The following is a 57671-nucleotide window of genomic DNA, read 5'->3' as shown; positions in this document are numbered from 1 at the left end:
TGTCGCAGTGGTGGCAGCGCAGCTGGCGCTGATTCTGGTGGAAGGTGTAGTAATGGTCGCAGCGCTGGCATTCGGCGATCCAGCCGCACTCGTGGCACAGCAGCGCCGGGGCGTAACCGCGGCGGTTGAGGAACAGCATCACCTGATTGCCGGCCTTCAGATGGTGCTGCATGCTTTTCAGCAGCGGCTGCGACAGGCCGACCTTCAGCGGCAGGCCTTTCAGATCGATCAGGTGCTGCGCCGCCGGCTTGGCGTTGCCGGCGCGCTGGGTGAGTTTCAGCTGGCGGTATTTGCCCAACTGCACGTTGTGCAGCGTTTCCAGCGCCGGGGTGGCGGACCCCATCACCATCGGGATGTTTTCTTCCCGGGCGCGGAACACCGCCAGATCGCGGGCGTGATAGCGCCAGCCTTCCTGCTGTTTATAAGAGCTGTCGTGTTCTTCGTCGATGATGATCACGCCCAGCCGCTGGAACGGGGTGAACAGCGCCGAGCGGGTGCCGATAACGATGGCGGCCTCGCCGCTGCGCGCGCGCAGCCATACCGCCAGCCGTTCGCTGTCGTTCAGCCCGGAGTGCAGCACGTCCACCGGCGCGTTAAAGCGTTCGCGGAAACGGGCGATGGTCTGCGGCGTCAGGCCGATTTCCGGCACCAGCACCAGCGCCTGCCGCCCCTTGGCCAGGATGTTCTCCAGCACGCTGAGGTAGACCTCGGTCTTGCCGGAGCCGGTCACCCCGGCCAGCAGCCAGGCGGCGAACTGCTCGTCCTCGCTTCTGATCGCCCCCACCGCGGTGGCCTGCTCGGTGTTCAGCCGCAGCCGTTCCCCCAGCACGGCGAAATGGGGGCGCCAGTCCTGGGTGGCGGCGACCTGCGAGCGCAGGTCGATCAACCCTTTGGTGCGCAGCGCCTGCAGGGCGCTCTCGGTCAGCTCGAGCTGGCTGACCTGATGACGATAGACCGGGCGCTGCAGCAACGCCGCCAGCGCCTGCTGCTGCTTGGGCGCGCGCTTCAGGCTTTCCGGCGGCGTGGCGCGGCCCTGTTCGGTGGCGAACCACTGCCACAGCGGCGCGGCTTCGGCCGGTTTGCCCTGCCGCAGCAGGATCGGCAGCGCGTGAAACAGCACTTCGCCGATCGGGTAATGGTAGTAATCGCTGGCCCAGCGCAGGATTCGCCACAGGCTGGGAGAGAACAGCGAGGCGTGGTCGAGAACGCTGTCGATGGGTTTCAGCTTCTCCAGCGGCAGCTCGCTGGTTTCGCTGCAGCCGGTGACGATGCCGATCGCCCGCTGCTTGCCCCAGGGCACGCAAACGCGCGCGCCGGCCACCGGCTGCGGGCCAGGCGGCAGCAGATAGTCGAAGGTGCGGGCGAGGGGTACCGGCAAAGCAACGTGAACAACGGGCATGGGGTCATCCAGAGTGAAAAAAAGAGGCCATCAGTTTACACGGCGCGCCGGCAAATGTACGGTTCCGATTGCGCGGCACTTTTAATTCTGTATAATTTGCCGCCTTTGGTATAATTCGATACCAAATTCTATTATCAACCACGTGTGGTGTCTGGCGAAACAGGGCTGGATAGCGACACGGCCTTAACTGAGGTTTCCCATGAAACAAGGTATCCACCCAAAATACGACGAAGTTACTGCTAACTGCTCTTGCGGTAACGTGATCAAAATCCGCTCTACCGTGGGTCACGATCTGAACCTGGACGTTTGTGGCGCATGCCACCCGTTCTACACCGGCAAGCAGCGTGACGTTGCTACCGGTGGCCGCGTTGACCGCTTCAACAAGCGCTTCAGCGTACCAGGCGCTAAGAAATAAGATTTCTTATCGTCAGATGAAAAAGGCGCCTTCGGCGCCTTTTTTCGTTTCTGCCGCCTGCGTTCGCAGGCCGGCGCTTAATATTCCCAGGTATCGGGATCGACACCCAGTTCGCGCATCAGCAGCTTTGCGGCTTCCGGGATCTCGTCGCTGCGTTCTTTGCGCAGGTCTTCATCGTTCGGCAGCGGCTGGCCGGTAAAGGCATGCAGGAACGCTTCGCACAGCAATTCGCTGTTGGTGGCGTGGCGCAGGTTGTTCACCTGGCGACGGGTCCGTTCGTCGGTGAGGATTTTCAGGACCTTCAGCGGAATGGATACCGTGATTTTTTTTACTTGCTCGCTTTTTTTACCGTGTTCAGCGTAAGGGCTGACATACTCGCCGTTCCACTCAGCCATGGGACACCTTAAATTTGTCAGAAAAATTACAAAATTCTAAAAACCGGCCAATTATGCCCGATCTTCACTGTTCTCACTAAATAAATGTCAATTTTACGCGACCAGGGTCACTGAATGCCGAGGTTCGATAGGCTCCGCCTATGCATTTTCGGTTAACATCTTATCGTCATGTCAAACTGGCATAATTTTAGCGGGTATTGCGGCTTTGCTCAATCTATACGCAAAGAAGTTTAGATGTCCAGATGTATTGACGTCTATACTCGATGCGATTAATCTTTAGGCCTCATTCACCGACATCCCGAGAGCCGAGCGACCCTATGACGCGTAAACCAGCCACGATTGCCGTACGCAGCGGCCTGAACGACGACGAACAGTACGGCTGCGTTGTCCCGCCGATCCATCTGTCCAGCACCTATAATTTTACCGACTTCAACCAACCCCGAGCCCATGACTATTCGCGCCGCGGCAACCCGACGCGCGACGTGGTGCAACGCGCCTTGGCGGAGCTGGAAGGCGGTGCCGGCGCGGTGATGACCGGCAGCGGGATGTCGGCTATCCACCTGGTGACCACCGTCTTTCTGCAGCCCGGCGATCTGCTGGTGGCGCCGCACGACTGCTACGGCGGCAGCTACCGTTTATTCGACAGCCTGAGCAAGCGCGGCGCCTACCGGGTGCTGTTCGTCGATCAGGGGAATGAAGAAGCGCTGCGGCAGGCATTGGCGCAAAAACCCAAGCTGGTGCTGATCGAAAGCCCCAGCAACCCGCTGCTGAGGGTGGTGGACATTGCCGCCATCTGTCGCGCCGCGCACGCCGCCGGTGCGCTGACGGTGGTGGACAACACCTTCCTCAGCCCGGCGCTGCAGCAGCCGATCGAACTGGGTGCCGATCTGGTGGTCCATTCCTGTACCAAATACCTTAACGGCCACTCGGACGTGGTGGCCGGCGCGGTGATTGCCAAAGATCCGGCGCTGGCGGTCGAGCTGGCCTGGTGGGCTAACAATATTGGCGTGACCGGCGGCGCGTTCGACAGCTATCTGCTGCTGCGCGGCATGCGCACCCTGTCGCCGCGCATCAAGGCGGCGCAACAAAACGCCGAGGCGATTGTCAGTTATTTACAGCAGCAACCGCTGGTGAAAAAGCTGTATCATCCTTCTCTGCCGGAAAACCCGGGGCATGAGATTGCCCGTCGGCAGCAGCGTGGCTTCGGCGCGATGCTGAGCTTTGAACTGGACGGCGATGAAGCGGTACTGCGCCGTTTTCTCTCTGCCCTTGAGCTGTTTACTCTGGCAGAATCGTTGGGCGGCGTAGAAAGCCTGATCTCGCATGCGGCGACCATGACCCACGCCGGTATGGCGGCGGAAGCGCGGGCGGCGGCCGGCATCTCCGAGAGCCTGCTGCGCATTTCCGTGGGTATTGAAGACAGTGAAGATTTGATTGCCGATCTGGAACGCGCTTTCCAGGCGGCGGCAACGAGGTAAGCATGAATGCAATTGCGGTAGCAGGGCCGGTGAGCGGGCGTCAACTGCACAAGTTTGGCGGCAGCAGCCTGGCGGACGCGAAGTGTTATCTGCGCGTGGCCGGGATCATGGCCGAATATAGCCAGCCGGGCGACATGATGGTGGTGTCGGCCGCCGGCAGCACCACCAACCAATTGATCAGCTGGCTGAAGCTCAGTCAGAGCGATCGCCTCTCTGCGCATCAGGTGCAGCAAGCGCTGCGCCGTTATCACAGCGAATTGATCGGCGGCCTGCTGCCGCCGGAGAGCGCGGAGCCGCTGATCGCCCGGTTCATTCAGGATCTGGAGCGCCTGGCGGTATTGCTGGACGACAAGGTCGACGACGTTTGCTACGCCGAAGTGGTGGGGCACGGCGAGATTTGGTCGGCGCGGCTGATGGCGGCGGTGCTCAATCAGCTGGATATGCAGGCGGCCTGGCTTGATGCGCGTGACTTCCTGCGTGCGGAGCGCGCCGCGCAGCCGCAGGTGGACGAAGGCCGTTCTTACCCGCTGTTGCAACAGCTGCTGGCTCAGCACCCGGGCAAGCGCCTGGTGGTGACCGGCTTTATTTCACGCAACGACGCCGGAGAAACCGTGCTGTTGGGGCGTAACGGCAGCGACTATTCCGCGACCCAGATCGGCGCCTTGGCCGGCGCTGAGCGCGTAACCATCTGGAGCGACGTGGCCGGGGTATACAGCGCCGACCCGCGCAAGGTGAAGGACGCCTGCCTGCTGCCGCTGCTGCGGCTGGACGAGGCCAGCGAACTGGCGCGCCTGGCGGCGCCGGTGTTGCACACCCGCACCCTGCAGCCGGTTTCCGGCAGCGATATCGATCTTCAGCTGCGCTGCAGCTATCAGCCGGAACAGGGTTCGACGCGCATCGAGCGCGTGCTGGCTTCCGGCACCGGCGCCAAGATTGTCACCAGTCATGACGACGTTTGCCTGATCGAACTGCGCGTGGCCGGCCAGCATGATTTCAAGCTGGCGCAAAAAGAGTTGGATCTGGTGCTGAAACGCGCGCAGATCAAACCGTTGGCGGTGGGCGTTCACCCCGATCGCAGCCTGGTGCAGCTGTGCTACACCTCCGAAGTGGCCAACAGCGCGCTGCGCATCCTGCAGGGCGCGGCGTTGCCGGGCGAGCTGCAGCTGCGTGAAGGCCTGGCGCTGGTGGCGCTGGTGGGAGCGGGGGTGTGCAAGAATCCGTTGCACAGTCACCGTTTCTATCAGCAGCTGAAAGATCAGCCGGTAGAGTTTATCTGGCAGGCGGAAGACGGCATCAGCCTGGTGGCGGTGCTGCGTCAGGGCCCGACCGCGCTGTTGATCCAGGGGCTGCACCAGAGCCTATTCCGCGCGGAAAAACGCATCGGCCTGGTGCTGTTCGGCAAGGGCAACATCGGCTCGCGCTGGCTGGAGCTGTTCGCCCGCGAGCAAAAAAACATTTCCGCCCGCAGCGGCTTCGAGTTCAGCCTGGCGGGGGTGGTGGACAGCCGCCGCAGCCTGCTGGACTACGACGGGCTGGACGCCAGCCGCGCGCTGGCGTTCTTTGAGGAAGAGGCGCAGGAGCTGGACGAAGAGTCGCTGTTCCTGTGGATGCGCGCGCACCCGTTTGACGATCTGGTGGTGCTCGACGTTACCGCCAGCGAAAACCTGGCCGAGCAGTATCTGGATTTCGCCAGCTACGGTTTCCACGTTATCAGCGCCAACAAATTGGCCGGGGCATCGTGCGGCGACACCTATCGCCAAATCCGCGACGCCTTCGCCAAAACCGGCCGCCACTGGCTGTATAACGCCACCGTCGGCGCCGGCCTGCCGGTCAACCACACGGTGCGCGATCTGCGCGACAGCGGCGACAGCATTCTGGCGATCAGCGGCATTTTCTCCGGCACGCTGTCCTGGCTGTTCCTGCAGTACGACGGCACGGTGCCGTTCACCGAGCTGGTGGATCAGGCCTGGCAGCAGGGGTTGACCGAACCGGATCCGCGGGTCGATCTGTCCGGCCAGGACGTGATGCGCAAGCTGGTGATCCTGGCGCGCGAAGCGGGCTATGACATCGAACCGAATCAGGTGCGGGTCGAGTCGCTGGTGCCGGCGGGCTGTGAGCAGGGCTCCGTCGATCAGTTCTTCGAGAACGGCGATGCGCTGAACCAGCAGATGCAGCAACGCTTTGAGGCCGCCAGTGAAATGGGGTTGGTGCTGCGCCACGTGGCGCGCTTCGACGCCAACGGCAAGGCGCGGGTCGGCGTGGAGGCGGTGCGTCCCGAGCATCCGCTGGCTTCGCTGCTGCCGTGCGACAACGTGTTCGCCATCGACAGCCGCTGGTATCGCGACAACCCGCTGGTGATCCGTGGGCCGGGCGCCGGCCGCGACGTGACCGCCGGCGCGATCCAGTCGGATCTTAACCGTTTGGCGCAGCTGCTTTAATTCTCTCTGGGGCGCGCCTCGCCGCGCCCCTTCGTTTTTCCTGCCATAATTACCTGCGCCGACATCATGAAATTCTTTCTCTTAACGGGTGAGGATTAATCATCTTATTACCCTCACTTTCCTGTTGACTCTTTAGCCAACATACGGCATTTTCTATCTAGACGTCTAAACGTATAGACGCTTATTAAAATGAAATAAAACAGTGATCGACAAGAGGCGGGCAGGGTATGAGTTTTTTCCACGCAAACCAGCGGGAAGCGCTGAATCAGAGTCTGGCGGAGTTAAACGGCCAGATTAACGTATCATTCGAGTTCTTTCCGCCGCGCACCAGCGAGATGGAAGATACCTTGTGGCAGTCGATCGATCGTCTGAGCAGCCTCAAACCCAAATTCGTTTCCGTGACCTACGGCGCCAATTCCGGCGAGCGCGACCGCACCCACAGCATCATCAAGGGGATCAAGGATCGTACCGGCCTTGAGGCGGCGCCGCACCTGACCTGCATCGACGCCAGCCCGGCGCAGCTGCGCGATATCGCCACCGATTACTGGAACAGCGGCATCCGCCATATCGTGGCGCTGCGCGGCGATTTGCCGCCGGGCGGCGGCAAGCCCGAAATGTACGCCACCGATCTGGTGACGTTGCTGAAAGACGTGGGTGATTTCGATATCTCGGTTGCCGCTTATCCGGAAGTGCATCCGGAGGCAAAAAGCGCCCAGGCCGACCTGATCAACCTGAAGCGTAAAATCGACGCCGGCGCCAATCGCGCCATCACCCAGTTCTTTTTCGACGTGGAGAGCTACCTGCGCTTCCGTGACCGCTGCGTGGCCGCCGGCATCGACGTGGAAATCGTACCGGGCATTCTGCCGGTGTCTAACTTCAAGCAGCTGCAGCGCTTCGCCACCATGACCAACGTGCGGGTGCCGAGCTGGATGACCAGCATGTTTGCAGGGCTGGACGACGATGCGGAAACCCGCAAGATGGTCGGCGCCAATATCGCCATGGACATGGTGAAGATCCTCAGCCGCGAAGGGGTGAAGGATTTCCACTTCTACACGCTGAACCGCGCCGAGATGAGCTATGCGATCTGCCACACCCTGGGCGTGCGGCCGGTGGCGGCCGCCTGATTATATTGACGGATCGTGAAAAGGGCGCTGTGTAACCACAGCGCCCTTTTTGTTTGATAAGAAACGGCCCCTCGGTGAGCAGGCGCCGTATCGCGCGGCCTAGCCGGTGTTGCGCATCCCGGCGGCGACGCCGGCGATGGTGACCATCAATGCCTGCTCAACGCGGGCGTCCGGATGTGCCTGCTGGCGCGAGCGGTGCAGCAGCTCGGCCTGCAGCACGTTCAGCGGATCGGTGTAGACGTTGCGCAGCGCGATGGATTCGGCGATCCACGGCAGGTCTTCCATCAGGTGCGCGTCGTTGGCGATGGTCAGCACCACCTTGATGTCGCTTTCCAGCTGATCGCGCAGCTGCTGGCCCAGCGGCCACAGCGATTTGTCCACCAGGCGCTGATCGTAGTATTCCGCCAGCCACAGGTCGGCCTTGGCGAACACCATTTCCAGCATGGCGATGCGGGTGGAGAAGAACGGCCAGTCGCGGCACATGGTTTCCAGCTGGTGCTGCTTGCCGGCTTTCACCGCTTCCTGCAGGCCAGCGCCGGCGCCCAGCCAGGCCGGCAACATCAGGCGGTTCTGCGTCCAGGCGAAGATCCACGGGATGGCGCGCAGGCTTTCTACGCCGCCGTTCGGCTTGCGCTTGGCCGGGCGCGAACCCAGCGGCAGTTTGCCCAGCTCCAGCTCCGGCGTGGCGGCGCGGAAGTAGGGCACGAAGTCCGGGTTCTCGCGCACGTAGCCGCGGTACATCCGGCACGAGGTGTCAGACAGTTCGTCCATCAGCGTGCGCCACTCTTTCTTCGGCTCCGGCGGCGGCAGCAGGTTGGCCTCCAGGATGGCGCCGGCATACAGCGCCAGGCTGCTGATGGTGACCTCCGGCAGGCCGAACTTGAAGCGGATCATCTCGCCCTGTTCGGTGACGCGCAGGCCGCCTTTCAGGCTGCCCGGCGGCTGCGACAGCAGCGCCGCATGCGCCGGCGCGCCGCCGCGGCCGATGGAGCCGCCACGGCCATGGAACAGCGTCAGCGCCACCCCGGCCTTTTCGCAGGTTTTGATCAGCGCGTCCTGCGCGCGGTACTGCGCCCAGGAGGCCGCCATCACGCCGGCGTCTTTCGCCGAGTCGGAATAGCCGATCATCACCATCTGCTTGCCCTGAATGAAGCCGCGGTACCAGTCGATGTTCAGCAACTGGGTCATCACGTCGTCGGCGTTGTTCAGGTCGTCGAGGGTTTCGAACAGCGGGGCGACCGGCAGCGCGAACGGGCAGCCGGCCTCTTTCAGCAGCAGATGCACCGCCAGCACGTCGGAAGGGGTGCGCGCCATCGAAATCACGTAGGCGGCGATCGAACCCTGCGGCGCTTCGGCGATCACCCGGCAGGTTTCCAGCACTTCCTGCGTATCGGCGCTCGGTTCCCATTTCAGCGGCACCAGCGGGCGTTTGGAGTTCAGTTCGCGGATCAGGAACGCCTGTTTGTCGGCTTCCGACCAGCTTTCATAGTCGCCCAACCCCAGATAGCGGGTCAGTTCGGCGATGGCTTCGGTATGGCGAGTGCTTTCCTGACGCACGTCGATGCGCACCAGCGGCACGCCGAAGCAGCGCACGCGGCGCAGGGTATCCAGCAACTGACCGTTGGCGATGATGCTCATGCCGCAGGCCTGCAGCGACTGATAGCAGGCGTACAGCGGTTCCCACAGTTGTTCGTTGCTCACCAGCAGGTCGTGCGGCTTCAGGACGCGTTCGCCCTTCAGGCGGCCTTCCAGGTAGGCCTGGGTGCTGGTCAGCTGGCTGCGCAGCTGCTTCATGATCTCGCGATAGGGTTCCTGCACCTCATCGCCGCCGGCGAGTGCGCGCAGTTCCGGGGTGCATTCGGTCATCGACAGTTCAGACACCAGCACCTGAATATCGCGGGTGAACAGATCGCAGGCCTTCCAGCGGCTGAGCAGCAGCACGTGGCGGGTGATTTCGGCGGTCACGTTCGGGTTGCCGTCGCGATCGCCGCCCATCCACGAGGTGAAGCGCACCGGCACCGCTTCTACCGGCAGGCTGTAGTCGATGGAGTTTTCCAGCTGTTCGTTGAACTCGCGCAGAAAGGCCGGCACGCCCTCCCACAGGCTGTTTTCCACCACCGCAAAGCCCCATTTGGCTTCGTCAATCGGTGAAGGGCGGTACTTGCGGATCTCGTCGGTGTGCCAGGATTGCGCCACCAACTGGCGCAGACGGCGCATGATCTTGTTGCGCTCGTAGTCGGCCAGGTCGTTGTGGTCGAGCTGGCTGAGGCAGGTATTGACCTCCACCAGCTTGTGGATCAGGGTGCGGCGGGTGATTTCCGTTGGGTGCGCGGTCAACACCAGCTCGATGGAAAGCTGGGACACGGCGTTTTGCAGCTCTTTGGTGCTGAGCTTCTTGTCTTTCAGCCGGGTAAACAGCTGCGCCAGCGCTTCCGGGTTGCTGGCGGCTTCGCCATTGGGGGAAATGCTGTGGTATTGCTCGGCCACGTTGGTCAGATTAAGGAACTGACTGAACGCGCGCGCCACCGGCAACAGCTCGTCGTTGGACAGGTTTTGCAGCGTGGAGAGCAGCTCCTGGCGGTGCGCTTCGTTGCCGGCGCGTGAAGATTTGGAAAGCTTACGGATAGTTTCAACGCGATCGAGAATATGCTCGCCCAGCGCTTCTTTGATGGTATCGCCGAGCAATTTGCCGAGCATACTGACATTACTTCGCATTGCCGAATATTGTTCGTTCATATAACCCCTGACCCAATTCTGTATGATTTTTATCTTGTAAGTAAATTTCACGCGTCAGGCGCGGACCGCCTGTTTCATCGCACCACTTTCCTGTCCAATCGTCAATTGACACTATTTTTAGCAAAAAAACATCAAAATCGGCGCATTTTCTGAAATTTAATTACGGAGCGCCGGTTATCAGTCTGGCTTATTTCAGCCTGTTTATACTTATTTTGAGGTAGGGGAATGATAAGGCATTCCCCTGCTTATTGTCAGGTTTAGCGCCGGCAAAAATGATCGACCAGCTGCCCCAACAGTTTGCGCGTCGGCTCGATAAACGCGGTATCAATATATTCATCCGGCTGATGCGCCTGATCGATGGAACCGGGGCCCAGCACCAGCGTCGGGCACACCTGTTGAACGAACGGCGCTTCGGTGCAGTAGTTGACCACCTGGGTGCGGGTGCCCAGCAGTTCCTCAATCACCGCCACCATGCGGTGGTCGGTCGGGCATTCATAGCCCGGCACCGAGGCGTGCAGCTCTTCGATGGTCAAACGGCCCGGCCAACGCTGGCTTACCGGCTCCAGCGCCTGGTGCATCAGCTCGTTGATGTTGTCGAGCGTCATGCCGGGCAGAGGGCGGATATCCAGATGCAGTTCGCAGCAGGCGCAGATGCGGTTGGCCGCGTCGCCGCCGCTGATATGGCCGAAGTTCATGGTCGGGTAAGGCACGGCGAACGCCGGGTTGTTGTAGCGTTCCTGCAGCGTTTTGCGCAGCTCGATCAGTTGGCCGATGGACTCGTGCATCAGATCGATGGCGTTGACGCCGCGCGCCGGATCGCTGGAGTGGCCGGATTGGCCGACGATGCGAATGGCGTTGGCGATATGGCCCTTGTGCGCGCGCACCGGCTGCAGTGAGGTCGGCTCGCCGATGATGGCGAAGTCGGGACGAATGGCGGTGGAGGCGGCGAAATAACGTGCGCCGGCCATCGTCGTTTCTTCATCTGCGGTGGCCAGAATGTACAGCGGCTTGGTCAGCTTGCCGGCGTCGATGTCGCGCACCGCGTCGAGAATAAAGGCGAAGAAGCCTTTCATGTCGGCGGTACCCAGGCCGTACAGCTTGTTGTCGTGTTCGGTCAGGGTAAAGGGATCGCGCGTCCAGCGGCCTTCGTCATAGGGCACGGTATCGGTATGGCCCGCCAGCAGCAGGCCGCCGCTGCCTTCGCCAATGCTGGCCAGCAGGTTGAACTTGTTGCGGGTATCCGGCACCGGCTGTACGTCGACGCGGAAACCCAAATCGGCAAACCATTCGGCCAGCAAGTTGATTAATGCTTCATTACTCTGATCGAGGGCGCCGTCGGTGGCGCTGATCGACGGAGTGGCGATCAACGCCCGGTACAGCTCAATAAATGGAGGTAATTTCATCTTCACTGTTGACAGCCTTTGGTTAGGGTAGTATCAATATTCATGCATTTATTTTGAATAAAAATACAATAAGCTGGAGCGTAAGGGAACCCGATACCCGGATGTTTATAAAAACATCAACGCTCGACCTCGTGGGTGGACGGCGCAACAACGCTGGCGAGCCCTGTTACCTGAGTCGAATACGACCACACGTCAGTCAAGAAGGTGAACGGCCACATGTTGAATACGCTGATTGTTGGTGCCAGCGGTTACGCCGGAGCGGAGCTCACGGCCTACCTTAATCGCCACCCACACATGAACATAACCGCTTTAGCGGTTTCAGCGCAAAGTGCAGATGCAGGAAAATTGCTTTCCGATCTGCATCCCCAGTTGAAAGGCATCGTCGATCTGCCGCTGCGGCCGCTGGTGGACGTTGCCGAAGCGGCCAAGGGCATCGACGTGGTGTTCCTCGCCACCGCCCATGAAGTCAGCCACGATATCGCGCCGGCCTTTCTGGCGGCGGGCTGCGTGGTGTTTGATCTCTCCGGCGCCTTCCGCGTGCGGGACGCCGCTTTCTACAGCCAATACTACGGTTTCGAACACCAGCACGACGATCTGCTGGAGCAGGCGGTGTACGGCCTGGCCGAATGGCAGAGCGAGCGGATCAAACGGGCGCAGCTGATCGCCGTGCCGGGCTGCTACCCGACGGCGGCGCAGCTGGCGCTGAAGCCGCTGATTGAAAAGCAGCTGCTGAATCCCGATCAGTGGCCGGTGATCAACGCCACCAGCGGCGTCAGCGGCGCCGGGCGCAAGGCCAGCGTCACCACCAGCTTCTGCGAAGTGAGCCTGCAGCCGTACGGTATTTTCAACCACCGCCACCACCCGGAAATCGTGGCGCATCTGGGCGTGCCGGTCATCTTTACGCCACATTTGGGTAACTTCCCGCGTGGTATTCTCGAAACCATCACCTGCCGTCTGAAAGCCGGCGTGACCGCGCAGGAGGTGGCCGCCGCCTATCATGCCGCCTATGACGACAAACCGCTGGTGCGGCTGTACGACCAGGGCGTGCCGGCGCTGAAAGCGGTGGTGGGTTCGCCGTTCTGCGACATCGGTTTTGCGGTACAGGGCGAGCACCTGATCGCCGTAGCGGCGGAAGACAATCTGCTGAAAGGCGCAGCCGCTCAGGCGGTGCAATGCCTGAATATTCGTTTCGGTTTCCCTGAAACCCAGTCACTTCTTTAAACCAGCGTGAGTAAACAGCGATGAACCCGTTAATTATCAAGTTAGGTGGCGTGTTATTAGACAGTGAAGAAGCGCTGGAGCGTCTGTTTACCGCGCTGGACAGCTATCGCCAGCAGCAGCAGCGCCCGCTGATTATCGTGCACGGCGGCGGCTGCGTAGTGGATGAGCTGATGAAACAGCTGTCCCTGCCGGTGGTGAAGAAGAACGGCCTGCGGGTGACCCCGGCCGATCAGATCGACATCATTACCGGCGCGCTGGCCGGCACCGCCAACAAAACGCTGCTGGCGTGGGCCATCAAGCACCAGATTAACGCGGTCGGCCTGAGCCTGGCGGACGGCGGCAGCGTGTCCGTAACGCAACTCGACCCGGCGTTGGGCCACGTAGGCCACGCGCAGCCGGGTTCGCCGGCGCTGGTCAATACCCTGCTGGGCGCCGGCTATTTGCCGGTGATCAGCTCCATCGGCATCACCGCCGACGGGCAGCTCATGAATGTGAACGCCGATCAGGCGGCGACGGCGCTGGCCGCTACCCTGGGTGCGGATTTGATCCTGCTGTCGGATGTCAGCGGCATCCTTGACGGCAAAGGGCAGCGCATCGCGGAAATGACGGCGCAAAAAGCGGAACAACTGATTGCCCAGGGCATCATCACCGATGGTATGGTGGTGAAGGTGAATGCGGCGCTTGATGCCGCCCGCACCCTCGGCCGCCCGGTGGATATCGCCAGCTGGCGCCATGCCGATCAGCTTCCCGCTCTGTTTAACGGCGTGTCGATTGGCACCCGGATCCTCGCTTAAATATAGAATTAAAAAGGAATAGACCATGCAAAACCAAGGCATCAAAAAAATCGTTCTGGCGTACTCCGGCGGCCTGGATACCTCGGCCATCATTCCATGGCTGAAAGAGAACTACGGCGGCTGCGAAGTGGTGGCGTTCGTGGCGGACATCGGCCAGGAGCGCAGCGATCTGGAAGGCGTGGAGCAAAAAGCCCTGCAGTCCGGTGCCTCTGAGTGTCACGTGGTGGATCTGCGTGAAGAATTTATCCGCGATTACGTGTATCCGGTGCTGCAAACCGGCGCACTGTACGAAGGCAGCTACCTGCTGGGCACCTCGATGGCGCGTCCCATCATCGCCAAGGCGCAGGTTGAGCTGGCGCTGAAGGTCGGCGCGGACGCGCTGTGCCACGGCGCAACCGGTAAAGGCAACGACCAGGTGCGTTTCGAAACCACCTACACCGCATTGGCGCCGCAGCTGAAAGTGGTGGCGCCTTGGCGTGAGTGGAACCTGCGTTCCCGCGAGGCGCTGCTGGATTACCTGAAAGAGCGCAACATTCCGACCACCGCGTCGCTGGAAAAAATCTACAGCCGCGACGAGAACGCCTGGCACATTTCTACCGAAGGCGGCGTGCTGGAAAGCCCGTGGAACGCACCGAACAAAGATTGCTGGGTCTGGACCGTCGATCCGCAGGAGGCGCCGGATCAGCCGGAGCAGGTGACCATCACCGTGGAAAAAGGCCGCGTGGTGGCGGTGAACGGCGAGTCGCTGTCGCCTTACAAATGCCTGGAAACCCTGAACGTGCTGGGCGCCAAACACGGCGTGGGCCGTATCGATATCGTGGAAAACCGCCTGGTGGGCATCAAGTCCCGCGGCTGCTACGAAACCCCGGGCGGCACCATCATGGTGGCGGCGCTGCGCGGCGTTGAGCAGCTGGTGCTGGACCGCGACAGCTTCAAATGGCGCGAACAGCTGGGCCTGGAAATGTCTTATGTGGTGTACGACGGCCGCTGGTTCGCGCCGCTGCGTCGTTCCCTGCAGGCTTCCGCCGAGGCGTTGGCCGAAGAGGTGAACGGCGAAGTGGTGCTGCAGCTGTACAAGGGCCAGGTAACGGCGATCCAGAAAAAATCCGCCAATAGCCTGTACTCCGAAGAGTTCGCCACCTTCGGCGAAGACGAGGTTTACGATCACAGCCACGCGGGCGGCTTTATCCGTCTGTTCTCGCTGTCTTCACGCATCCGCGCGTTGAACGAGAAAAAGAACAAGTAATCTTCTTTGGCGTGGCTGGTGAAGGGCGCAGCATGCTGCGCCCTTATTTGCATAATGTAGGAGTAAAAGTATGGCACTTTGGGGCGGACGCTTCACACAGGCGGCAGATCAGCGGTTCAAACAGCTCAATGATTCGCTGCGTTTCGATTATCGCCTGGCGGAACAGGACATCGTGGGCTCGGTGGCCTGGTCAAAGGCGCTGGTGACCGTCAACGTATTGACGGAAGAGGAACAGCAGCGGCTTGAGCAGGCGCTGGGCGTGCTGCTGGAAGAAGTGCAGGCCGATCCCTTGGCGATCGTCAGCAGCGACGCGGAAGATATCCACAGCTGGGTGGAACAGAAGCTGATCGACAAGGTCGGCGACCTGGGCAAAAAACTGCATACCGGCCGCAGCCGTAACGACCAGGTGGCGACCGACCTGAAGCTGTGGTGCAAACTGCAGGTCAGTGAACTGCATCAGGCCATCGTGCAGCTGCAGCAGGCGCTGGTGGAAACCGCCGAAGCCAATCAGGACGCGGTGATGCCGGGTTACACTCACCTGCAGCGCGCGCAGCCGGTGACCTTCGCTCACTGGTGCCTGGCGTATGTGGAAATGCTGGCCCGTGACGAAAGCCGCCTGCAGGATACCCTGAAACGTCTGGACGTCAGCCCGCTGGGCAGCGGCGCGCTGGCCGGCACCGCTTATCTTATCGATCGCGATCAGCTGGCCGGTTGGCTGGGCTTCGCCTCTGCGACCCGCAACAGTCTGGACAGCGTTTCCGACCGCGACCACGTGCTGGAGCTGCTGTCTAACGCCGCCATCAGCATGGTGCACCTGTCGCGCTTTGCCGAAGACCTGATCTTCTTCAACAGCGGCGAAGCGGCCTTTGTCGAGCTTTCCGACCGCGTGACCTCCGGCTCTTCGCTGATGCCGCAGAAAAAAAACCCGGACGCGCTGGAACTGGTCCGCGGCAAGTGCGGCCGTGTGCAGGGTGCGCTGACCGGCATGATGATGACGTTGAAAGGCCTGCCGCTGGCGTACAACAAAGATATGCAGGAAGACAAGGAAGGGCTGTTCGACGCGCTCGACACCTGGATGGACTGTCTGCAGATGGCGGCGCTGGTGCTGGACGGCATTCAGGTGAAACGTCCGCGCTGTAAAGAAGCGGCGGAGCAGGGCTACGCCAACTCCACCGAGCTGGCGGACTACCTGGTCGCCAAGGGCGTGCCGTTCCGTGAGGCGCACCATATCGTCGGCGAGGCGGTGGTGGAAGCCATTCGCCAGGGCAAGGCGCTGGAAGCGTTGCCGCTGGCCGATTTGCAGAAGTTCAGCGCGGTGATTGGCGACGACGTCTACCCGATTTTGGCGCTGCAGTCCTGTCTGGACAAGCGTGCGGCCAAGGGCGGCGTTGCTCCGCAGCAGGTCGCCGCGGCGATCGCCGAAGCGAAGCAGCGTTTGGCTTGAGTTGAGCTAATCGAGGGCAAGGGCGCAGTTCACTCCGTGAACTGCGCCCTTGGTTTTTTAGCCGATTACTCGCCCGGGCAGCGCTGGCAGCGTTCCGCCTCGGCCTCGCCGAGCCTGAGCTTGGCCTGCAGATCGCGCAACGCGGTGCGCAGCCCTTCTTCGATGACCGGATGATAGAACGGCATGTCCAGCATCTGATTGACGGTCATCTGCTGCTGATGCGCCCAGGCCAGCAGGTGGGCGATGTGCTCGACCTCCGGCCCCATCATCTCGGCGCCGAGGAAGCGGCCGGTGCCCTGTTCGCCGTAAACGTGCAGAATGCCCTTGTTGCGCAGCATCACCCGTGAACGGCCCTGATTTTCAAACGAGACCTCGCCGACGTCGAAGCAGCCGCAGGCGCTGAATTTTTCGCTCAGCTCGCGGAAGGTGGAGCCGACCATGGCGATTTGCGGATCGGAGAACACCACCGAAATGGCGCTGCGCCGCAGGCCCGGGTTGATTTCCGGGAAGCTGCCGGCGTTGGCGCCGGCGATGCGCGCCTGATCGCTGGCTTCATGCAGCAGCGGCAGTTGGTTGCTGGCGTCGCCGGCGATGAAAATGTGCGGCACGCTGGTTTGCATCGTCAGGCGATCGGCCAGCGGCACGCCTTTGGCGTCGAGCTGCAGGCGGGTGTTGTCGAGATCCAGGCGATCGACGTTGGGCCGGCGCCCGGTCGCCGCCAGCACGTAATCCACCATGATGTCCTGCGGCTGGCCCTGTTTATCCCGATAGCGGATAAACACCTGGTCGCCTTCGCGCTGCATCATCTCCACCTTAACGTCGGCGTCGAGGTAAAATTCTTCGCCCAGCGTTTTGGCGGCATAGTGGCGCACCGCGCTGTCGGTCAATGGGCCGACCGCGCCGCCGACGCCAAACACTTTGGTGTCCACGCCGAGGCGGTGCAACGCCTGGCCCAGTTCCAGACCGATCACGCCGGGGCCAAACACCGCGACGGACTGCGGCAAATCGTCCCAGTCGAAAACGTCGTCGTTGACGATCAGGCGGTCGCCCAGATCGTTCCAGGCCGCCGGCCAGCTCGGGCGAGAGCCGCTGGCGATTACGATGCGCTGGGCCACGATGCGCGTGTGTTCGTCCACCTGCAGGGTGTTGTCGTCGATAAAACGGGCGTAGCCCCGGATCTTGTCGCCGGCGGGGATCTCATCCACCCCTTCCAGCACGAAGCCGACAAATCGGTCGCGTTCGCGTTTGACGCGGCTCATCACCTCGCGGCCGTCGATGCGCGTCTTGCCGGTGGGGTGCACGCCAAAACCCGGCGCGCGTTCGATTTGATGCACCGCCTCGGCGGCGGCAATCAGCAGTTTGGACGGCATGCAGCCAACGCGCGCACAGGTGGTGCCGTAAGGCCCGCCTTCGATCATCACCACGCTGGGGGTAGAAAGCTTGGCCGCGCGATAGGCGCCGAGCCCGGCGGTGCCGCCGCCGATAACCGCGACGTCGACGTTCAACTGTTTCATATCCGCTCCTGAAAGGTAAAAAAAGGGCGGGCCGGAGCCCGCCAAAGTTCACGTTGGCTTAGTTATTACTTGTTAATCAGGCTGACAGGAACGTTTCCAGGTCATCGCTGCCGCCGATGTGCCGGCCGCCGATGAATACCTGCGGTACGGTGGCGCGGCCGCTGACGGCGCGCAGGCTGACGGTGGTGGCGTCTTTGCCCAGCACGATTTCTTCGTACTGAATGCCGCGCTCTTGCAGCATTTGTTTGGCCTTGGCGCAGAACGGGCAGCCCGGTTTGGTGAACAGGGAAACCGATTCCTGCACTTTGAATTCCGGCGCCAGGTATTTCAGCATGGTGTCGGCGTCGGACACTTCAAACGGATCGCCCGGTTGGTTCGGCTCGACGAACATTTTTTCCACTACGCCGTTGCGCACCAGCATTGAATAGCGCCATGAGCGCGGGCCAAAGCCCAGATCCGCTTTTTCGACCAGCATGTTCATGCCTTTGGTGAACTCGCCGTTGCCGTCCGGCACGAAGGTGATGTTTTCCGCGTGCTGATCGGCTTTCCAGGCGTTCATCACGAAGGTGTCGTTCACCGAGACGCACAGGATGCCGTCGACGCCGTGCTGTTTGAAGACGCTGGACAGCTCGTTGTAGCGCGGCAGGTGGCTGGAAGAGCAGGTCGGCGTGAACGCGCCCGGCAGCGAGAATACGATGACGGTTTTGTCTTTGAACAGGTCATCAGTGGTTACATCAATCCATTGGTCGCCCTGACGGGTATGGAAAGTAACCTGCGGGACTTTCTTGCCTTCTTGACTGGTAAACATTGATTAACCCCTTAATTAGGAAAAATAATTTTTAGCTTTTAGCGTTGTGCCGCTTCGTTGGGACACATTATTGATGCTGGGGCTTGATAGATCTAATCGCTCATTGCTATCTTATCTATCGCCATGAGCTATCATGGTTTGGAGGGAAACAATGAATATTCGTGATTTAGAGTACCTGGTCGCCTTGGCCGAGCACCGGCACTTCCGCCGCGCCGCCGATTCATGCCATGTCAGCCAACCCACGCTCAGCGGGCAGATCCGTAAACTGGAAGATGAACTGGGCGTGATGCTGCTCGAGCGCACCAGCCGCAAGGTGCTGTTCACGCAGGCGGGGCTGCTGCTGGTGGAGCAGGCGCGTACCGTGCTGCGCGAAGTCAAAGTCCTGAAGGAAATGGCCAGCCAGCAGGGCGAGGCGATGTCCGGGCCGCTGCATATCGGCCTGATCCCGACCGTGGGGCCCTACCTGCTGCCGCAGATCATCCCGACGCTGCACAAAACCTTTCCCAAGCTGGAAATGTACCTGCACGAAGCGCAGACCCATCAGCTGCTGGCGCAGCTCGACAGCGGCAAGCTGGACTGCGCCATTCTGGCGCTGGTGAAGGAAACCGAGGCGTTTATCGAAGTGCCGCTGTTTGACGAACCGATGAAGCTGGCGGTGTATTCCGATCACCCGTGGGCGCAGCGCGAACGCGTGGCGATGCCGGATTTGGCGGGCGAGAAGCTGCTGATGCTGGAAGACGGCCACTGCCTGCGCGATCAGGCGATGGGCTTTTGCTTCCAGGCCGGTGCGGACGAGGATACCCACTTCCGCGCCACCAGTCTGGAAACGCTGCGCAATATGGTCGCGGCCGGCAGCGGCATTACCCTGCTGCCAACGCTTGCGGTGCCGCCGCAGCGGGAGCGCGACGGCGTTTGCTACCTGGACTGCTACAAGCCGGAACCGAAGCGCACCATTGCATTGGTGTACCGCCCCGGCTCCCCATTGCGCAGCCGCTATGAGCAATTGGCCGAGGCGATCCGCGAGCACATGCAGAACCACATCGGCGGCGCGTTAAAACAGGCGGTTTAAGCCGTTCAACGCCGCCACCCGGTAGGCTTCGGCCATGGTCGGATAGTTGAAGGTGGTATTAACGAAATACTCGATAGTATTGCCTTCGCCCTTCTGTTCCATGATCGCCTGGCCGATGTGGATGATCTCCGCCGCACGCTCGCCGAAGCAGTGGATCCCGAGGATCTGCAGGGTGTCGCGATGGAACAGGATCTTCAGGCTGCCGACGTTCATCCCGGCGATCTGCGCGCGCGCCAGGTGCTTGAACTGGGCGCGGCCCACTTCGTAGGGCACCTTCATCGCCGTCAGTTCCTGTTCGGTTTTGCCGACGGAGCTGATTTCCGGAATGGTGTAGATGCCGGTCGGGATGTCTTCGATCAGGTGGCCGCTGGCTTCGCCGGAGGCGATGGCCTGCGCGGCGATTCGGCCCTGATCGTAGGCGGCCGACGCCAGGCTTGGGTAGCCGATCACATCGCCTACCGCATAAATGTGCGACAGTGCGGTCTGGTACATGCTGTTCACTTTCAGCAGGCCGCGGCTGTCAGACTCCAGGCCGACGTTTTCCAGCCCCAGCGAGTCGGTGTTGCCGGTACGGCCGTTGGCGTACAGCAGGCAGTCCGCCTTCACCTTCTTGCCTGATTTCAGGTGCACAATCACGCCGTCTTCGGTACCTTCGATCTTCTCGAACTCTTCGTTATGGCGGATCACCACGCCGTTATTCCAGAAGTGATACGACAGCGAATCCGACATTTCCTGATCGAGGAACGCCAGCAGGCGATCGCGGGTGTTGATCAGATCCACCTTGACGTTGAGGCCGCGGAAAATCGACGCGTATTCGCAGCCGATCACCCCGGCGCCATAAATGATCACGTGGCGCGGTTCGTGGTTCAGCTCGAGGATAGAGTCGCTGTTGTAAATGCGCGGGTGATTGAAGTCGACGCTGGCCGGCAGGTAAGGGCGCGAACCGCAGGCGATCACGATATGGTCGGCGCGGATGGTGTCCTGGGTGCCGTCCATATAGCTGACGCTGACGGTGTTGGCGTCGATAAAGCGCGCATCGCCGGCGAACAGTTTGCACTGGTTGCGCTCGTAGAATCCCTGGCGCATGCGGGTTTGCTGGTTAATGACGTTATCGGCGTGGCGTAAAATGTCAGGGAAAGTCGCGCTGAGCGTGCGAGAGTTGTTATAAAGCGGGTTCTGGTTGAATTCGATAATGCGGCTGACGGCGTGACGGAGGGCTTTGGATGGGATGGTGCCCCAATGGGTGCATCCGCCGCCGACGTTGTTGTACCGTTCGATAACGGCCACGCGGGCGCCCTGTTTCACCAGCCCCATAGCGGCACCTTCACCACCAGGGCCCGAGCCAATTACTATGGCATCAAATTGATAGTGCTGTTGCATGTAGGAGAGACCTGTTTTTATACAAGATTACAACGGTATCTTAACATCATAGCGCTGTGTGCCCAATCACCATTAGGCTTTTTGAGCCAAAGCACAATTGGTTCAGGCCGGAACTGTGATTGCGCGCGTTAGTATAAATGCTGTTGCAATAAAATTTGCTATATTGCCGGCTCAAGGGCGTTAGACTGATTGAATGGAACTTATCTGGATATGCATATGGGCGTCAGAGCACAACAAAAAGAACGGACGCGTCGTTCCCTGATCGAGGCCGCGTTCAGCCAGCTTAGCGCCGAGCGCAGCTTTGCCAGCCTGAGCCTGCGGGAGGTCTCGCGCGAGGCGGGGATCGCGCCCACCTCGTTCTATCGCCACTTCCGCGACGTGGACGAACTCGGGCTGACCATGGTCGACGAAAGCGGCCTGATGCTGCGCCAGCTGATGCGGCAGGCGCGTCAGCGCATCGCCAAGGGCGGCAGCGTGATCCGCACGTCGGTCTCCACCTTTATGGAGTTTATCGGCAACAACCCCAATGCATTTCGCCTGCTGCTGCGTGAGCGTTCCGGCACCTCGGCCGCGTTTCGCGCGGCGGTAGCGCGTGAGATCCAACACTTTATCGCCGAACTGGCGGATTACCTCGAGCTGGAAAATCATATGCCGCGCAGCTTTACCGAAGCGCAGGCGGAGGCCATGGTGACCATCGTGTTCAGCGCCGGCGCGGAAGCGCTGGATATTGACCCCGAACAGCGGCGCCAGCTGGAAGAACGCTTGGTGCTGCAGCTGCGGATGATTTCCAAGGGGGCGTATTACTGGTATCGCCGCGAGCAAGAAAAAGCTTCTGTATCCCACGTATAAAAAAGGTAGAGAGTGATGGAAAAACCAGGTCGTGAGAATGGCACCTTACTGCTGGCGTTGATTGCCGGCCTTTCAATCAACGGCTCGTTCGCTGCGTTGTTCAGCTCGGTGGTGCCGTTTTCAGTCTTCCCGATAATCGCGCTGGTGCTGGCGGTGTATTGTCTGCATCAACGTTACCTGAATCGCGCCATGCCGGAAGGCATGCCGAAGCTGGCCGCCGCCTGTTTCCTGCTGGGGCTGCTGCTGTACAGCGCCATCGTGCGCGCCGAATACCCGCAGATCGGCTCCAACTTCCTGCCGTCGATCATCTGTGTCGCGCTGGTGTTCTGGATAGGCTTCAAGCTGAAGGCGCGCAAGGCGCTGGATGAAAATACCCAAGAATAAAAAGCCGGGGCGCCATAGCGGCGCCCCGATGATATCAGCGGCGTTTTTCCAGCAGCACGCCGCATTCCATATGGTGGGTGTAGGGGAACTGGTCGAACAGCGCCAGGCGGCTCACCCGATGCGTTTCCTGCAACGTTGCCAGGTTGGCGCACAGCGTGTCCGGATTGCATGAGATATACAGAATGCGCGGATAGGCCTGCACCATCTTCACCGTTTCGTCATCCAGACCGCTGCGCGGCGGATCGACGAAAATGGTCTCGCAGTTGTAGCCGCTCAGATCGATGCCCTTCAGCCGGTTAAACTCGCGCACCCCGTTCATCGCTTGGGTAAAGTCTTCCGCCGCCATGCGGATGATCTGCACGTTGTCGATGTGGTTGGCGGCGATATTGTATTGCGCCGCCGCGACGGACGGTTTGGCTATCTCGGTGGCCAGCACGCGCTCAAAGTTGCGCGCCAGCGCCAGCGAAAAGTTGCCGTTGCCGCAGTACAGTTCCAGCAAATCGCCTGTTGACCCGGCGGTGACTTCCAGCGCCCACTCCAGCATCTGCACGTTCATCGCCGCGTTCGGCTGGGTGAAGCTGTTCTCCACCTGGCGGTAAATCATGTCGCGACCGGCGACCGGCAGCACTTCGTCCACGTGATCCTTGTCCAGCATGATTTTCATCTTCGCGGCGCGGCCAATCAACTGCAGATCGAAGCCCTGGGCGCGCAGGCTGTCGCGCAGCTGCGTAGCGCGTTGCTGCCAGGCGTCGTCCAGCTTGCGGTGGTACAGCAGCGAAGCGATGATTTTGCCGCTTTGCGTCGACAGATAATCGATCTGGAACAGCTTGTGGCGCAGCGTCGGGTCTGGCTTGATGGCGGCAATCAGCGCGCTCATCAGGCGGTTGATCAGTTCGCTGGCGGCCGGGAATTGATCGACGCGGATGCGCTGCTTGGTCTGCTGGTCGAACATGATGTGGTACATCTCGTCTTCATCATGCCAGATGCGGAATTCTGCGCGCATGCGGTAGTGGCTCACTGGCGAGCGGAACACTTCCGGCTCGGGCGCCGCGAACGGTGACATCAACGTCTTCAGGCGGGCGGTTTTCTCCGCCAGCTGGTCATCGTAACGTTCAATAGGCAAATTCTCGGGCGTCATGTGTTTCATCTCGTCAGGCTAATTTGATCAGCGGGGATTGTAGGGAATCAGCCCGTGAAGTCCAGTTTTGTCGCGTTTATTATTTGTAACATTAGTGGAAGTCTAGACATCCATTTACATTGATCGTAGCATTGCCGTCCGGCCTCAAGCAGCGAGTGAAAAGGGAATCCGGTGTGAATCCGGAGCTGACGCGCAGCGGTAAGGGGAAGTCACGGCGATAGCGTGTTAACGCAGACACTGTCCACTGCAGGATGGGAAGTCATCGCCCGGTGTCGGTTGCGGCAAGCAGCCTGCAAATCCCAAGCCCGAAGACCTGCCGGTGTTACGTCGCAATGTGCGTGGCCGTCGCGAACCACCGGCCATGATCCTGCGGCATCCGCCAATTAAGTTTGGATGCTTTTTCATGACAATTACAAAAAATACGCTGCTGATGGTGGTTTCCTCCGTCACGGCTTTTTCTGGATGGGCGCAAGACAACACCACAGCCAATAACGGCGATAACCTGATGGTTACCGCCAACCGTTTCCCGCAGCCGGTCTCTTCCGTGCTGGCACCCACCTCTATCGTGACCCGTAATGACATCGACCGCTGGCAGGCCAAGAGCCTGACCGACGTGATGCGCCGCTTGCCGGGCGTGGATATTGGCCAGAACGGCGGAATGGGGCAAAAAAGCTCGCTGTTCATTCGCGGCACCAACTCCAGCCACGTGCTGGTGCTGGTCGACGGCATCCGTCTTAACCAGGCCGGCGTCAGCGGCTCTTCTGACCTCAGCCAGATCCCGATCTCGCTGGTGCAGAAAATCGAATATATCCGCGGTCCGCGTTCGGCGGTGTACGGCTCAGACGCCATCGGCGGCGTGGTCAACATTATCACCACCCGCGAAAAGAACGGCACTACGCTCTCCGCCGGCCTCGGCTCGCATGGCTACCAGGCCTACGATGCCTCGACTCAGCAACGGCTGGGCGACAGCACGGTGGCGACTGTTGCGGGCAACTATACCTATACCAAAGGGTATGACGTGGTGGCGGAAGGCAACACCAGCATTCCACAGCCCGATCGCGATGGCTTTATGAGCAAGTCGCTGTACGGCGCCGTGCAGCACCAGTTTAACGAGCAAATCAGCGGCTTTTTCCGCGGCTATGGCTATGATAACCGCACCGGCTACGACGGTTTTTATGCTTACGACAACAACTTCAATGTCACCGGTTTGCCTGACACCCGTAAGCTGTATAGCCAAACCTGGGACACCGGGCTGCGCTATCAGGAAGGGATTTATGCCACGCAGTTAGTGGGCAGCTACAGCCACAGCAAAGATTACAACTATGATCCGCGTAAGGGGCAGTACGCCGTTTCCTCCAGCCTGGACGATTCCGAACAATACAACCTGCAGTGGGGCAATACCTTCAAAGTTGCACAAGGTACGGTGAGTGCCGGCGCCGACTGGCAGGATCAACAAATCAAGCCAGGCACTGCGTCTGTCAGCAGCGAGAAGAGCCAACGCAACACCGGCATCTATTTGACCGGCCAGCAGTTGGTTGGGCCGGTTACTCTCGAAGCCGCGGCGCGCGGCGACGACAACTCGGAATTTGGCTGGCACGGCACCTGGCAAACCAGTGCGGCCTGGGAATTCGTTGAAGGGTATCGTTTCATCGCTTCCTATGGCACCGCATTTAAAGCGCCAAACATGAACCAGCTGTTCAGTACCACTTACGGCAACGATAACTTGAAGCCGGAAGAGAGCAAACAGTGGGAAGGCGGTTTTGAAGGGTTGACCGGGCCAGTGGCCTGGCGCGTGTCCGGCTACCGGAATGACATCGATAACCTGATTGACAGCGATCCTGTGACTTACCGTTATTACAACATCGGTAAAGCGACCATTAAAGGCGTAGAAGCCACCGCTTCGTTTGAAACCGGTCCGTTGACGCATCAGATCAGCTATGACTATGTCGACCCACGTAATGCCAAGACCCACGAAGTCTTGCTGCGTCGCGCCAAACAGCAGGTGAAGTACGAGCTGGACTGGCAGGTTTATGACTTTGACTGGGCGGTCACCTATCAATACCTCGGCGAGCGCTATGACAAGGACTACGGCGTGTATCCAAGCCCGACCGTCAAACTCGGCGGCGTGAGCCTGTGGGATCTCGCAGTTTCGTATCCGGTCACATCTCATCTGACAGTTCGTGGTAGAATTGCCAACCTGTTTGATAAAGATTATGAGACGGCCTATGGCTACGCTACTCCAGGAAGAGAATATTACATTACTGGAAGCTATACCTTCTAACAGCCCCGCGACGCCCCGCCCGACGGTGCTGGTATTTGACTCCGGCGTTGGCGGGCTATCGGTGTATCAAGAGGTTCGGCAACTGCTGCCGGACCTCCACTATATATATGCCTTCGACAACGTGGCGTTCCCCTACGGCGAGAAATCCGAAGAGTTTATCGTTGAACGCGTGTTGGAAATTGTCGGCGCGGTGCAGCAACGCCACCCGCTGGCGATCGTGGTCATCGCCTGCAACACCGCCAGCACCGTTTCCCTGCCCGCATTGCGCGAACGCTTCAGTTTCCCGGTAGTGGGCGTGGTGCCCGCCATCAAACCGGCGGCTCGCCTTACCGCCAACGGCATCGTCGGCCTGTTGGCTACCCGCGGCACCGTTCAGCGCACCTACACTCATGAACTGATCGCCCGTTTCGCGACCGACTGTAAAATCGAGCTGTTGGGTTCTTCCGAACTGGTGGAGCTGGCGGAAGCCAAGCTGCACGGCGAAGCTGTTCCTCTGCCGACCCTGAAGAAAATCCTGCAGCCGTGGCTGAGCATGCGCGAGCCGCCGGACACCGTGGTGCTGGGTTGTACCCATTTCCCTTTATTGGCGGCAGAGTTAATGCAGGTGCTGCCTGAAGGCACCCGGCTGGTGGATTCCGGCGCCGCTATTGCCCGCCGCACCGCCTGGCTTATCTCAACGCAGGAAAACCTGGTGTCGACGCAGGAAGATCATCTGGCGTACTGCATGGCGTTAAATGAAGATACCGACGCTTTATTGCCCGTTTTACAAGGCTACGGCTTCAAAACGTTGAAAAAACTGCCGCTTTAACGGGGTTTTGGTTAAACATTCAACGGTCGGAAAAAATATTGAAAATAGGGGTTGCGGCGTTCTGAGAACTCCCTATAATGCGCCTCCACTGACCGGGAACAACGACTCCTCTAACGAGAACCAGTCGCCCAGCCAGGAAGAAGCAAGCCGGTGAAAACGCCGTTTCTTAATAAGAAAAAAGCTTGACTCTTCAGCGGGAAAGCGTAATATGCACCTCCCGCGTTACCGAGAGTTATCTCTCAGTAACCAACGCTCTTTAACAATTTATCAGACAATCTGTGTGGGCACTCCACAAGACGATATCCAGCATCTTCGGATGCGAAAAAATATCAAGTCTTGAAGAGTGACTAGCTTGTAAAAAAGCAATTTTTGAAGCAGTAACCTTTGAGCATCGCTTCACGAGTTGAAGCAAATCAAGCTTTTAATTGAAGAGTTTGATCATGGCTCAGATTGAACGCTGGCGGCAGGCCTAACACATGCAAGTCGAGCGGTAGCACAAGAGAGCTTGCTCTCTGGGTGACGAGCGGCGGACGGGTGAGTAATGTCTGGGAAACTGCCTGATGGAGGGGGATAACTACTGGAAACGGTAGCTAATACCGCATAACGTCTACGGACCAAAGTGGGGGACCTTCGGGCCTCACGCCATCAGATGTGCCCAGATGGGATTAGCTAGTAGGTGGGGTAATGGCTCACCTAGGCGACGATCCCTAGCTGGTCTGAGAGGATGACCAGCCACACTGGAACTGAGACACGGTCCAGACTCCTACGGGAGGCAGCAGTGGGGAATATTGCACAATGGGCGCAAGCCTGATGCAGCCATGCCGCGTGTGTGAAGAAGGCCTTCGGGTTGTAAAGCACTTTCAGCGAGGAGGAAGGGCAATGTCTTAATACGGCATCGCATTGACGTTACTCGCAGAAGAAGCACCGGCTAACTCCGTGCCAGCAGCCGCGGTAATACGGAGGGTGCAAGCGTTAATCGGAATTACTGGGCGTAAAGCGCACGCAGGCGGTTTGTTAAGTCAGATGTGAAATCCCCGCGCTTAACGTGGGAACTGCATTTGAAACTGGCAAGCTAGAGTCTCGTAGAGGGGGGTAGAATTCCAGGTGTAGCGGTGAAATGCGTAGAGATCTGGAGGAATACCGGTGGCGAAGGCGGCCCCCTGGACGAAGACTGACGCTCAGGTGCGAAAGCGTGGGGAGCAAACAGGATTAGATACCCTGGTAGTCCACGCTGTAAACGATGTCGATTTGGAGGTTGTGCCCTTGAGGCGTGGCTTCCGGAGCTAACGCGTTAAATCGACCGCCTGGGGAGTACGGCCGCAAGGTTAAAACTCAAATGAATTGACGGGGGCCCGCACAAGCGGTGGAGCATGTGGTTTAATTCGATGCAACGCGAAGAACCTTACCTACTCTTGACATCCAGAGAACTTAGCAGAGATGCTTTGGTGCCTTCGGGAACTCTGAGACAGGTGCTGCATGGCTGTCGTCAGCTCGTGTTGTGAAATGTTGGGTTAAGTCCCGCAACGAGCGCAACCCTTATCCTTTGTTGCCAGCGATTCGGTCGGGAACTCAAAGGAGACTGCCGGTGATAAACCGGAGGAAGGTGGGGATGACGTCAAGTCATCATGGCCCTTACGAGTAGGGCTACACACGTGCTACAATGGCGTATACAAAGAGAAGCGAACTCGCGAGAGCAAGCGGACCTCATAAAGTACGTCGTAGTCCGGATTGGAGTCTGCAACTCGACTCCATGAAGTCGGAATCGCTAGTAATCGTAGATCAGAATGCTACGGTGAATACGTTCCCGGGCCTTGTACACACCGCCCGTCACACCATGGGAGTGGGTTGCAAAAGAAGTAGGTAGCTTAACCTTCGGGAGGGCGCTTACCACTTTGTGATTCATGACTGGGGTGAAGTCGTAACAAGGTAACCGTAGGGGAACCTGCGGTTGGATCACCTCCTTACCTAATGATATCGATTCGCGTGAAGTGCTCACACAGATTGTCTGATAGAAAGTAACGAGCAGAAATACCTTTATAGGCTTGTAGCTCAGGTGGTTAGAGCGCACCCCTGATAAGGGTGAGGTCGGTGGTTCAAGTCCACTCAGGCCTACCACTTCTTCCCTATGCTGCGTTATGCGCGGTCGTTTACCCAGGTAAACTTCCCTCCGCATGCCTTGCCTAAGAAAGAAGTTGTATATCAAAGGTACTGCACGTGACTGTATGGGGCTATAGCTCAGCTGGGAGAGCGCCTGCCTTGCACGCAGGAGGTCAGCGGTTCGATCCCGCTTAGCTCCACCATATAGTCCGGTATTTCAATACTTCAGAGTATATTGGCGACAGTATGCTGCGAAGTATTTTGCTCTTTAACAATCTGGAACAAGCTGAAAATTGAAACATGACGGCTGAAACTTGTCCCTCCGTAGAAATATTGGGATGAGGAGTAACCTGTCATAGAGTCTCTCAAATGTTTGCAATGCGAAGTGTCGATTATTCATAAAAGACACCTTCGGGTTGTGAGGTTAAGTGACTAAGCGTACACGGTGGATGCCTAGGCAGTCAGAGGCGATGAAGGGCGTGCTAATCTGCGAAAAGCGTCGGTAAGGTGATATGAACCGTTATAACCGGCGATACCCGAATGGGGAAACCCAGTGCAATTCGTTGCACTATCGTTAAGTGAATACATAGCTTAACGAGGCGAACCGGGGGAACTGAAACATCTAAGTACCCCGAGGAAAAGAAATCAACCGAGATTCCCCCAGTAGCGGCGAGCGAACGGGGAGCAGCCCAGAACCTGAATCAGTTCTTGTGTTAGTGGAAGCGTCTGGAAAGTCGCGCAGTAAAGGGTGATAGCCCCGTACACTAAAATGCATTAACTGTGAGTTCGATGAGTAGGGCGGGACACGTGACATCCTGTCTGAATATGGGGGGACCATCCTCCAAGGCTAAATACTCCTGACTGACCGATAGTGAACCAGTACCGTGAGGGAAAGGCGAAAAGAACCCCGGCGAGGGGAGTGAAATAGAACCTGAAACCGTGTACGTACAAGCAGTGGGAGCACCTTCGTGGTGTGACTGCGTACCTTTTGTATAATGGGTCAGCGACTTATATTTTGTAGCAAGGTTAACCGTATAGGGGAGCCGTAGGGAAACCGAGTCTTAACTGGGCGAATAGTTGCAAGGTATAGACCCGAAACCCGGTGATCTAGCCATGGGCAGGTTGAAGGTTGGGTAACACTAACTGGAGGACCGAACCGACTAATGTTGAAAAATTAGCGGATGACTTGTGGCTGGGGGTGAAAGGCCAATCAAACCGGGAGATAGCTGGTTCTCCCCGAAAGCTATTTAGGTAGCGCCTCGTGAACTCATCTTCGGGGGTAGAGCACTGTTTCGGCTAGGGGGCCATCCCGGCTTACCAAACCGATGCAAACTCCGAATACCGAAGAATGTTATCACGGGAGACACACGGCGGGTGCTAACGTCCGTCGTGAAGAGGGAAACAACCCAGACCGCCAGCTAAGGTCCCAAAGTCATGGTTAAGTGGGAAACGATGTGGGAAGGCATAGACAGCCAGGATGTTGGCTTAGAAGCAGCCATCATTTAAAGAAAGCGTAATAGCTCACTGGTCGAGTCGGCCTGCGCGGAAGATGTAACGGGGCTAAACCATGCACCGAAGCTGCGGCAGCGACGCTTAGGCGTTGTTGGGTAGGGGAGCGTTCTGTAAGCCGTTGAAGGTGGCCTGTGAGGGTTGCTGGAGGTATCAGAAGTGCGAATGCTGACATAAGTAACGATAAAGCGGGTGAAAAGCCCGCTCGCCGGAAGACCAAGGGTTCCTGTCCAACGTTAATCGGGGCAGGGTGAGTCGACCCCTAAGGCGAGGCTGAAAAGCGTAGTCGATGGGAAACAGGTTAATATTCCTGTACTCGGTGTTGCTGCGAAGGGGGGACGGAGAAGGCTAGGCTAGCCGGGCGACGGTTGTCCCGGTTTAAGCGTGTAGGGGGGTGTTCCTGGTAAATCCGGAACGCTGTCAACCCTGAGGCGTGATGACGATGCACTACGGTGCAGAAGTAGTTGATGCCAAGCTTCCAGGAAAAGCCTCTAAGCATCAGGTAACACAGAATCGTACCCCAAACCGACACAGGTGGTCAGGTAGAGAATACCAAGGCGCTTGAGAGAACTCGGGTGAAGGAACTAGGCAAAATGGTGCCGTAACTTCGGGAGAAGGCACGCTGGCGCGTAGGTGAAGTCCCTTGCGGATGGAGCTGAAGCCAGTCGCAGATACCAGCTGGCTGCAACTGTTTAATAAAAACACAGCACTGTGCAAACACGAAAGTGGACGTATACGGTGTGACGCCTGCCCGGTGCTGGAAGGTTAATTGATGGGGTCAGCCGCAAGGCGAAGCTCTTGATCGAAGCCCCAGTAAACGGCGGCCGTAACTATAACGGTCCTAAGGTAGCGAAATTCCTTGTCGGGTAAGTTCCGACCTGCACGAATGGCGTAATGATGGCCAGGCTGTCTCCACCCGAGACTCAGTGAAATTGAACTCGCTGTGAAGATGCAGTGTACCCGCGGCAAGACGGAAAGACCCCGTGAACCTTTACTATAGCTTGACACTGAACATTGAGCCTTGATGTGTAGGATAGGTGGGAGGCTTTGAAGCGTGGACGCCAGTCTGCGTGGAGCCAACCTTGAAATACCACCCTTTAATGTTTGATGTTCTAACTCGGCCCCATAATCTGGGGTGAGGACAGTGTCTGGTGGGTAGTTTGACTGGGGCGGTCTCCTCCCAAAGAGTAACGGAGGAGCACGAAGGTTAGCTAATCACGGTCGGACATCGTGAGGTTAGTGCAAAGGCATAAGCTAGCTTGACTGCGAGAGTGACGGCTCGAGCAGGTACGAAAGTAGGTCTTAGTGATCCGGTGGTTCTGAATGGAAGGGCCATCGCTCAACGGATAAAAGGTACTCCGGGGATAACAGGCTGATACCGCCCAAGAGTTCATATCGACGGCGGTGTTTGGCACCTCGATGTCGGCTCATCACATCCTGGGGCTGAAGTAGGTCCCAAGGGTATGGCTGTTCGCCATTTAAAGTGGTACGCGAGCTGGGTTTAGAACGTCGTGAGACAGTTCGGTCCCTATCTGCCGTGGGCGTTGGAAGATTGAGAGGGGTTGCTCCTAGTACGAGAGGACCGGAGTGAACGCACCACTGGTGTTCGGGTTGTCATGCCAATGGCACTGCCCGGTAGCTAAGTGCGGAAAAGATAAGCGCTGAAAGCATCTAAGCGCGAAACTTGCCTCGAGATGAGTCTTCCCTGGGCCTTTAAGGCCCCTGAAGGAACGTTTAAGACTAAGACGTTGATAGGCTGGGTGTGTAAGTGCAGCGATGCATTGAGCTAACCAGTACTAATGATCCGTGAGGCTTAACCTTACAACACCGAAGGTGTTTTTAGAGAGACGAATAATTTTCAGCGAAGTTCTTAGATTGGTTCTGGTGGTTACGCGAGTAACGGCCAAGAATGAAACAGAATTTGCCTGGCGGCAATAGCGCGGTGGTCCCACCTGACCCCATGCCGAACTCAGAAGTGAAACGCCGTAGCGCCGATGGTAGTGTGGGGTCTCCCCATGCGAGAGTAGGACACTGCCAGGCATCAAATAAACGTTATCAGCCTGACACCTGGTAATGAGCGAAATCGCCGAGGCGGTTTTGCCGGCATCGAAAGGTGCGACGTAAAAGAATCGGTGGAGCGGTAGTTCAGTTGGTTAGAATACCTGCCTGTCACGCAGGGGGTCGCGGGTTCGAGCCCCGTCCGTTCCGCCACTTATTTAAATTATGCCTGCTTATCTTAGCAGGCATAATGTTAAGCGAGATTTAGGGGCGTAGCTCAGTTGGTAGAGCACCGGTCTCCAAAACCGGGTGTCGCGAGTTCGAGTCTCTCCGCCCCTGCCATATTAGAAACCCTTCGCGAAAGCGAAGGGTTTTTTTTTGCGTCTCATTCCTCGCCCTTTTCCGCTATTCCCCTGATAGATTGTCTGAAATTCCTGCAAAGCCGTTTTCGATTTAGACATTTTTAGCTGAATCCATGTACAAAATGGTTGTTATCCTGCGATGTGATGCCGCGCATTATTCCCGCCCATTTTTCAACTACACCTAATAAGCGACCGTCCCTTTTGGACCCGCTTCATCAGAAAAATAAACAGATCACACCACAACAGCTAACCCTGCAGGGCGAGGAAAACACCATGATCAAACGTTTGCTGTTAGCAGCCGCCGTCGCTGGCGCATTTATCAATACGGCTCAGGCCGCACCGCTGATCGTCGGCTTCTCTCAGATTGGCTCAGAGTCGGGCTGGCGCTCGGCGGAAACCAAAGTGTCCAAACAGGAGGCCGAAAAGCGCGGAATTACGCTGAAAATTGCCGACGCTCAGCAGAAACAGGAAAATCAGATCAAAGCGGTAAGGTCATTTATCGCCCAAGGGGTGGACGCTATTTTCATCGCCCCGGTCGTCGCAACCGGTTGGACGCCGGTGCTGCAGGAAGCCAAAGAGGCAAAAATTCCGGTGTTCCTGCTGGACCGCATGATCGAAGTGAACGACCCCTCGTTGTATACCGCCGCAGTGGCCTCCGACAGCGTCCATGAGGGTAAGGTGGCGGGGGAATGGCTGGTGAAGGAGGTGGCCGGCAAGCCGTGTAACGTGGTGGAACTGCAGGGCACGGTTGGCGCCAGCGTTGCGATTAACCGCAAGAAAGGTTTCTCCGACGGCATCGCTTCCGCCGCCAACGTCAAGATTATCCGCTCGCAGTCCGGTGATTTTACCCGCAGCAAGGGCAAAGAGGTGATGGAGAGCTTCATCAAGGCCGAGCAAAACGGCAAGAACATTTGCGCCGTCTATGCGCATAACGACGATATGGCGATCGGCGCCATTCAGGCGATTAAGGAAGCGGGGCTAAAACCCGGTTCCCAAATAAAAATCGTCTCTATCGACGGCGTGCCCGATATCTTCAAGGCGATGATCAACGGCGAAGCCAACGCTACGGTCGAGCTGACGCCGAACATGGCGGGCCCGGCGTTTGATGCGCTGTTGGCGATGAAAAAAGAGGGGACATCGCCGCCGAAGTTCATTCAGACCGAGTCGAAACTGCTGCAGCCGGATACCGCCAAGCAGGAGTTCGAACTGAAGAAAAGCATGGGTTATTGATCCACTCACCGGCGGGGCAGCAAGATGGTTGCATCTCAGACTCACCTACTGGCGATTAACGGATTATCCGTCGAATTCCCCGGTGTCAAAGCGCTGGATCAGGTCGATTTCACGCTGCAGAGCGGGGAAGTGGTGGCGCTGTTGGGGGAAAACGGCGCGGGGAAATCCACGCTGATCAAAGCGCTGACCGGCGTTTACTCGCGGTCCGCCGGCGAGATCCTGCTGGAGGGGCGCGCTATCGCACCGCAGAGTACGGCACAGGCGCAGGCGTTAGGCATAGGGACGGTTTACCAGGAGGTGAACCTGCTGGCGAATATTTCGGTCGCCGCCAACCTGTTCATCGGCCGCGAGCCGACCCGCTTTGGGCTGGTCGATCAGCGCACCATGCTGCGCCGCGCCAGTGAGCTGTTGCAAGGCTATGGCCTGCAGCTGGATGTCAGCCAGCCGTTGGGCAATTACTCGATCGCCATTCAGCAAATCGTGGCTATCGCCCGGGCGGTGGATCTGTCCGCCAGGGTGCTGATCCTGGACGAACCCACCGCCAGCCTGGATGCCAAAGAGGTCGGCATGCTGCTGGATATTCTCCGTCAGCTGCGATCTCAAGGGCTGGGCATGATCTTTGTGACTCACTTTCTCGATCAGGTTTATCGCATCAGCGATCGCATCACCGTGCTGCGCAACGGCAAGCTGGTCGGCACGCGTGCGGCTGCCGAGCTGCCGCGGCTGGAGCTGGTGCAGATGATGCTGGGGCACGCGTTCGATGAATCCTTGCTCAAGCGCGGTGAGCGCCGGGCGTCAACGGCGGCGCCGCTGGTTGAATTCAACGGCTATGGCCGTCGCGGTACGGTAGAACCCTTCGAGTTGGCGGTCAGGCCGGGCGAGATTGTTGGCCTGGCGGGTCTGTTGGGGTCGGGGCGTACCGAAACGGCCCAACTGATATTTGGCGTCAGGGCCCGGGATAGCGGCGAGGCGAAAGTGGCCGGCAAGGCGGTGAATATCCGTACGCCGCGTAAAGCGGCCAGCCTGGGTTTCGGCTATTGCCCGGAGGACCGTAAAACCGACGGCATCATTGGGGCGGCGACGGTGCGGGAAAATATTATTCTGGCGCTGCAGGCCCAGCGCGGCTGGCTGCGGCCGCTGCCGCTGCGGGAGCAAACGCGCATCGCCGACGATTTCATCCGGCTGTTGGGCATCCGTACGCCGGGGGCGGAGCAGCAGATCCAATATCTTTCCGGCGGCAATCAACAGAAGGTGCTGCTGTCCCGCTGGCTGGCGACCAAACCGCGTTTTCTGATCCTCGACGAGCCGACGCGCGGCATTGACGTCGGCGCGCACGCGGAGATTATCCGGTTGGTCGAGAAACTGTGTGAAGAAGGGCTGGCGCTGCTGGTGATCTCTTCCGAGCTGGAGGAGCTGGCAGGCTATGCCGATCGCATTGTGGTGCTGCGCGACAGACGACATGTGGCGCAGTTGGAACATGACGCCATCACGGTGCCGGCGATTATGCAGGCTATTGCCGTGCAACAGGGGGCAGGATGAACCTCAGGAGCTCCTCCATGACCGGTGAACCGCGCAAAATCAGGTGGGCATTTCCCGCCGGGGCGACGCAGCTGGGGGCGTTGGCGGCAATTTTGCTGATCGACAGCCTGGTGGCGCCAAATTTTTTCTCTGTGCATATTCAGGACGGAAGGCTGTTCGGCAGCCTGATCGATATCCTCAACCGCGGCGCCCCGGTGGCGCTGCTGGCGCTGGGCATGACGTTGGTGATCGCGACCGGCGGCATCGATCTTTCGGTGGGCGCGGTGATGGCGATAGCCGGCGCCACGGCGGCGATGCTGACCAGCGCCGGTTATCCGCTGGCCTATGTGCTGGCTGCGGCGTTGGCCGCCGGGGCGCTGTGCGGCTTGTGGAACGGTTTTCTGGTGGCGGTGCTGCAGATACAGCCGATCGTCGCCACCCTGATGCTGATGGTCGCCGGCCGCGGCGTTGCGCAGCTGATCACCGAAGGGCAGATAGTGACCTTCGAGCGGGAAGGCTTGGCGCAGCTGGGCAGCGGCGCATTAATGTATCTGCCGGTACCGGCGATCGTCGCCGCGCTGTCGCTGTTGCTGCTCTGGCTGTTGACGCGCAAGACCGCTCTGGGGCTGTTTATCGAAGCGGTGGGCATCAACCTGCGTTCCGCCCGCAATGCGGGAGTGAGTACTCGCTGGGTGGTGATGTCGGTGTACGTGATCTGCGGCCTGTGCGCCGCGGTGGCCGGGATTATCGTGACGGCGGACATCCGCGGGGCGGACGCCAACAATGCCGGCCTGTGGCTGGAACTGGACGCCATCCTGGCGGTGGTGATTGGCGGCGGTTCGCTGCTGGGCGGCCGGTTTAACCTGCTGCTGTCGGTGGTGGGGGCGCTGATTATTCAGGGGATGAACACCGGCATCCTGCTGTCCGGCTATCGTCCCGAATTCAATTTGGTGCTGAAAGCGGTGGTGGTGTTGGCGGTGCTGATGGTGCAATCGCCGAGCGTATCGCTGCGCCGGCTGCTGCGGAGACGCAAATCATGATCAAACGTAATCTGCCGCTGTTGATCACCCTGGCGGTATTTTTGCTGGGCTACGCGTTTTGCCTTGCTCAGTTCCCCGCCTTCGCCTCCACGCGGGTATGGTGTGATTTGCTGACCGATAATGCGTTTCTCGGCATTGTGGCGGTGGGGATGACTTTTGTGATCCTGTCCGGCGGCATCGATTTGTCGGTCGGTTCGGTGATCGCCTTCACCGGCGTGTTGCTGGCCAAACTGATCGGCAGTTACGGCATGGCACCGGGCTATGCGTTCATCATCGCGCTGCTGATGGGAGCATCATTCGGTGCGCTGATGGGCTGGATCATCGACGTGCTGAAGCTGCCGGCGTTCATCATCACGCTGGCCGGCATGTTCTTCGTGCGGGGTATGAGTTTTATCGTTTCCGAGGAGTCGATTCCCATCGATCACCCGCTGTACGCCAGCCTGGCCAACTACGCCTGGAAACTGCCGGGCGGCGGACGCTTCACGCTGCTGGCGTTGGTGATGTTGACGGTGGTGGCGGCTGGCATCCTGTTGGCGCACCGCACCCGCTTTGGCCACAACGTCTACGCCATTGGCGGCAACCGGGTGTCGGCGGCGCTGATGGGCGTGCCGGTACAACGCACCACCGTATTGATTTACATGTTATCCAGTACGCTGGCGGCGCTGTCCGGCATTGTTTTCTCGCTGTATACGTCGGCGGGCTATGCGCTGGCGGCCAGCGGCGTAGAGTTGGACGCCATCGCCGCGGTGGTGATTGGCGGCACTCTGTTGACCGGCGGCGTCGGCACCGTGCTGGGCACGCTGTTCGGCGTGCTGATCCAGGGCCTGATCCAGAGCTACATCACCTTCGACGGCACCCTCAGCTCCTGGTGGACCAAAATCGTCATCGGCATCCTGCTGTTCTGTTTTATCGGCCTTCAGAAGGCGATGAGCGCATTTTGGCTGAACAGGCGAGCCAAACCCCGCCATCCGCGTCTGAAGCCGTTATAGCGCTTCAGGCTGCGGTATTTAAAGGTATTTTCAGCAATTGCCGGATCAACGGCTGCTGATCGCTGTTCTGCAGCCAGACCGCATACAGCGGGCGCACGATCGGCGGCGTCTCGGTGGCGGCGATCAGCAGCGGGTAGTCTTTTTCCCACTGGCTGGGCAGAAAGGCGCAGCCGCCGGTGGTTTCCAGCAGCTGACGGGTCAGGTGCGCCGAGGTGGTGGTGAGCACCGGCACGCTGTCGCCTTCCAGCATGCGGCTCTCCTGTTGGTGAAAATCGGCGCCCCATTCCAGCTTGATGTACGGCATCGGCGCCTGCTTGTCGCGGCGGCGGGATGAAAACAGACGCAGCGAGAAATTGCCCAACAGCTGGCTGGCCAGCTCGTCCATCTTTGGCGGCTCGGTGGTGATGAGCAAATCGAGCTGCCTTTCGTGCAGCTGCTTTACCAAAGAGTGCCTTAGCGCCACCCGCGCCTCCAGCTGCAGCGCCTCGCGCTGCTGATAGAGCGATTGCAGCCAGGGGGTCAGATAGGCTTCCCACAGCGAGGCGGTGGCGCCGATAGAGAGCTCGGTGTGCTGCAGCGATCGCACCACCTCTTTTTTCGCCAGCTGCCAGGTGTTCATCAGGCTCTCGGCATAGGGCAGAAGCCGCTCTCCGGCCGGCGTCAGGCGGATATTGTTGCGGTGGCGGGTGAATAAATTTGCGCCCAGCTGGTTTTCCAACTGACGGATGCGGAAACTGACCGCGGACTGCGTTAAGTACAAGGATTCTGCGGCTCGGCCAAAGTGACGCGTTCTACTGACCTCCAAAAAGGTTTTCAGTAATTCGGTATCCACACCCATCTCCAAAAAATTTTGTCGTTAAGATTTAAATGTTTTGTTTTACACAATGTCAAGCCTATCTAATACTCCGCGCCATAAACAGCACGGCCATGAGAGAATTAGGAGCGTGTCAGATGGCGGATAGCTTCACCACGACCAATCGTTTTTTTGATAACAAACACTATCCTCGCGGGTTCTCCCGTCACGGCGATTTCACCATTAAAGAAGCGCAATTGCTAGAGCGCTTCGGGTACGCGTTCAACGAGCTGGACGCGGGCAAACGCCAGCCGGTCACTGAAGAAGAACAGCTGTTCGTCGCAGTGTGCCACGGCGAGCGCGAGCCGGTTACCGAGCAGGAAAAAGTATGGGCCAAATATCTGGCGCGCACACGCCGTCCGAAAAAATTCCATACCCTGTCCGGCGGCAAGCCGCAGGCTGATGCGGTGGAAGATTACACCGACAGCGACGACTGATGAGAATGGGGCCTGCGGGCCCCATTTTTATTCCAGGCTGCGATGCAGCTGCAGCAACAGACGGTCCATACCCCGGTACCCCAGCGCTTCGCTCAAGTGGCGCTTATCGATATCCCGATCTCCGTTCAAATCCGCCAGCGTGCGCGCCACCTTTAGGATCCGTTGCCAGGCGCGCACCGACAGGCCCAGCGCGTGCAGGGTCGCTTCCAAAAACTCGGCGTCCGCCGCCCGCAGTGCGCAGTCTCGCTCCACTTCCTGGTTGCTCAGCAGCGCATTGATTTTCCCGGCGCGGCTAAGCTGCCTGTCGCGCGCCCGCTGCACCCGAGCGCGCACCTGAACGCTATTTTCCCCACCGGCGCAGCGTTTGCTGAGTAGGCCAGGCGGCAAGAGCGGCACGTCGATCGACAGGTCGAAACGGTCGATAAAGGGGCCGGAAAGGCGGCCCAGATAGCGCAATACCTGCTGGGGGGAGGCGCGGTTATGCACGCCCTGATAGTGCCCGGTCGGGCTGGGGTTCATCGCCGCAATCAGCTGGACCCGGGCCGGAAAACAGACCTTGGCGTTGGCGCGGGATATCACGATCTCGCCGGATTCCAGCGGTTCGCGCAGCGCATCCAGCACCCTGCGTTCGAATTCGGGCAGTTCATCCAGAAACAGCACGCCATTGTGCGCCATGGATATCTCTCCCGGCTGCGGCAGCGAACCGCCGCCGACCAGCGCCGCCATCGAGGCGCTGTGGTGCGGCGCGCGAAACGGCCGTTGGCGCCAGGGCAAGGGTTCGGCGTCATGGCGCAGCAGGCTGGCCACCGCCACGCTCTCCAGCGCCTCCCGCTCGGTCAACGGCGGCAGCAAACCGGTCAGGCGGCTGGCCAGCATGGTCTTGCCGGTGCCCGGCGGGCCGATCAGCAGCAGGTTGTGTCCGCCCGCGGCGGCGATCTCCAGCGCCCGCTTGGCCTGCTGCTGGCCGATGATATCCTGCAGGTCAGCCGTCGGCCGCGCCGCATCGGCGGCCGGCGGGGCGCAGGCCGCCGGCAATTCCCCTCGTCCGAGCAGAAAGGCGCAGACTTCGAGCAGATGCTGCGCCACCCGGGTTTCACCCTGGGCGATCAGGCCGACCTCGTGACCGTTGTCCGCCGACAGGATCAGTTTGCGCCCGGCGGCGGCGGCCGCTAAAGCCGCCGGGATGGCACCCCTGACCGCCCGCAGCGCGCCGGACAGCGCCAGCTCGCCGAGGAATTCATAACGCGTCAGCGACTCGACCGGCAGCTGTTCGGACGCGGCGAGGATCGCCAACGCAATCGGCAGATCGTAACGGCCACCTTCTTTGGGCAGGTCGGCCGGCGCCAGGTTAACGGTGATGCGCCGCGCCGGGAAGGTGAAGCCGTTGTTGATCAACGCGCTGCGCACCCTGTCGCGCGCCTCTTTTACCGTGGTTTCCGGCAGGCCGACCAGCGTTAAACCGGGCAGCCCGTTGCTGATATGCACTTCCACCGTAACCGAGGGGGCCTGCACGCCGATCGTGGCCCGGGTATAGATAACCGCCAGTGACATGTTGCTCTCCTTGCTGAGGGCGACATGATGCGGGATAGGTGGGCGCAGGGCCTGCCAGGGTTGCGCGGTATGCGCGGGGCAAAGCAAATAAAATATTGTTATTCATGAAGATAAATTTTTTCTGCGGACGATTTCACAATCGGTGGCAATACCCACTAACAATTCCGCGATGGCTGCAACACATTAGCAGGCTAACCAAGTTGCCACCGCAGGGGGAACGGGTGTATTTAACAAATGGTTAAAATAAAAATCACTTCGTTAACAAACCCCGACCGCCGCCGCATTCCGCCCGGCAGCCGCTAAACCTCCTGACTACGTACTCCAGGGTAGGGATAACACTATGTTTGGTTGGACCTCGCTGCAACGCAATGCGGCAATCGCCAGCTTTTCAAGCTGGACGCTCGACGCTTTTGACTTTTTCGTGCTGGTGTTTCTGCTCAGCGATATCGCCCAATCCTTTCACGTCGGCATGGAGCAGGTCACGCTGGCGATCCTGCTGACGCTGGCGGTGCGGCCGATAGGCGCGCTGATCTTTGGCCGCGCGGCCGAGAAATACGGGCGTAAGCCGGTTCTGATGCTGAACATCGTCTTTTTCTCGGTATTTGAGTTGCTGTCCGCTGCGGCGCCTTCGCTGACGGTATTCCTGCTGTTGCGCGTGCTGTACGGCGTGGCGATGGGCGGCATCTGGGGCGTGGCGTCGTCGCTGGCGATGGAGACCATTCCGGACCGTTCACGCGGCCTGATGTCGGGCATCTTTCAGGCCGGTTATCCGTTCGGCTATCTGTTGGCGGCGGTGGTTTACGGCCTGCTGTTCGAGGCGGTGGGCTGGCGCGGCATGTTTGTCATCGGCGCGGCGCCGATCCTGCTGCTGCCGTTTATTTACTATTGCGTGCAGGAATCGCCGGTGTGGCTGGCGGCGCGCGAGCGCAAAGAGAGCACCGCCTTGCTGCCGGTGCTGAAGAGCCACTGGAAGCTGTGCGGCTACCTGGTGCTGCTGATGGCGGCGTTCAATTTCTTCTCGCACGGCACCCAGGATTTGTATCCGGTATTCCTGAAGGTTCAGCATGGTTTCGACCCAAAAACCGTCAGTATCATCGCCATTAGCTACAATATCGCCTCAATTGTCGGCGGCGTGTTCTTCGGCTCGCTGTCGGAAAAGATCGGCCGCAAAAAAGCGATTATCATCGCCGCGCTGTTGGCGCTGCCGGTGATCCCGCTGTGGGCGTTTTCCAGCGGCTCGCTGATGCTGGGCATCGGCGCCTTCCTGATGCAGTTCATGGTGCAGGGCGCCTGGGGCGTGGTGCCGACCTACCTGACCGAACTGGTGCCGGCCAACACCCGCGCGGTGCTGCCGGGGTTCGTGTATCAGCTGGGCAACCTGATCGCGTCGGTCAACGCCACCCTGCAGGCGACCATTGCCGAACATAACGGGCACAACTACGGGTTGGCGATGGCGATCATCGCCGGCACGGTGGCGGTGGTGATCGCTTTGCTGGTGTTCTTCGGCAAGGACACCAGCGGCAAGGCCATCACCGGCGAAGTGAAAACCGCCGGCGTGCGCGCTAACGTTTGAAATCCGGGCAGTTTGCACGAGGTATGACCAGAGTGCGCCGAATAATAACGCAAAAAAAGTGTTGTCATGCCGCGCGCGACTATGGTACCTCTGTAGGCATTAGTTCGAAACGAGCACAGTGAACAAACCCATTATGAAAGCCTTTGCCCAAGTGATTAGCCTAGTCGTGATTAGCGTGGTGGTGATTATTATCCCACCGTGCGGGGCTGCACTTGGACGAAGAAAGGCTTAGAAAACAAGCCGGAATCGCAAGAGAACCCCCGCACCGTCAGGTCCGGGGGTTTTTTATTGGTCAGAGAAAAGTGAAGCAAGGGGCAGAGAATGAGAAACAGAACAAAATCCTGCGATTGTCGAAGTAAGGCGGGGAAATAACTATGAATGGCGCTCAGTGGGTGGTTCAAGCGTTGCGTGCGCAGGGTGTGGATACCGTATTCGGCTATCCGGGTGGGGCAATCATGCCGGTGTACGATGCGCTGTATGACGGCGGAGTGGAGCACCTGCTGTGCCGCCATGAGCAGGGCGCCGCAATGGCCGCCATCGGCTACGCCCGCGCCACCGGCAAAGTCGGCGTGTGCATCGCCACTTCCGGCCCCGGCGCCACCAACCTGATCACCGGCCTGGCCGACGCGCTGCTCGATTCTGTCCCCGTCGTCGCCATCACCGGCCAGGTAGGCTCCACGCTGATCGGCACCGATGCCTTTCAGGAGATCGATGTTCTCGGCCTGTCTCTGGCCTGCACCAAACACAGTTTCCTGGTGGGATCCCTCGACGCGCTGCCGGGCATCATGGCGGAAGCCTTCGCCATCGCCGGCAGCGGCCGCCCGGGCCCGGTACTGATCGATATCCCGAAAGACATCCAGCTGGCGCAGGGTGAACTGCATCCGCATCTGATGCCGGTCGAAGAGGCGTTCGACTACCCGGCTGCGGCGTTGGCGCAGGCCGCCGATCTGCTGGCGCAGGCGCGCAAACCGATGCTGTACGTCGGCGGCGGCGTAGGCATGGCGCAGGCGGTGCCGGCGCTGCGCGAGTTTATCGCCGTGACCGGCATGCCGAACGTCGCCACCCTGAAAGGGCTGGGCGCACCGGACGCCGGGCACCCGTCCTACCTGGGCATGCTGGGCATGCACGGCACCAAGGCCGCCAACCTGGCGGTACAGGAGTGCGACCTGCTGATCGCCGTCGGCGCCCGCTTTGACGACCGCGTCACCGGCAAACTGAACGCCTTCGCCCCGCACGCCAAAGTGATCCACATGGATATCGATCCGGCGGAAATGAGCAAGCTGCGCCAGGCGCACGTGGCGCTGCAGGGCGACTTGAAAGCCCTGTTGCCGGCGCTGCAGCAGCCGCTGAACATCGCCGACTGGCGGCAGCGAACGGCGGAGCTGAAAGAGACCCACGCCTGGCGCTACGATCATCCGGGCCAGCCTATCTACGCGCCGCTGCTGTTGAAGCAGCTGTCCGATCGCAAGCCGGCCAACAGCGTGGTGACCACCGATGTCGGCCAGCACCAGATGTGGACCGCGCAGCACATGAGCTTCGAACGCCCGGAGAACTTCATCACCTCCAGCGGCTTGGGCACCATGGGGTTCGGCGTGCCGGCCGCGGTGGGTGCCCAGATGGCGCGGCCTGAAGATACGGTCATCTGCGTATCGGGCGACGGTTCCTTCATGATGAACGTGCAGGAGCTGGGCACCATCAAGCGCAAGCAGCTGCCGGTGAAAATCGTGCTGCTGGATAACCAGCGTCTGGGGATGGTGCGTCAGTGGCAACAGCTGTTTTTCGACGGCCGCTACAGCGAAACCAACCTCTCCGATAACCCCGATTTCCTGATGCTGGCCGCCGCCTTCGGCATTCCCGGCCAGCGCATCAGCCGCAAAGATCAGGTCGCGGACGCGCTCGATGCGCTGTTCAACACCGCCGGGCCATATCTGCTGCAGGTCTCGATAGATGAACTCGAAAACGTCTGGCCGCTGGTGCCGCCGGGCGCCGGCAACGAAACCATGTTGGAGGAAATATCATGATGCAGCATCAACTCTCGATCCACGCGCGTTTCCGCCCTGAAATGTTAGAGCGCGTATTGCGCGTCGTGCGTCATCGCGGCTTTCAGGTTTGTGCTATGAATATGGTTTCGGCGGTAAATACCGACAATATTAATATTGAATTGACCGTTGCCAGCCAGCGCCCGGTAGATCTACTGTCATCCCAATTAAGCAAATTGATGGACGTCTCCTGCGTTGAGATCCAGCAACCGACATCACAACAAATACGCGCCTGATGCGCGAAGAAGGATAAATAACAATGACGAAGAAAGCCGATTACATTTGGTTCAATGGCGAGATGGTTCCATGGGCTGAGGCCAAGGTGCACGTGATGTCGCACGCGCTGCACTACGGCACGTCGGTGTTCGAAGGGGTGCGTTGCTACGACTCCCATAAAGGCCCGGTGGTGTTCCGGCACCGTGAGCATATGCAGCGTCTGCACGACTCGGCCAAGATCTACCGCATGCCGGTGTCGCAAAGCGTCGACGAGCTGATGGAGGCCTGCCGCGCCACGCTGCGCAAAAACAATCTGGTCAGCGCTTACATTCGTCCGCTGGTGTTTGTCGGCGACGTCGGCATGGGCGTCAACCCGCCGGCCGGTTATAAAACAGACGTGATTATCGCGGCGTTTCCTTGGGGCGCGTATCTGGGTGAGGAAGCGCTGGATCAAGGCATCGATGCGATGGTTTCTTCCTGGCAGCGCGTAGCGCCAAACACCATCCCTACCGCGGCCAAGGCCGGCGGCAACTATTTGTCCTCCCTGCTGGTGGGCAGCGAAGCGCGCCGCCACGGCTATCAGGAAGGCATCGCGCTCGACGTGCACGGCTATATCTCCGAAGGGGCGGGCGAGAACCTGTTCGAAGTGAAAGACGGCGTGCTGTTCACCCCGCCGTTCACCTCCTCGGCGCTGCCGGGCATCACCCGCGACGCCATCATCAAGCTGGCGAAAGACATGGGCTTTGAAGTGCGCGAGCAGGTGCTGTCGCGCGAGTCGCTGTACCTGGCCGACGAAGTGTTCATGTCCGGCACCGCGGCGGAAATCACCCCGGTGCGCAGCGTCGACGGCATTCAGGTCGGCATCGGCAAATGCGGCCCGGTGACCAAACAGATCCAGCAGGCGTTCTTCGGCCTGTTTACCGGCAAGACCGAAGACAAATACGGTTGGTTGGATCCGGTTAATCAATAACGACTGACGACAGACAAGATAAGAATATCCAGGCGGTTCGTTCGCCGCCTGCAATAAATACATTTGGAGTGAAGAGCATGCCTAAGTACCGTTCCGCCACCACCACCCACGGCCGCAACATGGCGGGTGCCCGCGCATTATGGCGCGCGACCGGGATGACCGACGCCGATTTCGGCAAGCCGATTATTGCGGTGGTCAACTCCTTTACCCAGTTTGTTCCGGGCCATGTGCACCTGCGCGATCTGGGCAAGCTGGTTGCCGAACAGATTGAAGCCTCCGGCGGCGTCGCCAAAGAGTTCAACACCATCGCGGTGGACGACGGCATCGCCATGGGCCACGGCGGCATGCTCTATTCCCTGCCGTCGCGCGAGCTGATCGCCGACTCGGTCGAATACATGGTGAACGCCCACTGCGCCGATGCGATGGTGTGCATCTCCAACTGCGACAAAATCACCCCGGGCATGCTGATGGCGTCGCTGCGCCTGAACATTCCGGTGATCTTCGTTTCCGGCGGCCCGATGGAAGCCGGCAAGACCAAACTGTCCGACAAGCTGATCAAGCTGGACCTGATCGACGCGATGATCCAGGGCGCCAACCCGAACGTCAGCGACGCCGACAGCGCGCAAATCGAACGCTCCGCCTGCCCGACCTGCGGCTCCTGTTCCGGCATGTTCACCGCCAACTCGATGAACTGCCTGACCGAGGCGCTGGGCCTGTCGCAGCCGGGCAACGGCTCGCTGCTGGCGACCCACGCCGACCGTAAAGACCTGTTCCTGAATGCCGGCAAGCGCATCGTGGATCTGACCAAGCGTTACTACGAGCAGGACGACGAAAGCGCGCTGCCGCGCAGCATCGCCAACAAGGCGGCGTTCGAAAACGCCATGACGCTGGATATCGCCATGGGCGGTTCGACCAACACCGTGCTGCACCTGCTGGCGGCGGCTCAGGAAGGCGAGGTCGACTTCACCATGGCGGACATCGACCGCCTGTCACGCAAGGTGCCGCACCTGTGCAAGGTGGCGCCGAGCACCCAGAAATACCATATGGAAGACGTGCACCGCGCCGGCGGCGTGCTGGCCATCCTGGGCGAGCTGGACCGCGCGGGCCTGATGAACCGCGACGTCGACAACATCCTCGGCATGAAGCTGTCGGAAACGCTGGATAAGTACGACATCATGCTGACCCAGGACCCCGAGGTGAAGAAAATGTTCCGCGCCGGCCCGGCGGGCATCCGCACCACTCAGGCGTTCTCGCAGGACTGCCGCTGGGACACCCTGGACGATGACCGCGCCGAAGGCTGCATCCGCTCGCTGGAAAACGCCTTCAGCCTGGAGGGCGGCCTGGCGGTGCTGTACGGCAACATGGCGGAAGACGGCAGCATCGTGAAAACCGCCGGCGTCGATAAAGACAACCTGACCTTCCGCGGCCCGGCCAAGGTCTATGAAAGCCAGGATACCGCGGTAGAAGCGATCCTCGGCGGCAAAGTGGTGGCCGGCGACGTAGTGGTGATCCGCTACGAAGGGCCGAAGGGCGGGCCGGGCATGCAGGAAATGCTGTATCCGACCACCTATCTGAAGTCGATGGGGTTGGGCAAGGCCTGCGCGCTGATCACCGACGGCCGCTTCTCCGGCGGCACCTCCGGTCTGTCGATCGGGCACGTTTCGCCGGAGGCGGCCAACGGCGGCCTGATCGCCCTGATTGAAGACGGCGACATGATCGACATCGATATTCCCAAACGCAGCATGGTGCTGGACGTGCCGGACAGCGAACTGGCCGCCCGTCGCGAAGTCGAGCTGGCGCGCGGCGATCTGGCCTGGACGCCGAAAAATCGCGAGCGTCAGGTTTCCTTCGCGCTGCGCGCCTACGCCACCTTGGCCACCAGCGCCGACAAAGGCGCGGTGCGCGACAAAAGCAAGCTGGGAGGCTAAGCGCCATGGCGGCATCACAACCCCTACCCGACGCCCCCTGCGGCGCGGAATATTTGCGCGCGGTGCTCCGTTCGCCGGTTTACGAGGTGGCTCAGGTCACCCCGCTGCAGGCGATGAGCAAAATATCTTCGCGCCTCGGCAATACTATTTTGGTGAAGCGCGAGGATCGCCAACCGGTGCACAGCTTTAAGCTGCGCGGGGCCTACGCGATGATCGCCAGCCTGGACGAAGAGCAAAAGGCGCGCGGCGTGGTCACGGCTTCGGCCGGCAACCACGCGCAGGGCGTCGCCTTCTCCGGCAAGCGGCTGGGGATTAAAACGCTGATCGTGATGCCGGTTTCCACCGCCGATATCAAGGTCGATGCGGTGCGCGGCTTCGGCGGCGAAGTGCTGCTGCACGGCGCCAACTTCGACGAGGCCAAGGCCAGGGCGATCGAGCTTTCGCAGCAGCAGGGCATGACCTTTGTGCCGCCGTTCGATCACCCGACGGTGATCGCCGGGCAGGGCACGCTGGCGATGGAGCTGCTGCAGCAGGACGCGCATCTGGACCGGGTCTTCGTGCCGGTCGGCGGCGGCGGCCTGGCGGCCGGCGTGGCGGTGCTGATCAAACAGCTGATGCCGCAGATCAAGGTGATCGGCGTGGAGGCGGAAGACTCCGCCTGCCTGCGGGCGGCGCTGGATGCCGGGCAGCCGGTGGATCTGGCGCGGGTCGGGCTGTTTGCCGAGGGCGTGGCGGTGAAACGCATCGGCGACGAAACCTTCCGCCTGTGCCGCGAATACCTGGACGACGTGATTACCGTCGACAGCGACGCCATCTGCGCGGCGGTCAAAGACCTGTTCGAAGACGTGCGCGCCATCGCCGAACCTTCCGGCGCGCTGGCGCTGGCCGGGCTGAAGAAATACGTGCAGCAGCACAACATTCAGGGCGAACGGCTGGCGCACGTGCTCTCCGGCGCCAACCTGAACTTCCATGGTCTGCGCTATGTCTCCGAGCGCTGCGAGCTGGGCGAACAGCGCGAAGCGCTGCTGGCGGTCACCATTCCGGAACAGCAGGGCAGCTTCCTCAAGTTTTGCCAGCTGTTGGGCGGCCGCGCGGTGACCGAGTTCAACTACCGTTACGCCGATGCGGACAACGCCTGCATTTTCGTCGGCGTGCGCCTGACGCGCGGCCACGCCGAGCGGCTGGAGATCATCGATGAGCTGGACCGCGGCGGCTATCAGGTGGTGGATCTGTCCGATGACGAAATGGCCAAGCTGCACGTGCGTTATATGGTCGGCGGGCGCCCGTCGAAGCCGCTGCGCGAGCGGCTGTACAGCTTCGAGTTCCCGGAGTCGCCGGGCGCGCTGCTGAAATTCCTGCAAACGCTGGGCACCCACTGGAACATTTCGCTGTTTCACTACCGCAGCCACGGCACCGACTTCGGCCGGGTGCTGGCGGCTTTCGAGCTGTCGCAGACCGAGCCCGAGTTCGAACAGCACCTGCAGGCGCTGGGCTACGACTGCCACGATGAAACCGACAACCCGGCGTTCCGCTTTTTTTTGCAGGGTTGATAAGAAATCCATAAGTATCGTGACCTATAGATCAGTTTATGGGTTGTGAAGTTGTGATTTTGTTGTGCGTTTTTATACTGCCAAGACTTTTGACGTATAGGGATGCACGACAATGACCGCTGCTTTTTCTTCGCCGCTGGGTTCCCCAGAAGATAATTTGATCCGCGCCGAGTTCGCACGCATGACCGGCAACGCGAATGTGCAGGAACTGTATCGGGACATTAATCTGCAGGCCTTGCAAGACGCGCTGGATTGCAACATTGCTTTTCATGGGGTGGGTATTATTTTTTCTGATGGCCAAAACTCATTTTTGGTCAGGCCGACACAACATACGGGTTACTCAACCTCTTCACAGGTTACCCATGTAGTTATCACCAAAACGGCTGCGCATACTTCACGTACTGCGGCGACCAATACGATGTCTGAAGCCCTGACTAAACCGAGCGTCAGTAAAGAATTGGTTTCGGCGGCGCTTTCTTGCGGCACGCTGCTGGTGTCCGTTTTTTTACTGGCATCGGGGAGTGTTGCCGTGCCCTTTACCGGTGGCACGAGTTCAGCCATTGCCTATTTAGGCTATGCCGGAATGGCTGCGAGTGCCCTGCAGTGCGGCAATGGTCTGTATCGTGTGAATAAGCTTTATGATGGGAAGGGGGATGAGCTTGCTCAGTTGGATTCCGAGCAGTGGTACGTTGCTACCAGCACCATACTCGACGTCATCTCTTTGGCCAGCGCTGGCGCTGCATTGAAAGAAGCGGCGATGACCTACCGCGCAATGCGCAGAATATCGACGCGTAAGGCGGCGGAATGGCTGAAAAGCATGCCGCGCAGTGAAAGGAAACGGCTGACTGAGAACATCATTCGGGCGGAAAATCCGGGGATTTCCAATCAGGTATTAAAGCAGATGGTCAAGACGGGTTTGTACCCAAAACGTTACCCGACGGAAGCCATCCAAAACGGACTTCGTCAGCAATTGCAGTCGGCGCTGAATAATTCTATGGCGTTTGTGGGCAGCGGTATTAGCGGTACCTTGTCTTCGCCCGTTAATGTAAAAACTACGGGGCAGTATTTTGTCGGGATCATGCAGAAATTACCGCAGATGGTGAGGTGATGTCAGATTGGATTATTAGTCGCCTGATATCTCAAGGGCGAGAAATGGAACATCAGGTATCCACGCGCGATCACGCCGTCTTTGCCGGTGTAGATAAGCAAGTGGAGCAACATTTTCTTACGCCAGGGCAACGTTTATCACCGCCGGGGGTGGGTAATGTGATGCTGCTGATGATTTGCCTGACGCTGGGGTTGGCAGGAACGATGGGGCTATTGGCCGATGTGGCCTTTTCCGTTGGCGGCAGGGCTTCTGCCGCTACGCTGATGGGTAGCGGCGCGCTCATGGCTGTCTGGATGACGCTCATTCTATTTCAACTGGTACAGGGTAAAAACAGCGGGGTGATATTGCTGAAATATTATCTTGGCATGCTGGGTTTGTTGCTGGTGGGTGCATGGGTTGCCTGGAGCGCTAATGTTACCGACATTGCCAATGGCGTGATGTTGCTCTGTGCCGGTATTGGCGGTTTTTTCTTCAGTAATCGGACGGTATTTTATCTGTACGTTGCCTATTTCAGGACGCGCCGGCGCGTTTTTCTAAAGCGCCGTTGGCTGATGGAAGGCATGCGCAACCCCCGATAAAAACATTGTTACGGGAAAGAATATGACGCAACCCTTCACCGGCTTTAGCCAGCAGGGCCTGAACTTCCTGCAGCAGGTGCGGATCGAAAACGACAAAGAATGGTTCGAAGCCCATCGCGGCGTTTACGATCGCGAGCTGCTGACGCCGTTCCGTGCGCTGGTGGAACAGCTTGCGCCGGCCATGCTGGCGATCGACCCGCAGTTCGAAACCCGGCCGGCGATCGGCAAAACGCTGTCGCGCATTCACCGCGATACGCGCTTTTCCCACGACAAGTCGCGCTACCGCAGCCGCATGTGGCTGACGTTCAAACGGCCGAGCAAGGACTGGAAGGATGCGCCGGTGTATTTCTTCGAACTGGGGCCGGACATGCTGCGTTACGGGCTGGGCTATTACAGCGCCAACAAGCCGACCATGGATCTGTTTCGCCATACGCTGAAACAGCGACCGCAGCGGTTCCTGGAGGCGGCGGCCTGTTGCCGGCCGCCGTTCGAGCTGGTGGGCGAGAGCTACAAACGCCCGCTGGTGAAAGAGCAGGCGGCGGAGATCGCCACCTGGTACAACCGCAAGTCCTTTGCCGTGATGGCCACCGATCCTCAGGTGGAGACACTGTTCAGCGCCGGGCTGGCCCGGACGCTGGCGCAGGCTTTTTTGCAGCTGGAGCCGCTCTACCACTGGCTGATGCAGGTAGAGGCGATGAAGCAGATCGACCCGGCGGATCTGTAAACCCCGCGTCAGCGGGGATGCAGCAACCGCCAAAAGGCGTCGATCAGCGGATCGCTGAGGCGTTTTTTCTGCACGCAGACGCCCAGCTCGAACGGCTCGACCATCGAGATGTTATCCAGCTGCGAAATGCGGTTGCGCACCGGTTCCGGGCTGTTGTCCACCACTACGCTGGGGATCAGCGCAATGCCGCAGCCCAGCGCCACCATCGAGACGATGGCTTCATGGCCGCCGACGGTGGCGTAAATCAACGGATTGCTGATGCGCTGGCGGCGGAACCACAGCTCGATGCGTTTTCGCGAAGGCCCGTGCTCCGGCAGGATAAAGGGAATGTCGGCCCAGTCGGGCTTCTCGGCGAACGCCTGGCTGCGCACCGCGCAGGGCAGCGCCGGGGCGATCAGCACCAGCGGAATTTCGCCGATTTTGGTGAACGCCACGCTGGTGGGCAGCGTCTCCGGCCGGCCGGCGATGCCGAGGTCGGCCTCGTTGGTCTGCACTTTATCGACCGCGTCGGCGGCGTCGCCGGTGGTCAGTTTGATTTCCACCAGCGGATGCTGCGCGCGGAAACGGTCGAGGATCGGCGGCAGGTGGCTGTAGGCGGCGGTGACCGAACAAAACAGCCGCAGCTCGCCGCTTAGCGAAGGGCCGTGCTGGCCGAGCGAATGCTTCAGCTGCTGGTATTGCAACAGCGTCTGCTGGGCAAAATCCTTCAGCTGCTCGCCGGCGTCGGTGAGCTGCACGGTGCGGTTATCGCGTAAAAACAGCGGCTGCCCGAGGATCTCTTCCAGCCGCTGGATCTGGCGGGAAAGCGTCGACGGGCTGACGTGCATCGCCTTGGCGGTGCGGCCAAAGTGATGGCTTTCAGCAAGATGGAGGAACAGCTTTAAATCACGCAAATCCATATCGGTACGCTCGCAGTGAGAGTGTTGCATAAATTGCAATATCACGTTCGTAATATATCAATTTAAGCAACGCATTTCCTGTTATACATTGAGTTTAACGAATCTCCGCACAGACAGGGCGGGGAATGAAAATAACAAGCAAGACACAACATCTAACTGGAGCACCACCATGGCTAACTATTTCAACACATTGAACCTGCGTCAGCAGTTGGCGCAATTGGGTAAATGCCGTTTTATGGCGCGCGACGAATTTGCCGATGAAGCAGGCTACCTGAAAGGCAAAAAAGTGGTGATTGTCGGCTGTGGCGCGCAGGGGCTGAACCAGGGCCTGAACATGCGCGACTCGGGTCTGGATGTCGCTTACGCCCTGCGTAAGGAAGCTATCGACGAGAAGCGCGCTTCATGGCGTAAAGCGACCGAAAACGGTTTTAAAGTGGGCACTTACGAAGAGCTGATCCCGCAGGCGGACCTGGTGGTCAACCTGACGCCGGACAAGCAGCACTCATCCGTAGTGCGCGCCGTGCAGCCGCTGATGAAAGACGGCGCGGCGCTGGGCTACTCCCACGGCTTCAACATCGTCGAAGTGGGCGAGCAGGTGCGTAAAGACATCACGGTGGTGATGGTGGCGCCGAAGTGCCCGGGCACCGAGGTGCGTGAAGAGTACAAACGCGGTTTCGGCGTGCCGACCCTGATTGCGGTTCACCCGGAAAACGATCCGAAGGGCGAAGGCATGGCGATCGCCAAGGCCTGGGCCGCGGCGACCGGCGGCCACCGCGCCGGCGTGCTGGAATCTTCCTTCGTCGCCGAAGTGAAATCCGACCTGATGGGCGAACAAACCATCCTGTGCGGCATGCTGCAGGCGGGTTCGCTGCTGTGCTTCGACAAACTGGTGGCCGATGGCGCCGATCCGGCCTATGCCGAGAAACTGATTCAGTTCGGCTGGGAAACCATCACCGAAGCGCTGAAGCAGGGCGGCATCACCCTGATGATGGATCGCCTGTCCAACCCGGCCAAGCTGCGCGCCTATGCGCTGTCCGAGCAACTGAAAGGGATCATGGCGCCGCTGTTCCAGAAACACATGGACGACATCATCTCCGGCGCCTTCTCCAGCGGCATGATGGCCGACTGGGCCGAAGACGACGTGAAGCTGCTGACCTGGCGTGAAGAGACCGGCCAAAGCGCATTCGAGAACGCGCCGCAGTTCGAAGGCAAAATCAGCGAGCAGGAATACTTCGACCACGGCGTGCTGATGGTGGCGATGGTGAAAGCGGGCGTTGAGCTGGCGTTCGAAACCATGGTAGACGCCGGCATCATCGAAGAGTCGGCCTACTATGAATCGCTGCACGAGCTGCCGCTGATTGCCAACACCATTGCGCGCAAGCGTCTGTACGAAATGAACGTGGTGATCTCCGACACCGCCGAGTACGGCAACTACCTGTTCGCCAACGCCGCGGTGCCGTTGCTGAAAGAGTTCATGACCACCCTGCAGGCGGGCGATCTGGGCAAATCCGTTGCCGGTACCGCGGTAGACAACGCGCAGCTGCGCGACGTGAACGAAGCGGTGCGCAATCACCCGATCGAATCCGTTGGCCGCAAACTGCGTGGCTACATGACCGACATGAAACGCATCGCCGTTGCGGGCTAATCGCCGCGCAGCGTGAAAAAGCCGGCAGCGATGCCGGCTTTTTTTTATTGCGGCATAGCCGCCAGCGGGATAATGGCGCCGCGATATTGGATCACCGTGCTGGCGGTCAGGTGGCCGCGTCGGGCGGCCTGCACCGCATCGCCGCCGCTCAGGCGCACCGCCAGATAGCCGGCGCTGAACGAATCCCCGGCGGCGGTGGTATCCACCACTTTGTCTTTCGGCAACGCGATCGCCGGCACTTCATGTTGCTCCCCCTCTGCGCTGAACACCAGGCAGGCGTCCGCGCCGCGTTTGATCACGATTTCGCCCACGCCGAATTCGCGCGTGCGGCTGACGACCCGCTCCACCGGCTGTTGGCCCCACAGCAGGTCTTCGTCGTCCAGCGTCAGGAAGGCGATGTCGGTGCAGGCCAGCACCTCGGCGTAGGCCCGCTGGGTCTCCTCGCGGCTGTGCCACAGACGCGGCCGGTAGTTGTTGTCAAAAATCACCTTGCCGCCGTTGGCGCGGCACTGGCGCAGCAGCGTCAGCAGCTTCGCCCGGCTGCCTGGGTTGAGGATCGCCACGCTGATGCCGCTGAGGTACAGATAATCGAACTGCGCCAGCTGCGCGCACAGGCTGTCCGCCTGCGGCCCCTCGAGCCAATAGCGTGCGGCGGCGTCGTTGCGCCAGTAGTAGAAGGTGCGCTCGCCTGCGGCGTCGGTTTCGATCACGTACAACCCCGGCAGCTTATTCTCCAGCCGCGGGATCAGATCGGTTTTGACGTTTTCACGCCGCCAGGCCTGCAGCATTTCTTCGCTGAAGCTGTCGGTGCCCAGGGCGGTGACGTAATGCACCTGCAGCGCCTGCTCCGGCAGTTGGCGGGCAAGGTAAACCGCGGTGTTCAGAGTATCGCCGCCAAAGCCGCGGCTGAGGTCCGCACCTTTTTGCGACAGTTCAATCATGCATTCGCCGATCACGGCAAGGTTCTGGGTGGTCATCGTCAACGTGCCCTGGCTGAAAGAAAAGGAAACAGCCTCAGTCTCAACGCAAGGGCCAGGGGAGTCAATATAAATAAAACGCCGTTTTATTTTATTATGATCGCGATCGGCAAACCTCGGGAGGTAAAGTTTCGCGTCGCCTTGCCGATAAACCAGGCAAAGAAACAGCAACGGCGTTTTCATTCCCCCGCCATGGCGATAGTACCGATGATAACCAACCTGATCTCGGGCCTGCTGGCGCCCTGCCTTGCCCTGCACGCACGCATAACGTCACGGAACTACTGGCGACGGTGCCGGCGTTTGTATACCTTCCAGCCGATTTATCGCACCAGCGGCGCGCTGCTGGCGCTAGAGCTGCTGACGGCGGTTTATCATCCGGCATCGCCGGACCAACCGCAGTCGCCGGAGCGCTATTTTTCCGCGCTGGGGGTTCGGCAGCGTTTGCGGATCATTCAGGAGCAGCTGGCGCTGCTGCAGCGGTGGCAGGCGCTGTTCAGTCGCCATGCGCTGATGGTGTCGGTGAATATCGACGGCGTAGCGCTGCAGGCGCTGCAGCATCACCGTGCGCTGCAGCGGCAAATCGCCGCCATGCCCTACCTGCGTTTTGAGCTGGTGGAGCATGCCGAGAGGGCGCTGAGCGGCCCGCTGCAGCAGATCGCCGGCGCGGAACGGCTGTGGCTGGATGACTTCGGCAGCGGCCTGGCGAACTTCTCCGCCGTCGGCGCCTGGCGCTATCAATACATTAAGGTGGCGCGCGAATTATTCACCTTGCTCAAACAAACCGACGAAGGGGTTCAACTGCTCACCACCCTGGTCAGATTGATGAATCAACACAGCGATGGGGTGATCGTCGAAGGCGTGGAGACCGAACAGGAATGGCTGCTGGTGCAGCGATCCGGCGCGTTGGCCGCCCAGGGCTATTACCTTTCCCGCCCGGCGCGTTTTGAAACGCTGCACAGTCTGCCGACGCTGTTCGCCGCCCCCGCCCCCTGATCCCGAAGCGTGAACTCAGGCCTATCCTCGGCTAGGCTTAATAACAGCTGCTTATCAATCTATTCTTTACCCGGCAGCGGGTTATTGCGCATAGGGACGCCGTTATGACAAGAACAGGAAAAGCTTTCAGCTGGGTTGGCGGCATTTTACTGCTGCTGGTCGCCGCGCTGGCGATTTTCATCATGACCTTCGACTGGAATCGGCTCAAGCCGACCCTCAATGACAAGGTGTCGGCCGAGCTGCAGCGCCGCTTCGAGATCCGCGGCGATCTGGGCGTCGACTGGACGCGCAACAAGGATGAGGGCGGCTGGCGCGCCTGGGTGCCCTGGCCGCATATCCACGCCGAAGACGTCTGGCTGGGCAACCCGCCCAATATTCCCGGCGACGGCATGGCGACGCTCAAACGCGTCGACGCCAGCATCGCGCCGCTGGCGCTGCTGGGCAAGGAAGTGCTGATCCCGCGCATCTGGTTGAAACAGCCGCAGGCTTCGTTGCAGCGGCTGGCCAACGGCGACAATAACTGGACCTTTAACCTGGCGAACGGTCAGGATGCCAGTCAGCCGCCGTCGGCCTGGTCGGTCAATATCCATGACATCGTGTTCGACCGCGGGCAGATAACGTTCAAAGACGCCACCCTGAAGGCGGACTTCCGCGCCACCGTCGATCCGCTCGGCAAGCCGCTGCCGTTCAGCGAAGTCACCGGCAAACGCGACGCAAACCGGGCCGCCACCCCCGACTACGCGTTTGGCTGGCAGGTGAAGGGCAGGTACCACGGCGAGCCGCTGGTCGGCAGCGGCAAGATTGGCGGCATGCTGTCGCTGCAGAACGCCGATCTGCCTTTCCCGCTGCAGGCCGACGTGCGTTCCGGCGCCACCCGGGTGGCGGTGGCCGGCACCCTGTCCGATCCGCTGAACCTGGGCGGGCTGGATCTGCAGCTTAAATTTTCCGGCGACAGCCTGAGCAACCTGTACGGGTTGACCGGCGTGCTGCTGCCGAATACGCCGCCGTACGCCACCGACGGCCATCTGATCGCCCGGCTGCATGAGAAAGGCGGCGCGGTGTTCCGGTACCAGAAGTTCGACGGCAAAATCGGCGACAGCGATATTCACGGCGATCTGAAGTACGTCGCCAGCCAACCGCGGCCAAAGCTGAGCGGCGAGGTGGTGTCGAAGCAGCTGCGGCTGGCCGACCTGGCGCCGCTGATCGGCGCGGATCCCAACGCCGAAAAGGCCGGGCGCGGCGAGAAGAGCCGCCAGCCGGCCGACAAGGTGCTGCCGGTGGAGACGTTTGACACCCAGAGCTGGGGCCTGATGGATGCGGACGTCGAGTTTACCGCCAAACGCATCGAGCGCGGCGGTTCGCTGCCGCTCAGCGACCTTTACACCCATCTGCAGCTGGATAAAGGGGTGCTGCTGCTGGATCCGCTGCGCTTTGGCGTGGCGGGCGGCAATTTGAACTCCAGCGTGCGGCTGGACGGCGGCAAAAGTCCGATGCAGGGGCGGGTGGATATGCATGCGCGCAAGTTCCAGCTCAAGCAGCTGCTGCCGGACGTGGAGTCGATGAAGCGCAGCCTCGGGCAGTTGAACGGCGATGCCAAACTGACCGGCCGCGGCAATTCGGTGGCGGAATTGCTGGCGAGCAGCGGCGGCGATCTGCGGCTGTTGATCAACAACGGGGTGATCAGCCGCAGCCTGATGGAAATCCTTGGCCTGAACGTCGGCAACTATCTGGTGGCGCAGCTGTTCGGCGACGACGTGGTGGGCATCAACTGCGCGGCGGCGGACGTCGGCATTCGCGACGGCGTTGCGGCGCCGCGGCTGCTGGTGTTCGATACCGAGAACGCCATCATCAACGTCACCGGCAACACCAACTTCGCCACCGAGCGGCTGGACCTGTCCATCGATCCGGAAAGCAAGGGCATGCGCGTGCTGACCCTGCGCTCGCCGCTGTACGTGAAGGGCTCGTTCAAACACCCGGACGCCGGGGTGAAGGCCGGGCCGTTGATCGCGCGCGGGGCGGCGGCGGTGGCGTTGGGGGTGGTGCTAACGCCGGCGGCGGCGCTGCTGGCGCTGGTCTCGCCGAGCGACGGCGGCGAGGAGAACCCGTGCGGGCAGATCCTGCAGGAGATGAAAAAGAAAAAATAGCTATGGCCGCGGATCAAGCGTCGGGCAGCGATGGTCCTGGATCTCCTCCGCCGAGGCCAGGGTGAACGGCAACAGGCTGCGTTCGGTCGCCAGCAGCAGAAAATCGCCGTCCGGCAGCGCGGTCATCGCCAGCCCGAAGCTGCCCATGCGCCCCTCGGTGCGTTTAACGCCCTGCGCCAGCAGGCGAAAGGCACCCTGGCGCTGCAGCTCGGCCGGCGTCACCCGGCGCGCCAGGTAGTCGTGCCCCAGCAGGCCGCCGGGCATCGGCTGCCACTGTTCGGTAAACGCGGGCCCAATCTGCGCCAGGCGGCTTTTTACCGCCGGCAGCAGGCAGGAAATATGAATGTGCAGCTGGTTTTGCGTGCGACCGTATTCCGAGTTGATCGCCAGCGAGATATCGGCATCGTCGATCGGTCTGC

At 59.9% G+C, this 57671-nt stretch carries 44 protein-coding genes, 4 tRNA genes, 3 rRNA genes and 1 riboswitch (2 of these 52 only partly in view); of the genes, 38 read left to right on the top strand and 13 right to left on the bottom strand.

Annotation, left to right across the window (positions count from 1 at the left end; all coding sequences use genetic code 11):
• Positions 1-1399: the 5' portion of a primosomal protein N' gene (priA, locus tag CKW09_RS23630; protein WP_095099816.1), read on the bottom strand. It extends 797 nt beyond the left edge of the window; 1399 of the gene's 2196 nt are visible here — the first part of the coding sequence; it begins with the start codon at positions 1397-1399; its stop codon lies beyond the left edge, outside the window.
• Between the two features lie 199 nt (positions 1400-1598).
• Between priA and rpmE the strand changes: the two genes are divergently transcribed.
• Entirely contained in the window at positions 1599-1814 is a 216-nt protein-coding gene (rpmE, locus tag CKW09_RS23625; RefSeq protein ID WP_073970353.1) for a 50S ribosomal protein L31, read from the top strand.
• A 77-nt stretch (positions 1815-1891) separates the two neighbouring features.
• Here the strand turns inward: rpmE and metJ are convergent, their stop codons facing one another.
• Positions 1892-2209 (bottom strand): met regulon transcriptional regulator MetJ, encoded by a 318-nt coding sequence (metJ, locus tag CKW09_RS23620; protein WP_012147461.1) that lies wholly within the window; start codon positions 2207-2209, stop codon positions 1892-1894.
• Positions 2210-2526: 317 nt separating this feature from the next.
• On the opposite strand from metJ, the gene metB reads away from it, so the two are divergent.
• The 3 genes from metB to metF all read left to right on the top strand — a co-directional run bounded on the left by metB (position 2527) and on the right by metF (position 7249).
• A complete protein-coding gene (metB, locus tag CKW09_RS23615; RefSeq protein ID WP_061799740.1) occupies positions 2527-3687 on the top strand; it encodes a cystathionine gamma-synthase in 1161 nt (386 codons plus the stop codon).
• 2 nt (positions 3688-3689) lie between these two features.
• On the top strand, positions 3690-6125 hold the full coding sequence (locus CKW09_RS23610; RefSeq protein WP_061799738.1) for a bifunctional aspartate kinase/homoserine dehydrogenase II: 2436 nt from the start codon (positions 3690-3692) through the stop codon (positions 6123-6125).
• Positions 6126-6352: 227 nt separating this feature from the next.
• Positions 6353-7249: a methylenetetrahydrofolate reductase gene (gene metF, locus CKW09_RS23605; protein WP_061799737.1), complete on the top strand. Its 897-nt coding sequence runs from the start codon at positions 6353-6355 to the stop codon at positions 7247-7249.
• Between the two features lie 99 nt (positions 7250-7348).
• On the opposite strand, the gene ppc is transcribed toward metF, so the two are convergent.
• Both ppc and argE read right to left on the bottom strand, forming a co-directional pair.
• Positions 7349-9985 carry a phosphoenolpyruvate carboxylase gene (gene ppc / locus CKW09_RS23600; RefSeq protein WP_061799736.1) on the bottom strand — a complete coding sequence of 879 codons (2637 nt, stop codon included), beginning with the start codon at positions 9983-9985 and terminating at the stop codon, positions 7349-7351.
• 257 nt (positions 9986-10242) lie between these two features.
• Positions 10243-11388: an acetylornithine deacetylase gene (gene argE, locus CKW09_RS23595; RefSeq protein ID WP_061799734.1), complete on the bottom strand. Its 1146-nt coding sequence runs from the start codon at positions 11386-11388 to the stop codon at positions 10243-10245.
• A 216-nt stretch (positions 11389-11604) separates the two neighbouring features.
• Between argE and argC the strand changes: the two genes are divergently transcribed.
• The 4 genes from argC (at position 11605) to argH (ending at position 16093) form a co-directional block, all read left to right on the top strand.
• Entirely contained in the window at positions 11605-12609 is a 1005-nt protein-coding gene (gene argC, locus CKW09_RS23590) for an N-acetyl-gamma-glutamyl-phosphate reductase (protein ID WP_061799733.1), read from the top strand.
• A gap of 20 nt (positions 12610-12629) precedes the next feature.
• Positions 12630-13403 (top strand): acetylglutamate kinase, encoded by a 774-nt coding sequence (argB, locus tag CKW09_RS23585; protein ID WP_061799732.1) that lies wholly within the window; start codon positions 12630-12632, stop codon positions 13401-13403.
• 25 nt (positions 13404-13428) lie between these two features.
• Positions 13429-14649 (top strand): argininosuccinate synthase, encoded by a 1221-nt coding sequence (locus CKW09_RS23580; protein ID WP_061799731.1) that lies wholly within the window; start codon positions 13429-13431, stop codon positions 14647-14649.
• A gap of 70 nt (positions 14650-14719) precedes the next feature.
• Entirely contained in the window at positions 14720-16093 is a 1374-nt protein-coding gene (argH, locus tag CKW09_RS23575) for an argininosuccinate lyase (protein ID WP_095099808.1), read from the top strand.
• A 65-nt stretch (positions 16094-16158) separates the two neighbouring features.
• On the opposite strand, the gene CKW09_RS23570 is transcribed toward argH, so the two are convergent.
• Together CKW09_RS23570 and CKW09_RS23565 are read right to left on the bottom strand one after the other, a co-directional pair.
• Positions 16159-17607, bottom strand: coding sequence for a dihydrolipoyl dehydrogenase (locus tag CKW09_RS23570; RefSeq protein ID WP_095099805.1), 1449 nt, complete (start codon positions 17605-17607; stop codon positions 16159-16161).
• A gap of 76 nt (positions 17608-17683) precedes the next feature.
• The gene (locus CKW09_RS23565) at positions 17684-18415 is read right to left on the bottom strand and encodes a glutathione peroxidase (protein ID WP_061799724.1); all 732 of its coding nucleotides are present in this window, start codon (positions 18413-18415) and stop codon (positions 17684-17686) included.
• A gap of 151 nt (positions 18416-18566) precedes the next feature.
• Between CKW09_RS23565 and oxyR the strand changes: the two genes are divergently transcribed.
• Positions 18567-19484: a DNA-binding transcriptional regulator OxyR gene (oxyR, locus tag CKW09_RS23560; RefSeq protein WP_061799723.1), complete on the top strand. Its 918-nt coding sequence runs from the start codon at positions 18567-18569 to the stop codon at positions 19482-19484.
• On the opposite strand, the gene sthA is transcribed toward oxyR, so the two are convergent.
• The gene (gene sthA, locus CKW09_RS23555) at positions 19467-20864 is read right to left on the bottom strand and encodes a Si-specific NAD(P)(+) transhydrogenase (RefSeq protein WP_061799721.1); all 1398 of its coding nucleotides are present in this window, start codon (positions 20862-20864) and stop codon (positions 19467-19469) included. The genes oxyR and sthA overlap by 18 nt on opposite strands.
• A 216-nt stretch (positions 20865-21080) precedes the next feature.
• On the opposite strand from sthA, the gene fabR reads away from it, so the two are divergent.
• Both fabR and CKW09_RS23545 read left to right on the top strand, forming a co-directional pair.
• Positions 21081-21713 (top strand): HTH-type transcriptional repressor FabR, encoded by a 633-nt coding sequence (fabR, locus tag CKW09_RS23550; RefSeq protein WP_061799719.1) that lies wholly within the window; start codon positions 21081-21083, stop codon positions 21711-21713.
• 15 nt (positions 21714-21728) lie between these two features.
• Positions 21729-22097 carry a YijD family membrane protein gene (locus CKW09_RS23545; RefSeq protein ID WP_061799718.1) on the top strand — a complete coding sequence of 123 codons (369 nt, stop codon included), beginning with the start codon at positions 21729-21731 and terminating at the stop codon, positions 22095-22097.
• A 34-nt stretch (positions 22098-22131) separates the two neighbouring features.
• On the opposite strand, the gene trmA is transcribed toward CKW09_RS23545, so the two are convergent.
• Entirely contained in the window at positions 22132-23235 is a 1104-nt protein-coding gene (trmA, locus tag CKW09_RS23540; RefSeq protein ID WP_061799788.1) for a tRNA (uridine(54)-C5)-methyltransferase TrmA, read from the bottom strand.
• A gap of 115 nt (positions 23236-23350) precedes the next feature.
• Positions 23351-23570: riboswitch (cobalamin riboswitch) on the top strand.
• Between the two features lie 68 nt (positions 23571-23638).
• Here trmA and btuB point away from each other — a divergent pair.
• From btuB to yjfF, 13 genes are all read left to right on the top strand, one after another.
• A complete protein-coding gene (btuB, locus tag CKW09_RS23535; RefSeq protein WP_061799717.1) occupies positions 23639-25516 on the top strand; it encodes a TonB-dependent vitamin B12 receptor BtuB in 1878 nt (625 codons plus the stop codon).
• Entirely contained in the window at positions 25461-26324 is an 864-nt protein-coding gene (gene murI / locus CKW09_RS23530) for a glutamate racemase (protein WP_061799716.1), read from the top strand. The genes btuB and murI overlap by 56 nt, the downstream gene beginning before the upstream one ends.
• Before the next feature lie 422 nt (positions 26325-26746).
• Positions 26747-28288 (top strand): 16S ribosomal RNA (locus CKW09_RS23525).
• 74 nt (positions 28289-28362) lie between these two features.
• Positions 28363-28439, top strand: a tRNA-Ile gene (locus tag CKW09_RS23520).
• 109 nt (positions 28440-28548) lie between these two features.
• Positions 28549-28624 (top strand) — tRNA-Ala (locus CKW09_RS23515).
• Positions 28625-28843: 219 nt separating this feature from the next.
• A 23S ribosomal RNA gene (locus CKW09_RS23510) occupies positions 28844-31751 on the top strand.
• A 103-nt stretch (positions 31752-31854) separates the two neighbouring features.
• Positions 31855-31970, top strand: a 5S ribosomal RNA gene (gene rrf, locus CKW09_RS23505).
• The 16S, 23S and 5S rRNA genes sit together here with 4 tRNA genes alongside, the layout of an rRNA operon.
• 94 nt (positions 31971-32064) lie before the next feature.
• Positions 32065-32141: transfer RNA gene (locus CKW09_RS23500), tRNA-Asp, on the top strand.
• A gap of 53 nt (positions 32142-32194) precedes the next feature.
• Positions 32195-32270 (top strand) — tRNA-Trp (locus CKW09_RS23495).
• Positions 32271-32563: 293 nt separating this feature from the next.
• A complete protein-coding gene (gene ytfQ / locus CKW09_RS23490; RefSeq protein WP_061800339.1) occupies positions 32564-33520 on the top strand; it encodes a galactofuranose ABC transporter, galactofuranose-binding protein YtfQ in 957 nt (318 codons plus the stop codon).
• Positions 33521-33544: 24 nt separating this feature from the next.
• Positions 33545-35059 carry a galactofuranose ABC transporter, ATP-binding protein YtfR gene (gene ytfR / locus CKW09_RS23485; protein WP_095099802.1) on the top strand — a complete coding sequence of 505 codons (1515 nt, stop codon included), beginning with the start codon at positions 33545-33547 and terminating at the stop codon, positions 35057-35059.
• A 17-nt stretch (positions 35060-35076) separates the two neighbouring features.
• Positions 35077-36078 (top strand): galactofuranose ABC transporter, ATP-binding protein YtfT, encoded by a 1002-nt coding sequence (ytfT, locus tag CKW09_RS23480; RefSeq protein ID WP_167387263.1) that lies wholly within the window; start codon positions 35077-35079, stop codon positions 36076-36078.
• Positions 36075-37067: a galactofuranose ABC transporter, permease protein YjfF gene (gene yjfF, locus CKW09_RS23475; protein WP_061800334.1), complete on the top strand. Its 993-nt coding sequence runs from the start codon at positions 36075-36077 to the stop codon at positions 37065-37067. The genes ytfT and yjfF overlap by 4 nt, the downstream gene beginning before the upstream one ends.
• Before the next feature lie 4 nt (positions 37068-37071).
• Here yjfF and hdfR read toward each other — a convergent pair whose 3' ends face one another.
• Positions 37072-37899 (bottom strand): HTH-type transcriptional regulator HdfR, encoded by an 828-nt coding sequence (hdfR, locus tag CKW09_RS23470; RefSeq protein ID WP_095099795.1) that lies wholly within the window; start codon positions 37897-37899, stop codon positions 37072-37074.
• A 119-nt stretch (positions 37900-38018) separates the two neighbouring features.
• Here hdfR and CKW09_RS23465 point away from each other — a divergent pair, with 119 nt between their 5' ends.
• Complete coding sequence (locus CKW09_RS23465) at positions 38019-38357, top strand: DUF413 domain-containing protein (RefSeq protein ID WP_061800331.1); 339 nt, start codon at positions 38019-38021, stop codon at positions 38355-38357.
• A 27-nt stretch (positions 38358-38384) separates the two neighbouring features.
• On the opposite strand, the gene CKW09_RS23460 is transcribed toward CKW09_RS23465, so the two are convergent.
• Positions 38385-39908: a YifB family Mg chelatase-like AAA ATPase gene (locus tag CKW09_RS23460; RefSeq protein ID WP_095099792.1), complete on the bottom strand. Its 1524-nt coding sequence runs from the start codon at positions 39906-39908 to the stop codon at positions 38385-38387.
• A gap of 340 nt (positions 39909-40248) precedes the next feature.
• Between CKW09_RS23460 and CKW09_RS23455 the strand changes: the two genes are divergently transcribed.
• The 10 genes from CKW09_RS23455 (at position 40249) to CKW09_RS23410 (ending at position 50594) form a co-directional block, all read left to right on the top strand.
• Complete coding sequence (locus tag CKW09_RS23455; protein WP_095099789.1) at positions 40249-41481, top strand: MFS transporter; 1233 nt, start codon at positions 40249-40251, stop codon at positions 41479-41481.
• A gap of 133 nt (positions 41482-41614) precedes the next feature.
• The gene (ilvL, locus tag CKW09_RS23450) at positions 41615-41713 is read left to right on the top strand and encodes an ilv operon leader peptide (protein ID WP_013814970.1); all 99 of its coding nucleotides are present in this window, start codon (positions 41615-41617) and stop codon (positions 41711-41713) included.
• Between the two features lie 142 nt (positions 41714-41855).
• Complete coding sequence (ilvG, locus tag CKW09_RS23445; RefSeq protein ID WP_095099787.1) at positions 41856-43502, top strand: acetolactate synthase 2 catalytic subunit; 1647 nt, start codon at positions 41856-41858, stop codon at positions 43500-43502.
• The gene (gene ilvM, locus CKW09_RS23440) at positions 43499-43756 is read left to right on the top strand and encodes an acetolactate synthase 2 small subunit (RefSeq protein ID WP_061800321.1); all 258 of its coding nucleotides are present in this window, start codon (positions 43499-43501) and stop codon (positions 43754-43756) included. Before ilvG ends, ilvM begins: the two co-directional genes overlap by 4 nt.
• A 23-nt stretch (positions 43757-43779) precedes the next feature.
• On the top strand, positions 43780-44706 hold the full coding sequence (gene ilvE, locus CKW09_RS23435) for a branched-chain-amino-acid transaminase (protein WP_061800319.1): 927 nt from the start codon (positions 43780-43782) through the stop codon (positions 44704-44706).
• A 77-nt stretch (positions 44707-44783) separates the two neighbouring features.
• On the top strand, positions 44784-46634 hold the full coding sequence (gene ilvD, locus CKW09_RS23430; protein WP_061800317.1) for a dihydroxy-acid dehydratase: 1851 nt from the start codon (positions 44784-44786) through the stop codon (positions 46632-46634).
• A gap of 5 nt (positions 46635-46639) precedes the next feature.
• Positions 46640-48184: a threonine ammonia-lyase, biosynthetic gene (ilvA, locus tag CKW09_RS23425; protein WP_061800316.1), complete on the top strand. Its 1545-nt coding sequence runs from the start codon at positions 46640-46642 to the stop codon at positions 48182-48184.
• 112 nt (positions 48185-48296) lie between these two features.
• Positions 48297-49292: a hypothetical protein gene (locus CKW09_RS23420; protein WP_095099785.1), complete on the top strand. Its 996-nt coding sequence runs from the start codon at positions 48297-48299 to the stop codon at positions 49290-49292.
• Entirely contained in the window at positions 49292-49870 is a 579-nt protein-coding gene (locus CKW09_RS23415) for a hypothetical protein (protein ID WP_061800312.1), read from the top strand. Before CKW09_RS23420 ends, CKW09_RS23415 begins: the two co-directional genes overlap by 1 nt.
• Positions 49871-49892: 22 nt before the next feature.
• On the top strand, positions 49893-50594 hold the full coding sequence (locus tag CKW09_RS23410; protein ID WP_095099782.1) for a DUF2461 domain-containing protein: 702 nt from the start codon (positions 49893-49895) through the stop codon (positions 50592-50594).
• An 8-nt stretch (positions 50595-50602) separates the two neighbouring features.
• On the opposite strand, the gene ilvY is transcribed toward CKW09_RS23410, so the two are convergent.
• Positions 50603-51493 (bottom strand): HTH-type transcriptional activator IlvY, encoded by an 891-nt coding sequence (gene ilvY, locus CKW09_RS23405; protein WP_061800309.1) that lies wholly within the window; start codon positions 51491-51493, stop codon positions 50603-50605.
• 169 nt (positions 51494-51662) lie between these two features.
• On the opposite strand from ilvY, the gene ilvC reads away from it, so the two are divergent.
• Positions 51663-53138, top strand: a complete 1476-nt coding sequence (ilvC, locus tag CKW09_RS23400) for a ketol-acid reductoisomerase (protein ID WP_061800307.1) — start codon at positions 51663-51665, stop codon at positions 53136-53138.
• A gap of 44 nt (positions 53139-53182) precedes the next feature.
• On the opposite strand, the gene kdgK is transcribed toward ilvC, so the two are convergent.
• The gene (gene kdgK, locus CKW09_RS23395) at positions 53183-54115 is read right to left on the bottom strand and encodes a 2-dehydro-3-deoxygluconokinase (protein ID WP_061800304.1); all 933 of its coding nucleotides are present in this window, start codon (positions 54113-54115) and stop codon (positions 53183-53185) included.
• Positions 54116-54322: 207 nt separating this feature from the next.
• Between kdgK and pdeH the strand changes: the two genes are divergently transcribed.
• The gene (gene pdeH, locus CKW09_RS23390) at positions 54323-55108 is read left to right on the top strand and encodes a cyclic-guanylate-specific phosphodiesterase (RefSeq protein ID WP_095099779.1); all 786 of its coding nucleotides are present in this window, start codon (positions 54323-54325) and stop codon (positions 55106-55108) included.
• A 104-nt stretch (positions 55109-55212) separates the two neighbouring features.
• Positions 55213-57252 (top strand): AsmA family protein, encoded by a 2040-nt coding sequence (locus CKW09_RS23385; protein ID WP_095099776.1) that lies wholly within the window; start codon positions 55213-55215, stop codon positions 57250-57252.
• On the opposite strand, the gene CKW09_RS23380 is transcribed toward CKW09_RS23385, so the two are convergent.
• Positions 57253-57671: the 3' portion of a CDP-diacylglycerol diphosphatase gene (locus CKW09_RS23380; protein WP_061800342.1), read on the bottom strand. Its footprint extends 343 nt past the window's final position; 419 of the gene's 762 nt are visible here — the last part of the coding sequence; the start codon falls outside the window, past its right edge — the gene reads right to left on this strand; it ends in the stop codon at positions 57253-57255.

The organism is Serratia ficaria (assembly GCF_900187015.1).
In the GTDB taxonomy this organism is placed as follows: domain Bacteria; phylum Pseudomonadota; class Gammaproteobacteria; order Enterobacterales; family Enterobacteriaceae; genus Serratia; species Serratia ficaria.
Note: the sequence above shows the minus strand (reverse complement) of the source record. Positions and strands in the feature narration are given on the sequence as shown.

Bases quoted from the DNA above. Each gene is read 5' to 3' on its own strand.
- rpmE (WP_073970353.1), top strand. From the start codon at position 1,599: ATGAAACAAGGTATCCACCCAAAATACGACGAAGTTACTGCTAACTGC.
- metJ (WP_012147461.1), bottom strand. From the start codon at position 2,209: ATGGCTGAGTGGAACGGCGAGTATGTCAGCCCTTACGCTGAACACGGT.
- metB (WP_061799740.1), top strand. From the start codon at position 2,527: ATGACGCGTAAACCAGCCACGATTGCCGTACGCAGCGGCCTGAACGAC.
- CKW09_RS23610 (WP_061799738.1), top strand. From the start codon at position 3,690: ATGAATGCAATTGCGGTAGCAGGGCCGGTGAGCGGGCGTCAACTGCAC.
- metF (WP_061799737.1), top strand. From the start codon at position 6,353: ATGAGTTTTTTCCACGCAAACCAGCGGGAAGCGCTGAATCAGAGTCTG.
- ppc (WP_061799736.1), bottom strand. From the start codon at position 9,985: ATGAACGAACAATATTCGGCAATGCGAAGTAATGTCAGTATGCTCGGC.
- argE (WP_061799734.1), bottom strand. From the start codon at position 11,388: ATGAAATTACCTCCATTTATTGAGCTGTACCGGGCGTTGATCGCCACT.
- argC (WP_061799733.1), top strand. From the start codon at position 11,605: ATGTTGAATACGCTGATTGTTGGTGCCAGCGGTTACGCCGGAGCGGAG.
- argB (WP_061799732.1), top strand. From the start codon at position 12,630: ATGAACCCGTTAATTATCAAGTTAGGTGGCGTGTTATTAGACAGTGAA.
- CKW09_RS23580 (WP_061799731.1), top strand. From the start codon at position 13,429: ATGCAAAACCAAGGCATCAAAAAAATCGTTCTGGCGTACTCCGGCGGC.
- argH (WP_095099808.1), top strand. From the start codon at position 14,720: ATGGCACTTTGGGGCGGACGCTTCACACAGGCGGCAGATCAGCGGTTC.
- CKW09_RS23570 (WP_095099805.1), bottom strand. From the start codon at position 17,607: ATGAAACAGTTGAACGTCGACGTCGCGGTTATCGGCGGCGGCACCGCC.
- CKW09_RS23565 (WP_061799724.1), bottom strand. From the start codon at position 18,415: ATGTTTACCAGTCAAGAAGGCAAGAAAGTCCCGCAGGTTACTTTCCAT.
- oxyR (WP_061799723.1), top strand. From the start codon at position 18,567: ATGAATATTCGTGATTTAGAGTACCTGGTCGCCTTGGCCGAGCACCGG.
- sthA (WP_061799721.1), bottom strand. From the start codon at position 20,864: ATGCAACAGCACTATCAATTTGATGCCATAGTAATTGGCTCGGGCCCT.
- fabR (WP_061799719.1), top strand. From the start codon at position 21,081: ATGGGCGTCAGAGCACAACAAAAAGAACGGACGCGTCGTTCCCTGATC.
- CKW09_RS23545 (WP_061799718.1), top strand. From the start codon at position 21,729: ATGGAAAAACCAGGTCGTGAGAATGGCACCTTACTGCTGGCGTTGATT.
- trmA (WP_061799788.1), bottom strand. From the start codon at position 23,235: ATGACGCCCGAGAATTTGCCTATTGAACGTTACGATGACCAGCTGGCG.
- btuB (WP_061799717.1), top strand. From the start codon at position 23,639: ATGACAATTACAAAAAATACGCTGCTGATGGTGGTTTCCTCCGTCACG.
- murI (WP_061799716.1), top strand. From the start codon at position 25,461: ATGGCTACGCTACTCCAGGAAGAGAATATTACATTACTGGAAGCTATA.
- ytfQ (WP_061800339.1), top strand. From the start codon at position 32,564: ATGATCAAACGTTTGCTGTTAGCAGCCGCCGTCGCTGGCGCATTTATC.
- ytfR (WP_095099802.1), top strand. From the start codon at position 33,545: ATGGTTGCATCTCAGACTCACCTACTGGCGATTAACGGATTATCCGTC.
- ytfT (WP_167387263.1), top strand. From the start codon at position 35,077: ATGACCGGTGAACCGCGCAAAATCAGGTGGGCATTTCCCGCCGGGGCG.
- yjfF (WP_061800334.1), top strand. From the start codon at position 36,075: ATGATCAAACGTAATCTGCCGCTGTTGATCACCCTGGCGGTATTTTTG.
- CKW09_RS23465 (WP_061800331.1), top strand. From the start codon at position 38,019: ATGGCGGATAGCTTCACCACGACCAATCGTTTTTTTGATAACAAACAC.
- CKW09_RS23460 (WP_095099792.1), bottom strand. From the start codon at position 39,908: ATGTCACTGGCGGTTATCTATACCCGGGCCACGATCGGCGTGCAGGCC.
- CKW09_RS23455 (WP_095099789.1), top strand. From the start codon at position 40,249: ATGTTTGGTTGGACCTCGCTGCAACGCAATGCGGCAATCGCCAGCTTT.
- ilvL (WP_013814970.1), top strand. From the start codon at position 41,615: ATGAAAGCCTTTGCCCAAGTGATTAGCCTAGTCGTGATTAGCGTGGTG.
- ilvG (WP_095099787.1), top strand. From the start codon at position 41,856: ATGAATGGCGCTCAGTGGGTGGTTCAAGCGTTGCGTGCGCAGGGTGTG.
- ilvM (WP_061800321.1), top strand. From the start codon at position 43,499: ATGATGCAGCATCAACTCTCGATCCACGCGCGTTTCCGCCCTGAAATG.
- ilvE (WP_061800319.1), top strand. From the start codon at position 43,780: ATGACGAAGAAAGCCGATTACATTTGGTTCAATGGCGAGATGGTTCCA.
- ilvD (WP_061800317.1), top strand. From the start codon at position 44,784: ATGCCTAAGTACCGTTCCGCCACCACCACCCACGGCCGCAACATGGCG.
- ilvA (WP_061800316.1), top strand. From the start codon at position 46,640: ATGGCGGCATCACAACCCCTACCCGACGCCCCCTGCGGCGCGGAATAT.
- CKW09_RS23420 (WP_095099785.1), top strand. From the start codon at position 48,297: ATGACCGCTGCTTTTTCTTCGCCGCTGGGTTCCCCAGAAGATAATTTG.
- CKW09_RS23415 (WP_061800312.1), top strand. From the start codon at position 49,292: ATGTCAGATTGGATTATTAGTCGCCTGATATCTCAAGGGCGAGAAATG.
- CKW09_RS23410 (WP_095099782.1), top strand. From the start codon at position 49,893: ATGACGCAACCCTTCACCGGCTTTAGCCAGCAGGGCCTGAACTTCCTG.
- ilvY (WP_061800309.1), bottom strand. From the start codon at position 51,493: ATGGATTTGCGTGATTTAAAGCTGTTCCTCCATCTTGCTGAAAGCCAT.
- ilvC (WP_061800307.1), top strand. From the start codon at position 51,663: ATGGCTAACTATTTCAACACATTGAACCTGCGTCAGCAGTTGGCGCAA.
- kdgK (WP_061800304.1), bottom strand. From the start codon at position 54,115: ATGACCACCCAGAACCTTGCCGTGATCGGCGAATGCATGATTGAACTG.
- pdeH (WP_095099779.1), top strand. From the start codon at position 54,323: ATGATAACCAACCTGATCTCGGGCCTGCTGGCGCCCTGCCTTGCCCTG.
- CKW09_RS23385 (WP_095099776.1), top strand. From the start codon at position 55,213: ATGACAAGAACAGGAAAAGCTTTCAGCTGGGTTGGCGGCATTTTACTG.